A 56,241-nucleotide genomic window follows, 5' to 3' on the forward strand; every position below is an offset into this window, starting at 1 on the left:
GGCGCCCTTTCCCTTCGGAAAGGACGCCCCCGATCATAGGACGGTTGAGAATCAGGCGTTCAGAGACGGCCGACCGTCACCGGCCGATCCTCAGTCCGCTTGAGCGGATTGGCGAGCGGCAGGGTGAACGGTGCCGCCGCGATCTCGAACACATCGCCTTCCTGGGTGCGGATGCCGTCCGAGAAGGAGAGCGTCGCCGTGCCGAAGAAATGGACATGCACGTCCCCCGGACGACGGAACAGCGCATATTTGAAATGGTGATGCTCGAGATTCGCCAGGCTGTGCGACATATTCGCCTCGCCCGACAGGAACGGCTTTTCCCAGATGGTCCGACCGTCGCGCGCCACCTTGCTGGTGCCCTCGATATGGTCGGGCACCTCGCCGAGCAGCAGTTCGGCGCCCAGCGCGGCGGGGCGCAGCTTGCTGTGCGCCAACCAAAGATAGTTGTGACGCTCGGTCACATGGTCCGAAAATTCGTTGGCGAGGCACAGGCCCAGGCGATGCGGGGTGCCGTCGGGCCCGATCAGATAGATCCCCGCCAGTTCGGGCTCTTCGCCGCCGTCCTGTGCAAAGGCGGGCATTTCCAGCGCGTCGCCGGGGCCGACCAACTGCGAGCCGTCACCCTTGTAGAACCATTCCGGCTGCTGGCCGACCTGGCCTTCGCCAGGCTTGCCGCCCTCGACGCCTTCCAGGAACATGCGCATCGAGTCGGTCTGGTGCGCGGCGGCCGCGGCATCGCGGTGCATCTTGTCGCGCCCCTCGGCCGAGCCGAGATGGGTCAGGCCGGTGCCGGTCATGACGCAATGCGCGGGATCGGCGTGGTCGATCGGCGCGATCAGATGCCCCGCCGCCAGTTCGGCCGCCAAATCGACGCTTTCCCCCTGCCCGCAAGCCAGCGCGGTATCGAGCAGCGACCGGCCCTCCGCGATCGCACGCTGGGCGAGCGCAATGACGCTCTCGACGCCCGGCACGAACGCGGCCTGGTCGCCGCGTGCCAGAATGACCGAGCGCTCACCCGAGGGCGCGCGGTGCTGCAACAGACGATCAGCCATCAAATCCTCCCCTGATATCTTTTCAACAAAAAGGGGCGCGGACCCTGATCGGCCCGCGCCCCGTCATTCCTTAGCCCGGCTGGCCATCGACCAGGCGGGGCAGCGTGCCCGCGGCTTCGTCCTTCAGATCCTGCGGCAACAGCGCGGCCGCCAGGTTCTGGTACGACACGGGCCGCAGATAACGGTCGATCGCCAGGCTGCCGACCGAGGTCGTGCGCGCGTCCGAGGTCGAGGGGAACGGCCCGCCATGGACCATCGCATGCGCGACTTCCACGCCGGTCGGCCAGCCATTGGCGAGGATACGGCCCGCCTTGCGCTCGAGCACCGGCACCAGCCGCGCGGCCATATCGGTATCGCCCTCGTCCATCTGGATCGTCGCGGTCAGCTGACCCTCGGCGGCCCTGAGCACGGCGATCAGTTCCGCCTCGTCGCGGCAGCGGACCAGGATCGACGATGCGCCGAACACTTCATGGCCCAGTGCCTCGTCTGCGAGGAACGCCTCGGCCGTGGTCTGGAAGAAGGCGGCGCGACCGGCGGTGATGCCCTCGCCCACCTTGCCCTGCGCGATCGTCTCGACCTTGTCATGGCTGGCGAGCGATTCGGTGCCCTTGGTGTAGGCGGCATGGATACCCGGCGTCAGCATGGTCTGCGCCGCTGCCTCGGGCAGCGCGGTGCGCGCGGCCTCGACGAATGCGTCCAGCCCCTCGCCCTCGATGGCGAGCAGCAGGCCCGGATTGGTGCAGAACTGCCCGGCGCCCATGGTCAGCGAACCGACGAACGCGGTGCCCAGCGCCGCGCCGCGCGCCTTCAGCGCCTCGGGCATCAGCACGACCGGGTTGATGCTCGACATTTCGGCATAGACGGGGATCGGCACCGGGCGTTCCTGCGCGATCTTGACCAGCGCCAAGCCACCCGCGCGCGAGCCGGTGAAGCCGACCGCCGCGATGCGCGGATCGCGGACCAGCGCCGCACCCAGTTCGTTGCTCGGGCCGGTCAGGTGGCTGAACACGCCCTTGGGCAGGCCACAGGCTTCGACCGCCCGCTCGATCGCGGCGGCGACCAGCGCGCCGGTCTGCGGATGGGCGGGGTGGCCCTTGACCACGACCGGGCAACCGGCGGCCAGCGCCGACGCGGTGTCGCCACCGGCGGTCGAGAAGGCGAGCGGGAAGTTCGATGCGCCGAACACCGCGACGGGACCCAGCGGCACCATGCGCAGGCGCAGGTCGGGGCGCGGCAGCGGCTGGCGGTCGGGCATGGCAGGGTCAATACGAACCTGCAGATAGGCCCCAGCGCGCAGCACCTTGGCGAACAGGCCCAGCTGGCCGACGGTGCGGCCACGCTCGCCCTCCAGGCGCGCACGCGGCAGGCCGCTCTCACGCATCGCCGCCTGGATCAGGTCGTCGCCGATCGCCATGATCTCGGCACCGATCTTGTCGAGGAACGCGGCGCGCTCCTCGCGGCTGGTGGCGCGATAGACGTCGAACGCCTCCTCCGCCGCGGCGCAGGCCGCCTCGACATCGGCCGGTCCGTGCACCGCAAAGGCGTCGCCCACCGGCTGGCCGGTGGCGGCGTCGATCGAACGGAAATCGGTCATAGGGGAAGCTCCTTTATATTACTCCGACATATTAGTTTGACGGAGCGATGGCAATGTTAAAGGTTGTGGGTAAGGATGGGGGCGGAGAGGTACGATCGATGAGTGACAGCATGACGAACGGCGACGCGCCGCCTGAAACCGTCGGAGAGATGGGGTCTGACGAGGCCGCCCCCAAGGCCCGGCGCGGCACCGGCCGCCGCCTGCATGGCGCGATCGCGCACAAACTGGGCGCGGCGATCGTCTCGGGCGAGTATCGGCCCGGCGACACGCTGTCGGGCGAGGTCGCCTTTTCCGAAGCGCTCGACGTGTCGCGCAGCGCGTACCGGGAAGCGGTGCAGGTGCTGAGCGCCAAGGGGCTGGTCGAAAGCCGACCCAAGACCGGCACGCGTGTCCTGCCGCGCAGCCGCTGGAACCTGCTCGACCCCGATGTGCTGGCCTGGGCCTTTTCGGGCGAGCCGGACATTCACTTCGTGCGCAGCCTGTTCGAACTTCGCGCCATCGTCGAGCCTGCCGCCGCCCGGCTTGCGGCCGAGCGTCGTGACAAGACCGACCTGAAGGATATGCGCGACGCCCTGGGGGCGATGCGCCGCCATACGCTGGCCACCGATGCGGGGCGGGCCGCCGACCGGGACTTCCACAATGCGGTGCTCTCCGCGACGCGCAACGACGCGCTGGTCGTGCTGTCCGCCAGCATCGGCGCGGCGGTCGCCTGGACGACCCAGTTCAAGCAGCGGTCGCGCGCGCTGCCCCGCAATCCGGTGCCCGACCATGTGAAGGTCTATGACGCGATCGCCGCGGGCGATGTCGAGGCAGCGGGAGAGGCGATGCGACTGCTCGTCGATCTGGCGCTGGAGGATACGCGCAGCGCGATGGAGGGATAAAAGGCCCGCTCCCGCGAAGGGAGCGGGCCACCCGAGACGCCGGGTTCGGGAATGAGAGTTTTCCGGCCGAATCGCCATTCTGTAATGCTTTTTCCCTCCCTCGCCCCTCATCGAGGGGAGAGGGTTGCGCAGACTTGGTCTTTGCGAAAGCAAAGGCTTAGTCGGAGCTGGGTGAGGGGTGTGCGCTCGCATGTGCGAGCGCGCGAACCGAAGGCTCGCTCAACCCCTCACCCAAGCTGCGCTAGCCAGCACGCTCCGCTAACCCTCTCCCCTGTCCAGGGGAGAGGGGAAAGAAGAATTCAAATCGCCGCGCGGTGGACCGGCTTGGCGGGAACGGTAACCCGGAAGGTGAAGATGTCGCCCGCCTGGACCTGCTCGGCCAGTTGCTCTTCCGACAGGCCCTGCCGCGCAGTGGTGGCATAGGCGGTACGGCCATCAGGGCCGCCCAGCGCGATCTTGGTGATGTTGGACACGGGGAAGCGAACCTCGTCGGTCAGCACGCCGTCCGGGCCATAACGCCGGGCGGCCCAGCCGCCGAAGAAGCCGACCCACACGCCACCCTCGGCATCGCAGATCGCGCCATCGGGATGGCCGTCCGCATCGCCGAACCGCGCGAACTCGGTCGAGGGGCCGAGCGTGCCGTCACCCAGGATCGGATGCGCCAGGATCACCTTGCCCAGCGTATCGACATGATAGAGCGTCGAGTCGTCCGGCGAGATGGCGGGACCGTTGGTGATGCACACCGCATCCGCACTGGTGGGCGTGACCAGACCAGCGGCCCATTGGAACAGGCGGCCCGACAGCGAGGTCTCGTCATTGTCCATCGTGCCGAACCAGATCCGCCCCTGCCCGTCGACACAGGCATCGTTCAGGCGATTGGCGGGCAGATGCGTATCGACCTCGGCCAGCCGTTCGAAACCGCCGGTCGCAGGATCGAAGTGATGCGGCCCCGACTTCAGCCCGGCGACGAAACCACCGCGCTGCGCAGGGACGATCCAGCCGACCATTTCGGGCGAGGCCCAGTGATCGAGCGTGCCGGCAGCCGGATCATGGCGGTAGATGCGCTGCTGCTTGATATCGACGAACCAAAGCGCGTCATCGACCCAGATCGGGCCTTCGCCCAGCGTCGCACCCACGGTCAGGCAATGTTCGGCCTGCTGCATCACTCTCTCCTTGCTCTCGCCCGGTTTGTTACCGCCAACCGGCGTCGATGAAATAATCGTGGCCGGTGCACATCTTCGCATCGTCCGACGCGAGGAACAGCACCAGGGCCGCCACGTCCGACGGCTGGATACGCCCGTCGAGGCACTGGGCCGCGACGATCTCCGCCTCGCCTTCGGGGGTATACCATTTTTCCTGGCGCGGCGTCTGTACATTGCCCGGCACGATGGTGTTCACGCGGATATTCTCGCGCCCCAGATCGCGCGCGAGGCTGCGGGTCAGCCCCTCGATCGCGGCCTTGCAGGTCTGGTAGAGGACCAGGTCGTTCAGACCCAGATGCCAACTGATCGACCCGAAGTTCAGGATCGCGCCGCCGCCTGCCCGCTTCATCGCGGGGATCACCGCCTGCGCGGCGAAAAACTGGTGGCGAAGATTGACGTTCAGCCGCTCGTCCCAATAGGCCGGGGTGACGTCCTCGATGCTGTGGCGATCGTCATTGCCCGCATTGTTGACCAGGATGTCGACACCGCCCAGCGCCTCTTCCAGATCGGCGAAGATCGCCTTCAGGCTGTCGAGGTTGGTCAGGTCGCAGTGGCGCTGGATCGGCGCATGACGCGCATCGGGGGTCAGCCGGTCGACGAGCGCCTGGGCCGCATCCTCGGCAATGTCGACGAAGGCAACGCGCGCGCCCTGCGCCACGAACGCCTCGACCAGCCCCTCGCCGATCCCCGAGCCGCCGCCCGTCACGATGACGCGCTTGTCGATCAGGCTGGGGTAGCGCGCGACCATGTCGGTCGCGGCACTGGTCTTCTGCAACATGGAAGTCTCCGTCACAACAGGCCGCGCTTGGCCAGGTTGCGCATCAAATCGCCCAGACCGAAGGTCCAGGCGGGGGCATCGGCCGAGGTCATCACCGGATTGACCAGCGTGCCGAGGCGCGGATTGGTGATGACGACCGTGTCGCCGACCTTGTGGGTGAAGCCACGGCCCGGCTCGTCGCGGTCCTGGGTCGGCGCGAACAGCGTGCCGAGGAACAGGACGAGGCCGTCCGGGTAATGATGCTCGCTGAGCGCCTGACCGAGCAGATCCTCGGGGTCACGGCTGATCTGGTCCATCGAGCTGGCGCCTTCCAGCACATAGCCGTCGGTGCCGGTGATGGTCAGCTTGACCTCGCTCGACCGGACATCGTCCATGGTGAAACCGTCGTCGAACAGGCGGACGAGCGGGCCGAGCGAGCAGGACGCGTTATTGTCCTTCGCCTTGCCGAGCAGCAGCGCCGAGCGCCCCTCGAAATCGCGCAGATTGACGTCGTTGCCGAGCGTCGCGCCGACCGCCTTGCCATGGGCATCGGCGACCAGCACAACTTCCGGCTCCGGGTTGTTCCAGGTCGAGTCGGAACGGACGCCGACCGGCATGCCCCAGCCCACCGTCGACAGGACCGGCGACTTGGTGAAGATCTCCGCATCCGGGCCGATCGCGACCTCCAGATATTGCGACCACAGGCCTTCGGCGATCAGCGCGTCCTTCAACTGCGCCGCCTCGGGCGAGCCGGGTACGACCGAGCGGATATTGCCGCCGAGTGCCGCCTCCAGCGTGCCGCGAAGCCCCGCCGCCTTGGCATGGTCGCCGCGTGCGCGCTCCTCGATCACGCGCTCCAGCGCGGACACGGCAAAGGTCACGCCCGCCGCCTTCACGCATTGCAGGTCGATCGGCGACAACAGCCGATGGGCCGCGCCCGCTTCCGGCGACAGGTTCAGATCGGCCAGTTCGCCCAGCGCCTCGCCCTGCGATGCCTCGACCGTGCCGCTCGCCAGCAGCGCCGAGACGGTGGGGGCTACGCGGCTCATGTCATAGACCTGGCCGTTCTCGACCAGGATCGGGCAAGGCCCCTCGCCCCGGTCGATCCGGCCGACAAAGCGTCCGTTGCGCCAATCGTCCGGCAAAGCGCCCATCAGGTCGGTATGATTGCTGGCCATAATTCCTCTCCGCAGATTTGTTAGCGGTATCGATTGCTGTCCGGTTCAGGTCAAGGGGGCCCGGGTCGGCCGCCCCGTTCTGGGGCGTTCCACAAATGCAGCGTGTTCAAATCCCGCCTGTACCCGTCTAGGACTTGGGCGACGGCCCCTTCTCCTCGGCGGCGGCCAGTGCACAGGAATCGCATGCGTATCGAAGATCCCGCGTTCACCGTTACGATGGACGATCGGTACATCATCCACGTTCGCGCACATGGCCCGTGGTCCCCGGAAATCGCCAATCGCTACTGGCTGGCCTTCAAGCCCTTTCTCGACGAATCGCGCCGCCAGCTGGGATATGCCAAGGCGTTGATCGATCGGCGGGGTGCCCCCATCATGTCGATGGCCATGGTACAGGCCATGCGCGACGGGATCGTCGCCCATTATCATCCCGACGATCGCCTGGCCCTGGTCGTCGATTCCAGCCCGCTGAAATTGCAGGTCCGGAAAAACTACCCGCTCGCGCATCTCGACGCCTTCCTGTCGCACGATGCCGCCCTGGCCTGGCTGCAGAATCACTGAACCCGATCGGTCGACCGGCCGGGCGGGATGATCCGCCCGGCCGGTCGACCTGATCATCAGCGCCCCTATCAGTGGTTGTCGCGCGGCAGACCCTGGGTCTGGGCGATGCGCTGATACTTCTCGGCGCCTTCCAGGATCGCGCCGGTCGACATCTGACCGACCACCGAACGCTGGATTTCCTGCCACGGGGTCTGCGAGGCCGGATATTTATACCCGCCCGCCGCCGCCAGGGTCTTGCGACGCTCGGCCAGTTCTTCCTCGGAGATGAGGATGTTGGCGCTGCCCGTGTTCAGGTCGATGCGCACCCGGTCGCCGGTCTGGATCAGCGCCAGGCCGCCCATCGCCGCCGCCTCGGGGCTGGCGTTCAGGATCGAGGGCGATCCCGACGTGCCCGACTGACGGCCATCACCGATGCAGGGCAGCGAATGCACGCCCTCGGTGATCAGATAGGCGGGCGGACGCATGTTGACGACTTCCGCCGCCCCCGGATAGCCGATCGGCCCCGCGCCGCGCATGAACAACAGCGTTTCGGGCGTGATGCCGGTCGCGGGATCGTCGATCCGGTGATGGTAATCCTCCGGCCCGTCGAACACGACCGCCGGGCCTTCAAAGGCGTTCAGATCGTCGGGGTTGGACAGGTAACGCTCGCGGAATTCGGGCGAAATCACGCTGGTCTTCATGATCGCGGCGTCGAACAGATTGCCCGACAGCACGATGAAGCCCGCTTCCTCGACCAGCGGCTGCGCGAAGGGACGGATGACCTTTTCGTCCTCGATGGCGACGCCACGGCAATTCTCGCCCATGGTCTTGCCGTTGACGGTCAGTGCATCCTCGTGGATCAGCCCCTGCTCGATCAGCTGGTTGACCACGGCGGGCACGCCGCCTGCACGGTAATAATCCTCGCCCAGATACTCGCCCGCAGGCTGCAGGTTGACGAGCAGCGGCACCTTGTGCCCCTCGCTCTCCCAGTCCTGCACGGGCAGGTCGACGCCGATGTGACGTGCGATGGCGGCGAGGTGGATCGGCGCGTTGGTCGAACCGCCGATCGCCGAGTTGACCTTGATCGCGTTGTGGAACGCGTCCTTGGTCAGGATCTCGGAGGGCTTCAGATCCTCGTTCACCATCTCGACGATGCGCTTGCCGGTGAGGTATGCGACTTCCTGGCGATCGCGATACGGCGCCGGGATCGCCGCCGAGCCGGGCAGCGACATGCCGAGCGCCTCGGCGAGCGAGTTCATCGTGGTCGCGGTGCCCATGGTGTTGCAATAGCCGGTCGAGGGGGCCGACGACGCGACCAGGCGGATGAACTCCGCATCGTCGATCTCGCCCGCCGCCAGCATCTGGCGCGCCTTCCACACGATGGTGCCCGAGCCGGTGCGCTCGCCCTTGTGCCAGCCGTTCAGCATCGGGCCGACCGACAGCGCGATCGCCGGGATGTTGACCGTCGCGGCCGCCATCAGCATCGCCGGGGTCGTCTTGTCACAGCCGATCGTCAGCACGACGCCGTCGAGCGGATAGCCGTACAGCACCTCGACCAGCCCCAGATAGGACAGGTTGCGGTCGAGACCGGCGGTCGGGCGCTTGCCGGTTTCCTGGATCGGGTGGACCGGGAATTCCAGGACGATGCCGCCCATCTCGCGCACGCCTTCGCGAACGCGCTCGGCCAGCACCAGATGGTGGCGGTTGCAGGGCGAGAGGTCGGAGCCGCTCTGCGCGATGCCGATGATCGGCTTGCCCGACTGAAGCTCCTCCAGCGAAAGGCCGAAGTTCAGATAACGCTCCAGATAGAGCGCGGTCATGTCGATATTCTCGGGATTGTCGAACCAGGCGCGGCTGCGCAGCTTCTGGGTGGGCGTGTCGGTCATGTCAGGCTTTCGGTCAGCGAACGGTGGAGAAGCGATAGATCATGGTATGCCGGTAGGGCTTACCCGGATCGACGCGCGGGGAGACGAAGGACGGCTTGTTGGGCGAATCCGGGAATTTCTGCGGCTCCAGAGCGATGCCGTCACCCATGCGGTACAGATGGCCCTTCTTGCCGACATAGGTGCCGTCGAGGAAATTGCCCGTGTAGAATTGCACGCCCGGCTCGGTCGACAACACTTCGAGCACGCGGCCCGAGGCGGGGTCCTCCAGCCGCGCCGACAGCTGCGGCGTGGCGGTCAGCCCCTTGTCGAGCGCGAAGTTGTGGTCATAGCCCTGGCCGTAGCGGATCTGCTGGTCGTTGCCGTCGCGAATGCCGTCGGCGACGACGCGGGCCGCGCGGAAATCGAACACAGTGCCCGCAACCGGCTTCAGCTCGCCGGTCGGGATCAGCTTGGCATCGACCGGCGTGAAGGCGGCGGCCGGGATGGTCAGCTTGTGGAAGGTCGCGCCCAGGGGTGAGCCTTCACCGTTCAGGTTGAAGATCGCGTGGTTCGTCATGTTGATGACGGTCGGCTTGTCGGTCTTCGCCTCGAACGCGATGGTCAGCGACCCCGCCTCGTCCAGCGAATAGGTGACGGTGGCGTCGACCTTGCCGGGATAGCCCTGGTCGCCGTCCGCGCTGGTCAGCGCCATCACGACGCTGGCGGTGGCGCCGTCCTTCATCGACACGATCTTCCACAGATTCTTGTCGAAACCCTTGGTCCCGCCGTGCAGCGAGTTGACCTTGTCGTTCAGCGGCAGCTGATAGCTCTTGCCGTCCAGCGTGAAGCGGCCGCCCCCGATGCGGTTGGCGAAGCGGCCGACCGTCACGCCGAAGAAATTGGGATGATTTACATAATCCTCGGCCTTGTCATAGCCGAGCAGGACGTCGGCCAGCTTGCCGTCGCGGTCCGGGGCCATCACCGACTGAAGCGTCGCGCCATAGGTCAGGACGCGCGCCGACAGCCCGGCCTTGTTGGTCAGGGTCACCGTTTCGATGGCACCACCCTCGGCCGCATAGCCGGCGGGGGCGCGCTTTGCCTCGCTCGCGAGAGCAGCCGTGGAAGTCATTGCGGAGGTTACCGCTACCAATGTAAGAAAGCTCTTGATTGACGCCATCGACATGCCTCATCCCTCCGTCGCCAGACGCCATTGACGCGCCTTTTGTGTCACTATAGTCAGACAAAATATCAGGAGCAAGCCGGTCAACGAACATCTTTTGATGATGTTCGCCGGCGCGAAGGAGAGGATTTCATGGCCGCACCACCCGTCACGTCCCGCGCCAACGGCGCAACGCCTGTCGGGGGAAAGGCCGCGAACTACACGTCGGCGCTGACTCTCCTCGCCAGCCTGTTCTTCATGTGGGGCTTCATCACCGTCATCAACAACGTGTTGCTGCCGCATCTGCGGTCGGTGTTCGAGCTTGATTACGCCCAGACCACGCTGATCGAGTCGGTCTGGTTCATCGCCTATTTCTTCGCCTCCATCCCCTCGGCCAAGCTGATCGAACGCGTCGGCTATCAGAAGTCGATCGTCATCGGCCTGCTGATCATGGCGGCGGGTGCGCTGGGCATGACGCTGGCCGCCAGCCTGCCCTCTTACGGCGTGACGCTGGTCATGCTGTTCGTCATCGCCAGCGGCATCACGCTGCTCCAGGTGGCGGCCAACCCTTATGTGACGGTCATCGGCCCGCCCGAAACCGGCTCGTCGCGCCTCAACCTGGTGCAGGCGTTCAACTCGCTGGGCACCACGCTGGCGCCGCTGTTCGCCGGATATCTGATCCTCGGCCGCAGCCGCAGCGGCACCGCCGAAGCGGGCGCCGCGCTGACCCAGGCGCAGCGTTATGCCGATGCCCAGTCGGTCATCCTGCCCTATGCACTGGTCGCCGTGGTGCTGGTCGTGCTGGCCATCATCATCGCGCGCTTCCCGCTGCCCGCCCTGGGTTCGTCGACGCAGCGCGCCGCCAAGGCCGAGCGCAAGCAGCATTCGTTGTGGAAGCATCGCAACCTGACGCTCGGCATCCCGACGATGATCGCCTATCTGCTGGCGGAAATCGGCGTCGCCAACCTGTTCATCAACTTCGTGTCGCAGCCCAACATCGCCGCCGTCACGCATGACCAGGCGTCGCGCTATCTGTCGCTGCTGTGGGGCGGCATGATGGTCGGTCGATTCTTCGGCAGCTTCGTGATGCAGAAGGTCGCGCCGGAACGCGTGCTGACCGTCTTCGCCTTCGGCGCGCTCGTCGTCGTCGCGATCGCCACCTTCACCACCGGGCCGATGGCGATGTGGGCGCTGATCGCGGTCGGCCTGTTCCATTCGATCATGTTCCCGACCATCTTCACCCTCGCCATCCGTGGCCTGGGCCCGCTGACCGAGGAAGGTTCGGGGCTGATGATCATGGCGATCGCCGGTGGCGCACTCGTCGTCGTTCAGGGCTGGCTGGCCGATCATTACGGCCTGCAGAACTCATTCTTCCTGACCATGGCGTGCGAAGTCATCGTGCTCGCCTATGCGCTGTGGGGGTCGAAGCCCGCCAATATCTTCCCGGATGAAGACGCCGCGTAAACCGGCCCATCGGGAATAAGACCAAGGGGGCGGTGCCGCGAGGCGCCGCCCCTTTTGCATGAGGAGGCGCTCGGGGTTTCGCCATCGCACCCAATCTGGTAATGTTACACCGTAACACGAACGATCGAAGATGATGCGCATGATCCCCATGGCCGACACCGCCCCGCCCCGTCCCCTGTCCCTGCCCGATCATGTGCGGATCGACAGTGACTCCACGGTACTGGCGACGATCGATCAGCCGCAGGTGACGCTGGCCGTCTGGGAGCGTCCCTCTCCCCTGCCCGCCCCCGCTCTTACCGATTTTCCGACGATCCGCTTTGCCGCGAACACACAGGGCGTCGCCGCCAAGGTCCGCGACGCGCTGGCAGGCCTTTCCCCTGAGCCGTGGCACGAGATGCTGGCCACCGATGTCGCGCGGCTGGCGATGCTCTATGCGACCTGGACCGGCGAGGAGCGGGTGGAGGTGCGGATCGAGCGTGTCACGGGCAATGGCTGCTGGAAATTCCACGCCGATTATGTCGGCCTGCGGCTGATCACCACCTATTGCGGACAGGCGACCCAGTGGCTGCCCCAGGATGCGCCCGACGAAACCGCCCCGCGCGCGCTGGCGGCGGGCGATGTCGGCCTGTTCAAGGGGCGCGAGCGTGCGGGCGACCGGGCGATCATCCACCGCTCGCCGCCGATCGCGGGGACCGGCGAGGACCGGCTGCTGCTCGTCATCGACGCGCCCTGGCCGGAGGCGGATGCGTGACCAGCCTGACCCTGCCCCATGACGCCCTGCGCCGGGCTGCCCCGCCCGCCTCCGCCGCCGCACGGCTGGCGAGCATCGATGCGGTTCGGGGGCTGGTCATGGTCATCATGCTGCTCGACCATGTGCGGGATACCTTGTGCACGCATTGGGCCGTTGGCGACCCGATGGACGCGCGCCTCGTCGCCCCCGCCCTGTTCTTCAGCCGGACGCTGGCCTCGCTCTGCGCGCCGACCTTCATCGCGCTGACCGGCCTGTCGGCCTGGCTTTATGGCCAGACGCACAGCCGCGCGGAGACCAGCCGCTTCCTCCTGACGCGCGGCCTGTTCCTGATGCTGCTGGAACTGACGCTGGTCGGCTTTGCCTGGTCGGCGCAGTTCCCGCCGCAGACCATCTGGTTGCAGGTGATCTGGGCGATCGGCGTGTGCATGATCGCGCTCGCCGGATTGATCCACCTGCCGCGCGGCGCGGTGGCGGCGATCGGGCTGGCGATCGTGGCGGGGCATAATCTGCTCGACCCCATCGCCTTCGCACCCGACAGCCCCTGGTTCAAGCCCTGGGCGCTGATCCACAAGCGCAGCGCGTTCGAATGGATGGGGATCACCATCAAGACAACCTATCCGGTGCTGCTCTGGATCGGGGTGATCGCGCTGGGCCATGCGATCGGACCATGGTTCACCCGCCCGGCCGAGGAGCGGCAACGCTGGCTGGCGACGCTTGGGCTGGGGCTGATCCTGGGCTTCATCCTGTTGCGGACGATCAACGGCTATGGCGATGCACCCTGGGCCATGGTGCCGGGCGACCCTCTGCGCAGCGTGATGAGTTTTCTCGCGCTGACCAAATATCCGCCGTCCTTGCTTTTCCTGCTGTCCACCCTGGGCGTCGCGGCGCTGTTGCTCGCCCTGTTCGAGGGGCGGAGCGGGCCGGTCGCGCGCAAGCTGGCGGTGATGGGCGGCGCGCCGATGGGCTTCTACCTGCTCCACCTCTATGTGCTGCGCGGCCTGTATCTGGGCGCGGTGGCGATCTGGGGCACCAATCAGGGGCAGGTGTTCGGCCTGCCCTCGGTCGGGGCGATGTGGCTGGTCTATCTGCTGCTGATCGTGCCGCTTTATTACCCGACCAAATGGTTCGCCGACCTGAAGCGCCGCCGCCGCGACCTGCGCTGGCTGCGCTATTTCTGACCCTTGATTCCTCCCCCGGAAGGGGAGGAATCATCAGAACCAGGTCCGGATGCCCAGCGCCAGCGCGGCCCCGCCGCCGCTGGCGGGACCATAGTGACGTTCCCAATGGACCCCGACATAGGGCGCGAATTCGCGAGCGATCTCGTAGCGCAGGCGTAGGCCCAGTTCGAGGTTGGAGACGCCCGCCGCGATTTGCTGGTCGGCTATGTCCTGCGCGGCGAAGTTCACCTCGATGCGCGGTTGCAGGATCGCGCGCTGGGTGAGGCGCTGATCGACCCAAGCTTCGGTACGGGCCAGCAACTCACCCTTGTCCGACAGGAACAGCGCGCCCTCGACATCGAACCAATAGGGGGCCAGCCCCTCGACCCCGACCACGGCATAGGTCCGCCGCGCAGGCCCCCCGACATCCTGCCGCACGCCCGCCTGCAAATTCCAATAGGGATCGATCGCCCTGGAATAGAGCGCGTGCACCTCCGCCGCGCCGACCCGGTCGCGGAACGTGCCTTCGCCCTCGGTCTTGACGACCAGCCGGTGGATGTCGCCGCCGAACCAGCCCTCCCCGTCCCAGCGATAGCCGTCGCGCCCGTCACGGACCTGTACTTCGGCCAGGTTGAACAGGATCTGCGAAAAGCGCATGCCGCCATGCTCCATCCGCATCTGCCGGTTGGCGGCGGCCATGGCGGCGGGATCGTAGAAGCGGTCGGCGGCGCGATCGGTCGGAGCGGGAGGTGGCGGCGCGGAACCGACGGATTGCTGGGGCATGGCGCCATGCCCCATCGCCCCGTGGTCCATCGCCCCGTGGTCCATCGCCATGCCCTGGGGCATGGATTCCGTCTCCGGCTTGGCCTGGCAATGCCCCATGGCGGCATGTTCCGCCGAGCAGGCAGGGGCAGCCCCCTCCTTCGGCATCTCGGCCATGCCGGGCATTGCGTCGGGCTTGCCATCCGCCGGGGTGCAATGCCCCATCGCCGCATGTTCGGCCGAACAGGCCCGCACAGTCGCACGAGCCTTTTTCGGCACGGGCTTGACCACCCGGCGCTTGGCCGCCTTGCGCGGGGCCGCGGCGGGTTTGGCGGGAGCCATGGTCATGCCGGGCATCATGTGATGATGCTGCCCCATCGGATCGGCGAGCAGCAGCAGCGCAAAGGGGATCATGCCGCCGCTCCCTTGTCCGCGTCACGCCGGACGGTGACGACCTGCATCATACCCGCATGCATGTGATAGAGCATGTGGCAGTGGAACGCCCAGTCGCCCTCGGCATCCGCCGTCAGGTCGAACGTCGCGGTGCCGCCCGGCGCGACATTGACGGTGTGCTTGCGCGGGGCATGGTCGCCGTGGCCCGTCACCAGCTCGAAGAAATGGCCGTGCAGGTGGATGGGGTGCGCCATCATCGTGTCGTTGACCAAAGTCACGCGCACCCGCTCGCCCAGCCGGAACGGGATCGGAGCGGTCACGGCGTTCAGCTTCACCCCGTCGAACGCCCACATATAGCGCTCCATATTGCCGGTCAGATGGATGGTCAGCGCGCGCGACGGCGTGCGGGTGTCGGGATTGACCTTGGCACTCATCAGATCGCGATAGGTCAGGACGCGGTGTCCGACGTCCGCAAGCCCCTGGGGCGGCTCACCGGTACGGTCGACCGGCATCGGCGCGACCGTCTGGACGACCGGCGTGCGCGGCAGGCCGGGGGCGTTGGCGAAGTCGCGCATCTTATGGCTCATCTGGCCATGATCCATTTGGCCGTGATCCATTTGGCCATGGTCCATTTGGCCATGGTCCATTTGGGGCGCGGCATCCGGCTGGCAATGCCCCATCGCGGCATGTTCGGGGGAACAGCCGCCCGCCATGGCGCCGTGCTCCATGCCTCCCATCCCCATGTCCTTCATCGTCGCCAGCGGCCGGGGGCGTAGCGCAGGCACGGGCGCGACCATGCCCATCCGGGGCGCGAGCGTCCCCCGCGCCATGCCCGATCGATCCCAGGTTTCGGCGACCAGCGTATAGGCGCGGTCCTCGGTCGGCGTGACGATCAGGTCATAGGTCTCGGCCACCGCGATCTGAAGCTCATCGACCGTCACCGGCCGCACATCCTGCCCATCGGCCTGTACGACGGTCAGCGTCAGGCCGGGGATGCGGATGTTGAAGTTGGTCATCGCCGAGGCGTTGACCAAGCGCAGCCGTACCCGCTCGCCAGGTGTAAAAAGCCCGGTCCAATTGTCCGCCGGACCATGACCGTTGACCAGATAGCGATAGGTCGACCCCGTCACGTCGGACACATCACTGGGGTCCATCCGCATCCGGCCCCAGTCCAGCCGTTCGCGCAAGGGCTGGTCCTTGCCCGTCAGCAGCCCGGCCAGCGTCTGCTTCTGGTAATTGAAATAACCGCCCTGCATCTTCAACCGGCGAAAGATCGCATGGGGGTGAAGCGGGCTGTGATCGGACAGCAGCACGACATGCTCGCGGTCCGATGCGATGGGATCCGCCCCGGCGGGATCGATTACGATCGGGCCGTACAGCCCTTCCTGCTCCTGCAATCCCGAATGGCTGTGATACCAATAGGTCCCGGCCTGGACGACGGGGAACTCATAGGTGAAGCGCCCGCCCGCCGGAATGCCCGGAAAGCTGATCCCCGGCACCCCATCCATCTGAAAGGGCAGCAGCAGCCCATGCCAGTGGATCGAGCTTTCCTCGTCCAGCGCATTGACCACGGTGATCCGCACCCGCTGCCCCTCGCGCAGGCGGATCAGCGGGGCGGGGGCCGATCCGTTGATGCCGATCGCATGATAGGGCTTGCCGTCGATCATCATATGCTGGCGCGCGATGGTCAGGGTGATGTCGGGGCCGGTCAACTCGGCCCGCGGCCCGGTATGGGCCGACAGGCCATGGCCCTGCGCCCAGGCGGGCAGCACGGGCAAAGCGGCAAGCGAGGTCAGGCCGACGCCCCCGGCCAGAAGGTCACGGCGGCGTATCGCGGTCGTCGGGTCGATCATGCCCCCTTATACGCATGGGGGCGGCCCTCCCCTCACCCGGCCCCTCACCCGATCTGCTCGCGCAAGGCGGCACGGGCGCGGCGTATGCGAAGCTCGACCGCCTTACTGCTCAGGCCCAGCGCCTCGGCCGCCTCGGCCTGGCTCAATCCCTCGACCGCACAGAGGATCAGCGGCTCGCGCAACGCGGCGGGCAAGGCATCGAGCGCGGCCAATGTGCGGGCCAGCGAATCCCGCTCGATCGCCGCCGCCTCGCCCCCGATCCGGTCGTCGGCGACCTCTGCCGCCGCCTCGACCGGCAGAACCCGCGCCAGCATCGCGCGCACCCGCCGCCGTCGCGCCCAGTCCCGGCATTTGTTGAGCGCGATCCTGCTGAGCCAAGCCCGCAGGGACCGCGTCTGGTCGAACCGGCCCAGCGCGCCATGCGCCGCGACAAAACTCTCCTGCACCAGATCCAGCGCCTCGTCGGCGTCGCGGACCTGCGCCAGGATCAGGCGATAAAGCGCCGCCTTGTGGCGCGTGACGATCGCGGCATAGGCGCCCGGCCGCCCGCCGATCGCCAGCGCGACCAGATCGCCGTCCGCCAGCCCCGCCAGATCGCGCTCCCCCACGCGCCCGGCTATCGGCCTGTGTCGGTCAGCTTGGCCGCCACCAGCCGGTCGAAGGTCGCCGCCTGATCGGGGCGAAGGAGGCGACGCATCGCAAAGACATGCGCCAGCGTCGCCTTTTGCAGATCGCCCATGCTGTGATGCACCGCGTCGATGGCTTGCGAGACCTGCGGCCCGTCGCGATGCTCGGCCTCGATCGCGGCGGCCAGCTGGGCATTGTCACCACGCAACCGCGCCTCCAGCCCGGCGCGCCGCGCCGCGAACTGCGCCTCCAGCCGGTCGAGCGCGATTCGCTGGCCCGGGTCGAGCGCGATGTCGCGGTGAACCAGCATATGGATGTCGCTCGCCCGCGGCTCGGCGGGCATCAGCAACCGGCACCCGATCGCCACCCCCGCCAGCGCCGCGACGAACGCGATCACCAGGGTCAGCAGGTTCCGCCGCATCGCCCCGCTCATCGGCCGAGCAACAAGGTCGAGGGCGCCAGTCCCGTATCGAGCGCGGCGACCGCCACCGGCCGCGCCCGCGCCTCGCTGCGCCCGGCCACCACTCCGCCGCCGACGATCCCCAGCATCAACGCCGCGCCGCCCGCCAGTGCCAGTCCCCGGACCGACAGGCCAACGGTGTCCGACGCTCCCGCATCGATCGCGGCCGCCACCCGTCGCTCCAGCGCATCCAGGGTCGCGGGCGGGGTGCTGTGCGCCAATCGGGCAAGATCGCGGTCGAACGGGTCGGTCATCATGAAACCATTACGCAAAAACGGTGGCCGTCCCTCATGGGGCGGATAGGATCAGCATATGGACATGGCCACGCTTCGCAACATCGCCGCTTTCGCGCCCATCCTGGCCGCGCCCGATTTCGTGACGGGCGCATGGACCGAGCCTCGGCGATCCGCCGAGGGGGTCATCACCATGGCTTGGTTCAACCTCTCCGAGCCCGCCTCCGCCTTCGTCGCGGCCATCGCGACCGAGGATGTCGCGGCCCATTACCGCAAGCCGGTGGACGACGAAGCTCGCGCCGCGCTGATGCACATGGCCGAGCACCCTTCCGCGATCGCCGATGCGAGCATCGACCAGATCGCCTGGATCTTGACATTCCAGCTGCGCGCCGACCGGTTCTCGGAAGGATCGCTGGCACGCGCGTTCGACACAGGGCTGATGCGCGCCATCGCCGAGCGTGCGGTGGTTCTTAGCGAGATGGACCGGAAAAACCAAAAACCCCGCTAAGCCTATCGGCCTAGCGGGGTTTTCGATGGTGGGCGTGGCAAGGATTGAACTTGCGACCCCTGCGATGTCAACACAGTGCTCTACCACTGAGCTACACGCCCGCCGGAGGCCGGGCAATTAGCAGTTTCGGCGGGGCTGGCAAGCCCTAAATCGCACCATCCGCCGATTCTTTTGCAAAAAGTCGGTCCACCTCCATCACCAGGTCGCGCAGGTGGAAGGGTTTGGACAGGACACGGGCATTGGGAACCGCCTGCCCCGCCTTCAGCGTGACCGCCGCGAAGCCGGTGATGAACATCACCCGCAGGTCGGGGACCAGCGAGGCGGCACGCTGAGCCAGTTCGATGCCGTCCATCTCGGGCATGACGATGTCGGTGAGCAGCAGGTCGAACCGCTCGCTTTCCAGCAACGGCAGCGCCGCCGTGCCGCGATCAACCGCCGTCACCCGGTAGCCGGACCGCGTCAGCGCCCGTGTCAGATATTCGCGCATGACCTCGTCGTCTTCGGCCAGCAGGATATGGAACATCGCGTCATCCCGATTCATGTTGGCGGTCAGCTTAGCGGCGGCGCGGTTAAAATTTCCAGACCATTGCCCATATTGGATTGCCGCCATAGGATCGCCGCCAATGGCCAGCCCGAGCTTCGGCGCATCCTTTCAGAGCTTTGGCGATCCGGTTCCCTCGGGGCCGGTGGTCATCTCGGTTTCACATGGCGGGCGCGCCTATCGGCCGGAGCTGGTCGCGGCGCTGCGGGTGCCGGTCGCCGCCGTGATGGCGCTGGAGGACCGGCTGATCGATCTGGTCGGCATGGCGGCGCGCGGAGACGAGCCGATGCTGGTGCAGGATATGCCGCGCGCATGGATCGACCTGAACCGTGACGAGCGCGAGCGTGATCCGCTGATCGACGAGGGCGCGCGGATGGCGCCCCGCGCCTCGGCCAAGCTGCGCAGCGGGCTGGGCCTGGTGCCGCGCCGGGTGGCGGGGCATGGCGATATCTGGACGCGACGCTTCACCGATGCGGAAATCGTCGCGCGGATCGAGAACGACCACCGCCCCTATCACCGCGCGCTGGCGGAGCGGCTGGCGGCGGCGCGGGCGCGGTTCGGGCTGGCGGTGCTGCTCGACCTGCATTCGATGCCGCCGCTGGGGGCACCGGGGCTGGTACCACGCATCGTCATCGGCGACCGGCATGGCATGACGGCGGCCACTCGCTTCGTCCGCCGGATCGAGGTTGAGACGCGCGGGGCCGGTTTCGCCGTCACCCGCAATGCGCCTTATGCCGGGGGCCATATCGTCGAGCGGCACGGCGATCCGCGACGCGGCATTCACGCCATCCAGCTGGAGCTCGACCGCTCGCTCTATCTCGATGCCGCGCTGGAGGCGCCGGGGCCGGGCTTTGATGCCACAGTCGCGCTGGTGCGCCGAATCCTGTCTGCGCTGGCCGCCGAAGCCTTGGGCCAACCAGCCGCGATGGCCGCCGAATAAAAAACCGCCTCGCGCAAGGGGGAAGAGCGCGAGGCGGCCAAGGTTCAGGGAGGAGACACGCTGAAAGCGTGTCATACGACATCGCGAAAGGGGGGACACGACGTCGTACAGGATATAAATAAGAAGGGGCCTATTTGGTTCAACCCCCGCCCCCACAATTCGTCATTTTTTCGTAACGGGTGGTGGCGGAGCGGGCGTGCGGCCTCGCTGTGAGCGTCAGGCGATGGCACGCAATACACGCGCTATCTGTGGTCGCCCCCTTGTGAACTTCGCTACAGCCGCACTTCTTCCACTGGATCACCTCGTTCGTATTCCCAGATGATCGCCATGTTCATTACGTCTTCGAACGTTTGGTCGGGATGAGACGTGGTGCAGAGAAAACGCGTTGGATCATTACCGTCGCCGACGACAATCTCGTCGATAACGTCCTCGATCCTCGAGCAGCCGGGCCCGACAACCGCAACCAGAGAAACGTCATCGCGAAGGCATTGCTCAACAAAGGCGTCGAGAAGCGCCTCGTCAGAAATGGGCGCGTGCAGGATGATTTTGCGGGCGAGCGGCATGATCACGGTCTAGCGGCACCGAAAAGACAGCTTTCCACCGACGCCGGCCGCCTATGCTGGTTCCGAAGCGCACCAATATGCGCAAAAAACCAAAGCTACCAGCAATCAGCCAAGCACCTTTTATCGGGACCCCACAAACGGGCTCACCCCCGCCGGAAACTCATCCGCGCGAGCAGGTCGTCGCGCAGCAGGAAATGGTGGCGCAGCGCCGCGGCGACATGGATCACCACCAGTGCCAGCATCGCCCAGCCTAGAATCTCATGCGCTTCATGCCCGACACCGGCGGCGGCCTTGCCAATGGGGAGGGGTGGCACGTCGAACAGGCCGAACCAGCTGACGGGACGCGGTACATCGCGGCCGGAGCCGATCGCCCAGCCGGTCATCGGCATGGCGATCATCAGAGCATAGAGCGTGGCGTGGAGCGCATGGGCACTTCCGCGCGCCCAGACCGGGATTTCGGCGGGCAGCGGCGGCGGGCGATGGCCCAGTCGCCAGGCGATCCGTGCCGCCGTCAGCGCGAGCACGGTCAGGCCGATCGCCTTGTGCAGCGGAATGGTGCCGGGCAACAGGCTCTCATGGAGCAGCCCGATGGCGAGGTTCGCCACAACCAGCGCCGCGATCGTCCAGTGAAAGACGATCGCGACCTGGCTGTAGCGCGGACTGGCGGAAACGACCGGCCCGCGCATCGGGTCAGCCGACGGGCTGAAGCTGCGGCTGCGGCATCTTGCCCAGCTGCGCCTGACGGGCGAAGATGTCGCGCATCAGCGAGAGCGAGAAGAGGTGCGCATAGAGCAGCGGAAGCATGCCCGACTGGCTCATCTTGCGCAGCTGGTCCCCGCGCAGGTCGACCAGCTTTTCCTCGTTGATCATCTGGAAGCCGCGATAGACGAAGGGCTGATCCGCGCCGTCCGGCTGGATCGAGACTTCGCCGTCCATCAGCAGACCCATTTCGCCCAGTTCCTTCATGAAGTTCTGGGTGCGGGCGCCCGCCTGCTCGAACGATTCGTTGAACTGGAGGATGTTCTTGGTCAGCTCGCTCGGCTGGTTGCCGTCGAACAGCGACTCGCCGTCGTCGAACGCGCCGATGGTCGGCGAGGTCGGGTCGAAGCACAGCGACAGCTCTTCCGACTCCGGACGCAGACGGGCCAGCATGTACGGATAGCGGCGGATGTACGCGGGAACGTAGAAGTTCGTCTCAGTCAGGCGGCCTTCGTCATCGACGAAGACGTTCACGCCCTCGTTCAGGCCCATCAGCGCCAGCGGGATCGGCTGGTCGCCGACCGAGAAGACGATCGGCATGAAACGCTGCACCAGCGGGAATTCGTCCACGGTCACGGGGATGGCGTGCTGGCCGACCAGGAAGGGCGCGGTCTCCTGCGGGCGAACCTTGTAGTTCGCATGAGCCTCGCTCGAAAGCGGCTCCAGGCCGTTGTAGAAAAGCGGAAGGGACGGCGCGCTCGCCATGATATTCTCCAAAAAACTCGATCCACGCGAGCCCCCCGGCCGCGTGTCCTGCGTCCGTGTCTATGGGCCTAGCGCCTCATGCGCAAGCGACGAGCTTGCCCGGATTGAACAGACCGTGCGGATCGAGCGCCGTCTTGATGGCCCGGATCGCCGCGACCCGTTCGGGCGACAGGCGGGCGAGTTCGTCGCGCTTCATCTGGCCGATGCCGTGCTCGGCCGAAATGGTGCCGCCCGCGGCCATCACCAGATCATGGACGAAGCGGGTTATGGTCGCGGCATCCTCGGCATAGAAACGGTCGCGATCGATGCCGGGCGCGGCGCGGACATGGAAATGAATGTTACCGTCGCCCAGATGGCCGAAGCCCGAGGCGTGGGTACCGGGGAAGCGCGCGTCGCACGCCGCCGCCGCCTCGACCATGAAGCGCGGCATGGCATCGACCGGCACGGCGATATCATGCTGCACCGCCGGACCCAGCGCGCGCTCGGCATCGGACAGCGAGTGGCGGAGCAGCCAGAAGGCCTCGGATTGCGAATCCGAGGCGGCGATCACCGCGTCGGCGACGACTCCATCCTCCAGCGCACGGGCCAGTTGCGTCTCCAGCATCGCGGCGGGATCGGCTTGCGCATCGCCGGTCACCGCCTCGATCAGGACATGCCAGGGATGCGTGCCCTCCAGCGGCGCGCGTGCGCCGGGCAGATGCGCGACGGCGGCGGCCAGGCTTTCGGCGGGCATGATCTCGAAACTCTCGATCATGTCGGTCGCCGCCTGCAACCGGCGCAGCAGGGTCAGGCCCGCCGCCGGGTCGGACAGCCCGACCCAGGCGGTCGCCGAGCGTGCGATCCCCGGCGCCAGCCGCAACGCGGCGGCGGTGACGATGCCCAAAGTCCCCTCCGCGCCGATCAGCAACTGGCCCAGATCGTAACCGCGATTGTCCTTCTTCAACGCCGACAGCCCGTCATAGAGCGATCCGTCGGGCAGCACCGCCTCCACGCCCAGCGTCAGGCCGCGCATCGTGCCGAAACGCAGCACCTGCGTACCCCCCGCATTGGTCGAGACGAGACCGCCGACCGTCGCATTGCCCTTCGCTCCCAGCGTCAGCGGAAAGCGCGCGCCCTCCGCCTCGGCAGCGGCGTGAAGGTCGGCTAGGATCACCCCCGCCTCGGCGACGACCATGCCTGCGCCCGCGTCCATGCGCCGGATGCGATTCATCCGCCGGGTGGACAGGATCAGCGCCGATCCGTCGCCAGGCGGCGTCGCGCCCCCCACCATCGAGCTGTTCCCCCCCTGCGGCACCAGCCTCACCCGGTGTTCGGTCGCCGCGCGCAGCACCGCCTGCACCTGTCCCGTATCGGCGGGAGCGAGGATCGCGGGGGCATGGCCGGAAAAGCGCCGCCGCCAGTCCACTTCCCATGGCGCGATCAGCGCGGGGTCGGTGACGATGCCCTTGTCGCCCAAAATGGGGGTCAGGGCCTGGAGCAAAGCGGTCTGGGCGGGAGTCATGACGGGGATCGCCTAGGCCAGGTTCATAAAGCGTTCAATCATCGGCCCTATGAAGGGATCCTGCTGACATGCTGCGCCGCCATCGAAACCTTGCCGCCATCGCCCTGATGACGCCCGCCCTGCTGGGTGCGGCCGATCGGCGTGAACCCGTGCATTATGCGCAGGTCGTCATCCGCGAGCGTGTCGTCATCCGCGTCCCCCGCGCCGCGCCAGCACCCGTCACTCCGATCCGGTGGAAGGAACGCAAGGGCCCCCGCTGCATCCCCGCCCAGGATCTGGCGGGTGCGCTGCCCGCCGAGGAAGGTGCGGTCGATATCGTGCTGACCGGCGGCAAGCGGGTGCGTGCGCGACTGGTGCGTGCCTGTCGCCAGCTCGACTATTATTCCAGCTTCTATATCCGCCCCGGTCCCGACGGCCAGATTTGCGCCGACCGCGACCCGATCCGCACCCGTGCGGGCCGCACATGCGAGATCGAGCGGTTCCGATCCCTGGTACCGGCGCGCTGAACCGATTCTGCCAGCCGAGACGCCATCGAAATCGCCATGCCCACTCCACGGGCACGCCCCTCCCGCAGGCGGGAGGGGATGGGGGAGGGAGTGCCACAGGCGACGATCTCGGTGAGACCCCCTGCCCTCCCCCGGCCCCTCCCGCCTGCGGGAGGGGAGGAAGAAACGGAGAAGAAGACGGGAATTTCCATGACCGCCCCCCCTCCGCCATGTGGAAAACTTGACATTCGCCACCAAATCCGCAAGCGGCATAGGCTGCTGGGCGAGTGCGGGGCGATTCCCATTCCGCACCAAATTCCGGAAAATTGCATGAGCTTTGCCGATCTCGGCCTCTCCGACGAACTTCTCAAGACGGTCACCGACGCCGGCTATACCGAGCCGACGCCGATTCAGGCCTCCGCCATCCCCTCCGTGCTGATGATGCGCGACATCATCGGCATCGCGCAGACGGGCACGGGCAAGACCGCCGCCTTCGTGCTGCCGATGATCGATATCCTGGCGCATGGCCGCAGCCGCGCCCGGATGCCGCGCAGCCTGATCCTGGAGCCGACGCGCGAACTCGCCGCGCAGGTCGCCGAGAATTTCGAGAAATACGGCGCTGGCCAGAAGCTCTCCATGGCCCTCCTCATTGGCGGCGTGTCGATGGGCGATCAGATCAAGGCGCTGGAAAAGGGCGTCGACGTGCTGATCGCGACGCCGGGCCGGTTGATGGACCTGTTCCAGCGCGGCAACATCCTGCTGACCGGCTGTTCGATGCTGGTCATCGACGAGGCGGACCGGATGCTCGACATGGGGTTCATCCCCGATATCGAGGAAATCTGCACCAAGCTGCCCGCGCAGCGCCAGACGCTGTTGTTCTCTGCGACCATGCCGCCGCCGATCAAGAAGCTGGCCGACAAGTTCCTGCAAAATCCCAAGACGATCGAGGTCGCGCGCCCCGCCTCGACCAACACCAACATCACCCAGTTCGTCGTGCCAGTCGCGCCCCAGTCGTTCGAGAAGCGCAAGCGCCTGCGCCAGTTGCTGGGGCAGGAAGAGGTGCGCAACGCGATCATCTTCTGCAACCGCAAGACGACGGTGCGCGAGCTGAACAAATCGCTCAAGCAGCACGGTTTCCGCTCGGGCGAGATTCATGGCGACATGGAACAGCCGCAGCGCTTGGCCGAACTGGAGCTGTTCAAGCGCGGCGATATCAACATCCTGGTCGCCTCGGACGTCGCGGCGCGCGGGCTGGACATCAAGGGCGTCAGCCACGTCTTCAACTTCGACGCCCCCTGGCATCCGGACGATTATGTCCACCGCATCGGCCGGACGGGGCGTGGCGGCGCGACCGGCACCGCCTATACCTTCGTCGCGCCCGATGATGCCGAAAATCTCGAGAATATCGAGAAGCTGACCGGCCAGAAGATCGACCGCCTCGAACTCCCCGCCCCGGCGGAAGAGGAGCGCCCCGCCCGCCGCACGCGCCGCGACCGCGCGCCCCGCACGGCCGAGGTCGAGGTCGAGGCGACCGCCCCCGTGGCGGAAACGGTCGAGGAAGCGCCCCGCGCCCGTCCGCGTCGCGAGGAAACCCGTCGCGAACAGCCCCAGCGCGAACAGGCGCGTCGTGAGGAACCGCGCGAGACACGCAGCGAGGATCGTCGTCGCGACCGCCGTCGCTCGCACACCGACGAGGCGCCCGATGACGGCGGCTGGAATGGCCCGATTCCGGACTTCCTGAAGGTCTCGTTCGGGATCTGACGCCGCCCATGTCGCTCGACATCATCAGCTTCGTCGAACCCCAGCCGGCAAGTCTCGCCAGCCCATGCGTCCTGGTCTGCACCATGGACAAGGCGACCGGCTGGTGCCTGGGCTGCGCGCGCACCATCCGCGAGATTTCCAACTGGAGCGCCAAGCCTGCCGAGGAACGCCGCGCGATCCTGGCGGCCCTGCCCGCGCGTCAGGCCGAACTGGCGGCCCGCAAGGGCTGAGGCCTTCCCTGCCCTCCGTTCAGCCTGAGCGGAGATGGAGAATGGGTGCGAGGTGGCTTTACCGCCCCACAAAGCGCCCCGGCCGCCGCTCGGTGACCGCACGCACCCCTTCGGCAAAATCCTCGGTCCGCATCAGCTTCGCCTGCTCGGCCAGTTCATGATCGGTCGCCGTCTCGACCAGCGCGCGCAAATCCCCCCGGATCGTGCGCCGTGTCGATGCCACCGCCAACGGCGCGGCGGCTGCGATCTCATGTGCCAAGGCCAGTGCGGTCGCCTCCAACGCATCGGCGGACACCAGCTGGTCGACCAGCCCCCAGCGCTCCGCTTCCTCGCCCCGGATGCGCCGCCCGGTCAGCAGCATCATCGCCGCGCGCTGGCGCCCGATCACCCGCTCCAGCACTGCCGAGATGCCGAAGCCCGGATGCAGCCCCAGTTGGACGAAGTTCGCCACGAACCGCGCCTCCGGCGTCGCGATGCGGAAATCGGCGACCAGCGCCAGCCCCAGTCCGGCACCGACCGCCGCACCCTGCACCGCCGCGACCACCGGCGTCGCCACGCCGAACAGCCGTGCCGCCGCCATGTAGAATGGGCTGCGCTCGCCCGGCGGCAGCGGCTCGGCGACCGGGTTCGCATGGACCAGATCGGCGCCCGCACAGAATACCCGACCCTCAGATCGAAGCAGGATGGCGCGAATCGCGGGGTCCGAATCCACATCGTCGAACGCTTCCGCGAATTGCGAAATGGTTCCCAGCCCCAGATGATTATTTGGCGGATTCCGTAGGGTCAGGATAGCGACGGCCCCGTCATGGCGGATTTCGATAGTCATGCCCTCCTATTAACCCGGCTTCGACACCAGTGGCCAGCACCATACCCGTTGCTCGAAAGACACAGCGGCAAGGCATAAAGCGGCCGAGCGCAAACAGGTGCTTGAGCCCGTCACCCCGACCGGACTAGACAATGGCCATGTCAGGTGATCGGCCGATAACGGGACGACGCCTAGGCATCGGGAGCCCAAGGGCTCCGTGCCGGGAGGGGATGCCGGGCGGCCTGGAAAACGGGCCGCCCTTTCCCCCTTCATCACCCCGCCCAATCTCCCCCATGCGATCCGGTGGAACCCGTCCGCTCGACGTGGATTGCTAAAGACCTTAATCGAACGGCGGCTGGCCGAAGGGATGGCCGCCCCTTTTTGGGGATATGGCGATGCCCGACACCATCCTGATTACCGGCGCCTCCGCCGGGCTGGGCGCGGATTTTGCGCGGGCGCTGGCCAAGAAGCCGGTGACGCTGGTGCTGACCGCGCGGCGCACCGACCGGCTTGCGGCGCTGGCGGAGGAGTTGGGAACGCGGCCGGATGTCGAGGTGCATGTCATCTCCGCCGATCTCGGGCGCCCCGAAGGCGTGAAGACGTTGCTCGACGGGATCGCCGACCGGGGTCTGCGGATCGACACGCTCATCAACAATGCCGGCTATGGCGCGCTGGGCGACTTTGCCGACAGCGATCTGGCGACGCAGACGGGGATGATCGACCTCAATATGCGGGCGCTGGTGACGCTGACCCATGCGCTGCTGCCGCCGATGCTGGCGCGCGGGCGCGGGCGCGTGCTGAACGTCGCCTCGACCGCCGCCTTCCAGCCGGGGCCGTATATGGCGGTTTATTATGCCAGCAAGGCGTTCGTTCTGCACTTCTCCGAGGCTTTGCACGAGGAGGTTAAGGGGCGCGGCGTGACGGTAACGGCGCTGTGCCCGGGGCCAACCAGGACCGAGTTCGCCGACGTTGCGGGCATGGCCGAGACGCCTTTGTTCGAGCGCTTCGCCTCCGGGTCGGAACAGGTGGTGCGTGACGGCCTCGCCGCGCTGGAGCGGGGACAGGCCGTGATGGTGTCGGGACTGCTCAACCGGCTGACCGCCGTCAGCACGCGGGTGGCACCGCGCGGGGTGCTCCGGCGGGCGGTCGCCAAGCTTCAGAGCGGGCGGCAATAGGTTTTGTTCGCGCGGAGGCGCGGAGACGCGGAGGTGTCTGGACGTGCCGCACTGGCCTCCTCCCTTTCGGTCGGCAGACAAAGCCGTGCTGTGGCGAAAACAGGCAGCCTGCGGCTGGGCGATCCCCCTCCGCGTCTCCGCGTCTCCGCGCGAACCTATTCCGCCGTCACCGGCGTCCGGCTCCCCCGCACGCTGTCGAAGGCGTAGAGCGCGCAACCGGCCCAGATCAGCACGAAGGTGACGATGTGGACGGGCTTGAGCGGCTCGCCGAACAGCAGCACGGCCTGCGCAAATTGCAGGGTCGGGGCGATATATTGCAGCAGGCCCAGCGTCGCGTACCGCATCCGCCGCGCCGCCGCCGCGAACATCAGGAGCGGCGCCGCCGTCACCGCACCCGCCAGGATCAGCAGCATGTCGAGATGCCGGTCCACCCCGAACGCCGCCGTGCCATTGCCGCTCGCCTGGAACAGCACGAACAGCGCAGGGGCGGCAAGCAGCAATGTCTCGACCGTCAGGCCGCCCAGCGCATCGATCGCCGCGATCTTGCGCACGAAGCCGTAGAAGCCGAAGGACAGCGCCAGCGCCAGCGAAATGCCGATCGCCCCGCCGCCATTGATCGCCAGCACGACCACGCCGATGGCGGCGATTCCCACCGCCACCGCCTGCATCCGGCGAATCCGCTCGCCTAGAAGCGCGACGCCCAGCCCGACATTGACCAGCGGGTTGATGAAATAGCCGAGGCTCGCCTCTAGCACATGGTTGTTCTGGACCGACCAGATATAGACCAGCCAGTTGACCCCGATCAGCGCCGCGCTGGCGCAGAGCAGCAGCAAGGTGCGGCCTCGCGCTGCCGCGATAATGGCCTTGCCCCGCCGCGCGACGAGCACGACGACTGCCAGCAGCAGGAGCGACCAGAGAATACGGTGCGCCAGCACCTGAAGCGCGGGCACGCCCTTCAACAGCTTGAGATAGAGCGGCAATATGCCCCAGCTGATATAGGCCCCGATACCGAGCAGCAGGCCGGTGCGAGCAGATGAAGCGGTCGTCATGCCGCCCCCTGTTCACGCTTGGGGTGCGGATGGCAAGCCAGGTGTCACCCGGCGACCATGCCCCTCACCTCGACTGCGCCGCCCAGATTGACGACCCGGCCCGATACCATGCCGGTGATCCGCACCGATGCGCCGCGCTCGACGATGACATCGCCTGCGACCATGCCCTTGATGGTCGCATGGACACCGGAGGCGACGAGGACGTCACCACCGACCATTCCGCGCACCGTCCCGTCCGACGTCACTTCCAGCGAACCGGCCGTCATTCCGCGCATGGCATCCTCCTGTCTCGAAGACAGGACGCTGGGGGCGGGATTTGGTTCAAGGCCTGAGCGTGGCCTTCGACTACGCTCAGGCCGAACGGAGGTGGGGAAACGACACCGACAGCCGTTCACGCTGAGCGAAGTCGAAGCGCACGCCCCGCCCCCGCCCAGCGCATAGGATCAATCGGCAAACAGCATCACTGGCGTTTCCAGCAGCCGCTTCAACGCCTGCACATAGCTTGCCGCATCATAGCCATCGACGACCCGGTGGTCGCAACTGATCGACAGGTTCATCAGCTTGGCCCGCGCGATCGTCTCGCCGCCGCGCCCGTCCGAGCGGAAGACCAGGCGTTCGACGATGCGGTTCGGGCCGATGATCGCGACCTCGGGGCGGTTGATGACCGGCGTCGTCGCGATGCCGCCCAGCGGCCCGAGCGAGGTCAGGGTGATCGTGCCGCCACCCATGTCGGTGCTGGCGATGCTGCCCGCGCGGGCCGCCTCGGCAAGGCGGCCGATCTCCGTCGCCAGTTGCCAGACATTGCGGCTCTCGGCATTGCGGATGACGGGGACCATCAGCCCGGCGGGGGTCTGCGTCGCCATGCCCATATGCACCGCGCCCGAGCGGTTCACCACGCCCGCCTCGTCATCATAACGCGCGTTGAGCATCGGGAAATCGGGCAGCGTCTTGCAGATCGCGACGATCAGCAGCGGCAACATGGTCAGCTTCGGCCGATTGCCTCGCCCGGCGTTGAGCTGCGCGCGCGTCTCCTCCAGCGCCGTGACGTCGATTTCCTCGACATAGGTGAAGTGCGGAATCGCGCGCTTGGACGCGGCCATGTTCTCGGCGATGCGGCGGCGCATGCCGATGACGCGCACGGCTTCGTCGGCGCGGGGGGCGCGGGCGGGGGTATAGCCCTGCCCCGAACCATAACGCAGGAACGCGTCCAGGTCCGAATGGCGCACCCGGTCGCCCTCCGCGGGCTTCACGCTGGCGAGGTCGACGCCCAGATCTAGCGCCCGCGCCCGAACGGCGGGCGAGGCCAAAACCTTCTTCTGCTCCCTCTCCCCTCCGGGGAGAGGGTTGGGGTGAGGGGCAGCCACGGGCGATCCGTCAGAGGTTTCCGCTCGCGGCATCCCCTCACCCCGGGCCTCTTCCACAGGGGGAGAGGGAGTTTGCGCTTCTTCGACGCCGGGATTTTCGGCTTCCAGCACGGCCTCTTCCGTCGCGGGCGAGGCGGCGTCCTCCACCGCATCGGTTTCGATCACCATCAGCGCCGATCCGATCGGTACCTGATCGCCGACCTCGCCCGCCAGTTCGACGATCGTGCCCGACACAGGCGATTCCATCTCGACGGTCGCCTTGTCGGTCATCATGTCGGCGACCGACTGATCCTCCTCGACCCGGTCGCCGAGCTTGACGTGCCAGGCGACGATCTCGGCCTCGGAGATGCCTTCGCCGATATCGGGCAGGCGGAAGGTGAAACGAGCCATGTCAGGCGTCCTTCAACAGGGTCTTGAGCGCCTGGCCGATACGGACCGGGCCGGGGAAATAGGCCCATTCCAGGCTGTGCGGATAGGGCGTGTCGAAGCCGGTCACGCGCGCGATCGGCGCTTCGAGGTGATAGAAGCAGCGTTCCTGGACCAGCGCGGACAGCTCCGCGCCGTACCCGCCGGTGCGCGTTGCCTCGTGCACGATCATGCAGCGGCCGGTCTTCTTCACCGACGCCTCAATGGCTTCGATGTCGAGGGGGACGAGCGTGCGCAGGTCGATGATCTCGGCATCCACGCCCATATCGGCGACCACGGCGGCGCAGACATGGACCATTGTGCCGTAGCACAGGATCGTCACCGCCTCGCCGGCGCGCACCGTCGCCGCCTTGCCTAGCGGGATGCGGTAATAGCCGGTCGGCACCTCGCCGCCGGGATGCTTGGACCAGTTCTCGGCCGGGCGATCCCAATGGCCGTTGAACGGGCCGTTATAGATACGCTTGGGTTCGAAGAAGAGGACGGGGTCATTGTCCTCGATCGCGGCGATCAGCAGCCCCTTGGCGTCATAGGGGGTCGCCGGGATCACCGTCTTGATGCCGGAAACGTGCGTGAAGATGCCCTCAGGGCTCTGGCTGTGCGTCTGGCCGCCGAAGATGCCGCCGCCGAAGGGCGAGCGCACGGTGATCGGCGCGGTAAACTCGCCCGCCGAGCGATAGCGCAGCCGCGCCGCCTCGCTGACCAGCTGGTCGAGCGCGGGGTAGATATAGTCGGCGAACTGGATTTCAGGCACCGGGCGCAGGCCATAGGCACCCATGCCGACCGCGACGCCGATGATGCCGCATTCGGTGATCGGCGTGTCGAACACGCGGGTCTTGCCATATTTCTTCTGCAGGCCAGCGGTCGCGCGGAAGACGCCGCCGAAATAGCCGACATCCTCGCCCATCACAACCACATCGGGGTCGCGCGCCATGACCACGTCCATGGCGGAGTTGATCGCCTGAATCATGTTCATGCGGGTGGTTTCGCCCGTTTCGGGCGTGGTTTCGGTGACTTCGTTCACTGGACAAAACCCTTACCAGCACCGTTCCCCGGCGAAGGCCGGGGTCCAGTTGCGGTGTCATCGCGGCGGCGCGCGGCGTTTGGCCTCCCACGCGATGGCTTGGCGTACCACCGGCTGCGAGGCGACTGGGCCCCGGCCTTCGCCGGGGAACAGGGGGCGGCCATTATTTCCGCGCCCATGGCCGTCCGCTCGCTTCTTCTTCGTCGAGCATCTGCTGGCGCTGCTCGCGTAAGTGCCAGGGCATCTCCTCGAACACACCGTCGAACAGGCTGTCGAGCGGCTGGTGCAGGCCGTGACCCAGGATACCGTTCGCCTCGGCCGCCTTTTGCGCGGCGCGGACCTCCTCGGCGACTTCGCGGTCCTGGGTCGCGTGGCGCTCTTCGTCCCATTCGCCCAGGCCGATCAGGTGATCCTTCAACCGCCGGATCGGATCGCCGAGCGGCCAAGCCGTCGGCTCCCCCGCCGAGCGATACTGGGTCGGATCGTCCGAGGTGGAGTGCCCCTCGGTCCGATAGGTGAAATGCTCGATCAGCGTCGCGCCCTGATTGGTCCGCGCGCGCTCGGCGGCCCATTGGGTGGCGGCATAGACCGCCAGCGCGTCGTTGCCGTCGACCCGAAGGCCCGCAATGCCATAGCCGATCGCGCGCGCGGCGAAGGTCGTCGCCTCCGCCCCCGCGAAGCCCGAAAAGCTGGAGATCGCCCACTGGTTGTTAACGACGTTCATGACCACCGGCGCACGGTAGACGGCGGCGAAGGTACAGGCCGAGTGGAAGTCGCCCTCCGCCGTCGAGCCCTCGCCGCACCACACGGCGGCGATGCGGGTGTCGCCCTTGGCGGCCGAGGCCATCGCCCAGCCCACCGCCTGCGGATATTGCGTCGTCAGATTGCCCGAGATCGAGAAGAATCCGGCTTCCTTCGCCGAATACATGATGGGCAACTGCTTGCCGCCCAGCCGGTCCGCGCTGTTGGAATAGATCTGGTTCATCATGTCGACCAGCGGCCAGTCGCGCGCGATCAACAGCCCCTGCTGGCGATAGGAGGGGAAGCACATATCCTCATAATCCAGCGCATGGGCGGCGGCGACGGCGACCGCCTCCTCGCCCAGCGCCTTCATGTAGAAGCTGGTCTTGCCCTGACGCTGGGCACGGAACATGCGCTCGTCGAAGGCGCGGAGCAGCACCATGTGGCGCAACATGCGGCGGAGGCGATCGGGCGAGAGCCGGGGGTCCCAGGGACCGACGGCGCGCCCTTCGTCATCGAGCACGCGCACGAGCGTATAGGCGAGTTCGTGGAAGCTGTCGGCGGGCGCGGCGGTGTCCGGGCGGCGCTGGGCACCGGCGGGCGGAACCTCGACACTGGCGAAGTCGACCGCATCGCCCGGCCGGAATTTCGGCTCAGGGACATGCAGCTGCAACGGGGCCAGGTTGGCGCGCGAAATGCCTTCTGGCGGCACGGCCATGCTCTCTCCTCAACGCTTCGCCCGATTCATGTCGGGTCGTTGCTATCTTTCAACCGGATGACATTTTATTTCAAGCGCCTTTTGGACGCTTCGTCCGGCGTAACGCGTCGAGTTGTGGTGTTTTTCCTTCTTTCCTCCCCTTGCAGGGGAGGTGGCAGCCTGAAGGGCTGACGGAGGGGTGTCACGGCTAGCGGGGACACCCCTCCACCATGCTGCGCATGGTCCCCCTCCCCTGCAAGGGGAGGAATATTGGATCAATTCCCCGTAATCACCGCCTCGAACGGCACCACCGGATGCGGGGCTTCGTCGTAGAAATTGACGACCGGCGCATCGGCCCAGGCATAGCGCACGCGGACATCGCCTGGCCGCGCATCGGCCAGCCGTACCTCCGCCCCGTTCACGCTCGCATTCGCATAACGACAGGCGCTCGCATCGCACAGCTCGAACCCGATCGGCGAGCCTGCACTCCACGCATGAAGCGCGCCCTGCACCCCGTCGAAGCGCAGCACGACCTCGCCCCCCGCGCGGATGGCCGAGGCGATCATCGGTCCGGACGCATTGGCGCGGTCGCCCGCCTCCAGCCGGCCTTGCGCAAAGACCAGCCGCTTGGCGAGTTCGTTCTTGTCCGCCGGATGGATGTCGTTGCGCACGCCGATGTCGATCGTCGTCGCGAGCGCCGCATGCGCATCACCCAGCACCGCCAGACGCTGCGTCTCGCGCAGGGCCGCCCAGGCGCTGTTCTCGATCTTCACCGGCGGCGCACCGAAATTGGCGAGCTGGACGATCAGGAACGGCAGTTCAGGGCTCTGGAACTGCCGTCGCCAACCGGTCATCAACGCGGCCAGCCGGTCGCCATAATCGGCGCGGCCGACATCGGACTCGCCCTGATACCAGGCGACGCCCTTCAATCCGATCGGCCCCAAAGGCGCGATCATGCCATTGTACAGCGTGCCGAGCCCCGCATGGCTTTCCCAGGGGCTGCGCGGATAACTCTGGTCGTTCGCCTTGTAGACCGAATAGCGCCAGCCGGTGCCCAGCGGAATCGGCTGTCCGCCTGCGGGGGTGAACTGGATCCTGTCACCGGGGCCGAACATGCCGCCCGGACCATAGGTGTCGCCCAGCCCAACGACGATCTCGTTGCGGCCCTTCTTCAGGGCCGAGCGCGGCACGGTGTAACGCCGCCAGTCGCCCCAGCCGAAGGTCGCGCCGACGACCACGCCATTGACCCAGACGGTGTCGAGCTCATCGATCCCGGCCAGTTCGATCACGCCGTCACCGGTCGGGGCTTGGGCCAAGTCGAAACCCTGCCGGAACCATACCAGCCCGTTATAGTCGGCGAGTTCGGGCACGCCCCATTCCTCCCACGGGCCGAATTTGGGCACCGGGGTCCAGTTCAACCGGTCGGGGGCGTTCCACGGCTCCTGCCCGCGTTTCGTCCCGCTCGCCTTGCGCCACCAGTCGCCCCAGCGGTCGCCGAACGCACGCAAGCCCGCCGCATGGTCGCGGGCATAGAGCGCCAGCAGGTCGGCATCGGCGGACAGGCCGGGCAGCTTGCGCGCGTCGGTCGCGGCGATCCAGGGCAGGATCTTGGTCCCACCCCAGCTCGAATCGATCGCGCCCATCGGCACATTCGCCTTGGCCGCCAGATCCTTGACCATCAGATAGCAGGCGGCCGAAAAGTCGGCGACGCTGGCGGGCGAGACGGCGGCCCAGACCGGGCGCTTCTCCAGCGGCTCGTCGGCGGACAGGCCGACATGATGCGCGATATCGAGCAGGCGGATACGGTCATTGGCCGCGCCCTTGACCAGCCCCTCGCCGTTCAGCGCCTGCTTGGTCGGATATTCCATGTTGGACTGGCCCGAACACAGCCAGACATCGCCCACGAGCAGGTCGTCCATCGTATCGACAGCGCCGTCCTTGCCCGTCGCGGTCAGCGTCAGCGGGGTGGCGGTCGCCGCCATGGCAGGCAGGGTCGCGCGCCAATGGCCCTTGGCATCGGCGGTCGCGGTCGCGCTGGCACCGCCCAGCGTCACGGTGACGCCCTCGCCCGCATCGGCCGCGCCCTCGACAATGATCGGGCGGTCGCGTTGCAGGACGGCATGGGCGCTCATCGGGGTCAGGATGCGCGGTCGCGCCTCCGCCATGACGGGCCAGGCCGCCGCCGTGCCCAGCAGCAACGCCAAACCCACACGCCGCCCGGCGCCGGACCATGAATGCCCCATCCGCATGTCATCCCTCTCCTATGCCCGGCGAAACCACAATTCCGTGCCGCCAAGGCTCGTATCGCGATCATAGGAGGGGACAAATGATAACGCTATCGGGAAACGCGGTGCTCATTCCCCCCTGGAAGGGGAGGAACAGATTTGGTCAGCGCGTCTCATCCTCGAACGTCAGCGTCGCCGCGACCGGGAAATGATCCGAGGGATAGGTCTTGCCCCGGTGATAGCTATCGGTCGCGATCGCCTGCGTGCGGAAGCCGCGCACGAACAGATAGTCGATGCGCCGGTCGGGCGTGCCGGTGAAGTCGTGAAAGGTCATCTCCGGCCCCTCGCGCCGTGCGGCGGCGGGCCAGGCGTCGATCAGCGTCGCCGCAAAACGGCGATAGGCCGCCGTGTCGGGCCGCGCGTTCATGTCGCCCGCCACCACCACCGGCAGGTCCTTCGCCAGCGCGGGCAGCCGCGCCAGGATCAGCGCCGCCGCCTTGTCGCGCGCTTCGGCATCCTCGTCGCGGTGCGCCAGATGCGTGTCGAGGAACAGGAAGCGATGCGGCTTCGCCCCCTTGGTCTCGAACACCGCCCAATTCGCCATGCGCGGCAGGTCGGTGCCCCAGCTCTGACTGCCGACGACGTCCGGCGTCTCGGACAGCCAGAAATCGCCATGCTCGACCAGGGTCAGCCGGTCGGGGCGATAGATTATGCCCATATGCTCATTGTCATGCCCGCCCCGCCGGTCGCGCCCGAACCAGCGATAGCCGGGCAGCGCATGGGTCAGGTCGTCCCCCTGCCGCTGGAGCAGTTCCTGCGTGCCGATCACATCGGGCGCGGCGCGGCGGATCAGTTCGACCATCACCGGCCGCCGCACTGCCCAGCGCGTCGCACCCTCGTCCGAGGCATAGCGTACGTTAAAGGTCATGACCCTGATCGGTTCGGGGATCGGTTCGGGGATCGGTTCGGCCATCGCCCCCGTCGCCGCGAGCAGCCCCGCCGCCGCCAGCGCCACACCCCAAATCGTTCGCCGCACCACCGTCATTCTCATTACCCCTCATAGACTTACACCATGGCGCAACGCCGCCCGCGGGTCATGGCTGCATCACATGGCATGCGCGTGACACGCTTCGTCATCACGCCGCCAAAACCAAAACAGGTCCAATTTCTGATTGAGAGTTATTAGCATTATCGATATTGGCCGCGCCGAAATCGATTGGGGGGCCGTATATGTCGAAGGTGATCTGGCGCGCGATTCTGCTGGCCGGAGTGGCGATCAGCCAAGGCGCGGTGGCGCAGACGCTGGCCGCCCCGGTCGATGGCGGCAGCGACGATCAGAAGGATATCGTCGTCACGGCCTTGCGTGACGCCAATGCCAGCATCACCGGCACCGACACCGCGCCCAACCGCTATCCGCAGTCCCTGCGCGTCATCGACCGTGCGATCATCGACCGGACCGGCGCGACGCGGCTGGACGATACGATCGATCTGGCGGGCGGCGTCTCGCGGCAGAACGACTTTGGCGGGCTGTGGGACAAATATGCCATTCGCGGCTTTGCGGGGAACGAGAATAGCGGCCCCGATATCCTCATCAACCGCTTCAGCAGCAATCTGGGCTTCAACGCGCCGGTCGATGTCGCCACGGTCGAACGCTTCGAATTCCTGAAGGGCGCCGCCGCCGCGCTGTCGGGGCTGGGCGAGCCGGGCGGGTCGCTGAACATCGTTACCAAGGCGCCTACGCCCACCCGCCAAGGCGAGGCCTCGCTCAGCTATGGCAGCTGGAACCGGGTGCGGGCGACCGGCGATATCAGCGGCCCGGTGACGAGCACCCTGTCCGCGCGGCTGATCGGCGTGGCGGAGGAAGGCGACAGCTTTCGTGATACCGTCCACACCGACCGGCTGCTGATCGCGCCGTCCTTGTCCTTCACGCCGAGCCAGGATCTGCGCTTCCTCTATCAGGGCGAGTTCATGCGCAACCGCGCGCCGATCGACCGCGGCGTGGCGGCGATCAGGGGCAACGCGCGTGCGATGGACCGCAATACGTTCCTGGGCGAACCCGCCGATGGTCGCATGACCCAGCGGATGCTGTGGCAGCAGGGCAGCGTTTTTGCCGCGCTGAGCGACCGCATCTCGCTGGAAGCCGGGCTGTCGAGCCGCGACGGCTTCCTGACCGGCTATGCGACCCAGGTCGATTTCGGCGCGCGTGGGGTGCAGGCCGATGGCCGGACGATCGGCCGGTCGCGGCGTTTCCACGACTTTCGCTGGCAGGACCTGACGGCGCGGGCGGAACTGACCGCCAAAGTCGACTGGCTGGGCCTGTCGCACGACATCCGCGTCGGGGTGGACCGGGTGCGCCATGGCCTGGACTTCCGCATGGACCAGGCGCGCGGGCGGCCGGGCGCGCCGATCCTGACCATCGACGCCTTCAACCCTGTCTATGGCCAGCCGCTGCCGGTACCCACGGCGTTTCAGGACCGTCACCACGCCTTCCGCAGCGAAAGCATCTATGCGCAGGACCTGATCCGCTTCGGCGACTTCACCGCGCTGATCGGCGCGCGCTGGAACAATTTCCGCGAGACGATGACCAATTATGTGCGCGGCAATCTGGTCCTCGACACCGTCGATCGCGGCATCACGCCGCGCGCCGCGCTGACCTGGGCGGCGAGTCCGCAATTCTCGCTGTTCACCAGCTGGGGCCAGTCGCTGCGCCTCAATCCCTCGGACGGGGTCAGCAGCTTCGATGCCGAGCGCAGCAGTTCGACCGAGGTCGGCGCCAAGTACAGCCTGTTCGGCGGCGCGCTGACCGGTCAGACCGCACTGTTCACCATGACCAAGCGCAACGTGCTGAACCCCAATGCCATCGACGTCTTCGTCAAGACGCAGATCGGCCGCCAGCGGTCGCGGGGTGTCGAGACGGTCGCCGACCTGCACCTGACCGGCGGGCTGACCGGCACCGCCACCTATACCTATACCGATGCGACGGTGCGCAACGACAAGAATGCGGCGCTGATCGGCACGATGCTGTCCAACGTGCCCAAGCATCTGGCGGCGCTCGACCTGCATCAGCGGCTCGGCACGGTGACGCTGGGCGGCGGCGTGACGCATGTGGGTACGCGCAACGGCGATCCGTTCGCCAGCGGCTATCGCCTGCCCACCTATACCATCGCGCGGCTGGATGCGAGCTGGGCGGTCAACCCGCGCTTCGACGTGCGGCTCGACCTCGAGAACCTGTTCGACACCTATTATATCGCCAGCAGCTATGCCGATGTGTGGACGATGCCGGGCGCGCCGCGCAACGTTCGCGTGACGCTCAGGGGGCGGTTCTGAACTGATCCTGTTCCTCCCCTTGCAGGGGAGGAAAATTAGGCGATCAGCGCCTGAAGAGGCTCGATCAGAACCTCTTCCACCCCGTCACCCCGACGAACCAGGATACGGGCGGCGACCTGCATCGGCGCCAGCGCCGACAGGTCCGGAAACAGCACCGCGACGGCGGTCGCCAGCGCATCGGCGAGCATCGCGGTCTCGGCGATGACATGGACCGCGATCACGCCGTTGGTCGGCGGACGGCCGGTGCGGGGGTCCAGGCCGTGTTCGCCCTTGCGATAGGTTCCGCTGCCCGCCACCGCCATCTGGTGCAGCGCCACGCGCATCGGCGGCAGATCGACGCCCGGCGGGGTTTCGAGATCGACCCACCAGGGATCGCCATCGGGCCGCATGCCGCGCCCGACCAGTTCGCCGCCCACCTCGACCAGACAATGTCGAAAGCCCAGCCCCGCCAGCATGTCGGCGACCGCATCGGCGGCATAGCCCTTGGCGATGCCCGACAGGTCGAGCGCGACGCCGCCCGGCTGCCACAGCGTCGCCCCTTCGGCATTCCAGCGCAGATGCCGCCAGCCGCTGTTGGACCGGGCCTGCTCGATCGCCGCCGCATCGGGCTCGGGTTGCGGGCCCTTCGGCCCATGGCCCCAGAGATCGACCAGATGGCCGATCGCCGGATCGAAGGCGCCGCCGCTCAGCGCCGCGACGCGCAACCCCGTGTCGATGACCGCCGCGAAATCGGGTGGCAGCCTGCACCAGCTATCCGGTGCCGAACGGTTGAATCGCGAGAGCACGGAATCCGGTGCCCAGTGACTCATCTGCGCCACCAGCTCATCGAGCCGCGCCTGGACGCTCGCGCCGACGCCTTGCGCGCCGGGCATGTCGCACGTGGCGTAGAGCACCCGCCACATCGTCCCCATCGTCTCGCCGCCCAGCGTGACGATGGCCGCCGGATCGCCGTTCGCCACGGCGTTCGGGTCGATCCGGGGCGGCAGGACGATGCGCATGGTTACGGCGTCATGACTTCGATGGTGGTCGTGTAGCTCATCCGCCGCTGCGTCGCGCGCGGGGCCGTGGGCTTGTCGTCGGTCAGCGTCGCGTTCAACCAGTACATGCCCGCCGCCGGCCACGCGTAGGACAGCACGCCTTGCGCGTCGGTGGTCACCTCCTTCGCCCCTTCGGCGTCGCGGTAGCGCTTGCCGCCGGGGACGATCGTGACCTTCAGGTTCGGCGCGGGCTTGCCGTCGACCAGAAAGCGGAACTTCGCCGTCTCGCCCGCGACCAGTTCGTCCGGATGGGTGACGGGATCGAACTCCAGCCCCTTGCCCTCGGGTTTCAGGACGGTGCGGGTCGGCTCGCCTGCGGTCACGAAAATCTCGTTGCGCGCGCTCGTCTCGGTCAGCGTCACATCGGTCGCGTTCGCGGGAATGTCGGCGACGGTCAGCGGCGGCTGGCGCACGCCGTTAGGTCCCGGCGGGCCGCCCCGTCCGCCGACTCGCTTCTCGACGCCGTCGACCTTGAAGCTGCCCATGATGCCCGACATGGCACTGCCGATCTTCCAGGTGCCGGGCTTGTCGAGCTGCACGTCGAAGACCGAGCGATAGCGTCCGGTCGAGCCGTTCTGGATCCGCCCGGGCGTGCCGTCGGGCTGCCATACCTTCACCCATTCGGTCCGGCCGGGCTGGTGGTCGGCATAGAACAGGTCGTTGGAGACGGCACTGTCGACCGTCACCCAGCTATCGGTCCCCGAAAAGATCGTCCCCGAGGGCAGCAGCCACATGCGATGCGCCGAGGCGAGGCCGGGGATCGCCAGCAGCGCGGCGGCGGCGAGCAGCTTGATATGATGGTTCTTCATGATGATCCTCCCCTGTGTCAGCGTGCCGAAACGGTCACGGCGCCCAGTTCATGGCTGCCGCTCGCCCGCGCGTTCGGATTGGGTACGGTCAGCGGCACCTGCACCAATTCGCGCCCGCCGGTCTCGCGTGCGGCCTCGACGTTCAGGACATATTGGCCGGGCTTCAGGTCGGCGGGCAGCGGGATGGCATGGGTGCCGGGCGCACGGGTCGCGCCGCTGATGCCGCTGGCGGGCATCGCCATGCTGCGCCCACCTTTCCGCCACCAGGCACGCAGGTCGGACAGCCATTTGGTGCCCGGCTCGCCGCCCGTCTTCTTGACGTCGTACCAGATGGCAAGCGTGCGCGCCGGACCGCCGGTGGCGGGCTCCAGCCAGATCGCGACATAGGGCTTGTGATATTCGGCGACGTTGAGGCGCGGAATGGTGACGTTCACCGTTGCGGCACCCGCCGCCCCCGGCAGTGCCACCGCGCCCAGCGCCAGAATAGCGGTCGATCGCATCGTGATATTCTCCATCAGTGCAGGACAAAGACGGCGATGGCCGCCGGGATCAGGAACCCCGCCGCCACCAGCGGCCAGGTCGAGGGCCGGTGCCGCGCATGCATCTGGAGCAGCAGCAGTCCGGTCAAGGTGAAGACGATGCAGGCGACCGCGAAGACGTCGATGAACCAGAACCAGGCGGTCCCGGCATTGCGCCCCTTGTGCAGGTCGTTGAGGTAGGAGACCCAACCGCGATCGGTCCGCTCCGAGGTGATGGCGCCGCTTGCCCGGTCGATGCTGACCCAGGCGTCACCGCCAGGTCGGGGCATGGCGACATAGACCTCGCCGTCCGACCATTCCCCCGGCCGTCCGGCGGGGTTCAGATCGACCGAACGCTCCACCGCCTCCGCGACGCGGGGCGGCAAGGGTGCGTCATCCGTCTTCGGGTTTGCCAGCAACGGCCGCAGGCCGGGGGCCAGCAGCCCGCTCTTCTGCACCGTCTTCGGGCTGGCCGAGATGCTGGCGGCGTGATTCAGCGTCAGCCCGGTGATCGCGAACAGCATCATGCCGACCAGCGACACCGCCGCGCTGATCCAGTGCCAGGTATGGAACTGCTTCAACCACCAGCTGCGCCATTTGCGCTTCTTGGGCTTGGGAAGGGTCGCGGCGGCGGTCATGCGTCGGCCCAGCGGCGCAGCAGATTGTGGTAGACGCCGGTCAGCTCGACGACCGAACGATCCCCCTGCCCCTTGTCCGTGCCGACCCGCTGCACCGCGCGATCCAGGTCGAACAGGATGCGCCGCTCGCCATCGTCGCGGACCATCGACTGAATCCACAGGAAGGACGCCACGCGCGTGCCCTTCGTGACGGGCTCGACCCGGTGGAGGCTGGAGGCGGGGTAGAGGACCGCGCTTCCGGCGGACAGTTTCACCCGCTGTTCGCCGTACAGATCCTCGACCACCAGCTCGCCGCCGTCATAGGCGTCCGGGTCTTCGAGAAAGAGGGTCAGCGACAGGTCGGAGCGCATCCGGAAGTCGCTGCCCCGCTTCAGCCGCACCGCATTGTCGACATGCACGTCGAACGCCTGTCCGCCCGCATAGCGGTTGAACAGCGGCGGATAGACCTTGAGCGGCAGGGCCGCCGCCACGAACAGCGGCGAGCGGCCCAGCGCGTCGAGGACCATCCGCCCCGCCTCGACCGCCGCCCCCGAATCCTCCGGCAACTGCTCGTTGCGCTTGGCGAGCGCCGCCTGCGGGCCGGAGGTGGCATTGCCGTCCGCCCAGGCGCCCGCATCGATGACGCGGCGGACCTGGGCGACCCCGGCGGGATCGAGGATATCGGGAAGGACGATCAGCATGGACGAAGGCTAGCCCGATCAGAAATTGTAGAACAGGCTCAGCGTCGCCTGACGCCGGTCGCCGGGGATCGCCCAGCCGCCGGTGATGTTGCCGGTCGTGCCGTTGATATTGTTGCGCACGCCCGTGACGTATTTCTCGTCGGTGAAGTTCTGAACGTTGAGCTGCATCGTCCAGCGCTGGGCAATGGTATAGGCCAGGAAGGCGCGGTGGATCAGATAATCGTCCACATGGAACTGCACCCGATTCCCTGCGACGGGGAAGTTGGTCGCGAACGATCCCTGATAGGTCAGGCCGTAACCGACCTCCAGGCCGAAAGGCAGCTTGTAGGTGGTGAACAGGCTGCCCGAATGCTCGGGCGTCTGGACCAGTTCGGCGCCCGCCTGCGGATCGAGCACGCCCGCCGCCTTGTCGCGGTTCGAGATGCTCTGCAGCACTTTGCCGTCGAGATAGGTATAGTTGGCAAAGATCGTCCAGGCCGGGGTGATCGATCCCGACGCACCCAGCGCGATGCCGTCCACCCGGCTGCGTCCGTCCAGCACCTGCAAGCCCACCGGCAGTGCCGGATCGTTGGAGGGCACGCGGTAATTGGTCCGCTCGTTGCGGAAGACGGCGGCGGTCAGCTCCAGGCGACGGCCGAACAGCCCGGCCTTCACCCCCGCCTCGTAGTTCTTCGCGGTTTCCGGTGCCACGGCGCAGGGGTTGGCGGCGGTCGCGGTCGACGGCACGCCGCAGCCCAGCCGGACGGTCGTCGAGGACGGCGTCTTGGCATTGCCATAGCCCGCATAGACGCTGACATTCTCGACCGGGTGGAACACCGCGCCCGCCCGCCAGGAGAACAGCTTCTCGCGGCTGACCTGAGGCTGATAGGCGAGCTGACCCGCATTGGCCGCGGCCAGCGGCAGGGCGCGGAAATTCGCTTCCTGATATTCCCAACGCACGCCGCCGTTCAGCTCGAAGAAGTGGTTCAGGGCCAGCGTGTCGAAGGCATAGACGGCCAGGTTGCGCGTCTCGCTGCGCGACTGGGCGGTGGCTACGAAGTTGATCGGGCCGGTATAATTGGTGTTCGGGTTGGCGATGTTGATCACGGGCTGTGCCACCACGCTGCCATCGGCATTGCGCAGCAGCGAGCCTTGGGTGATCCGGTAATTCTCGATCATGCCCGACATGCCGATGTTCAGGACATTGTGGAGGCCGCCCTTCGCGCCTGCCTCATGGCGCAGGTCGATCTGGTTGGTCAGCATCTGGTTCTGCTGATCGCGCACCAGTCCGCGCGGGCCCGAAGGCTGGTAGAAGCCCGCCGGAAGATTGGCCGGGCATGCCGCACCGATCGCGGCCCCCGGCGTCGCCGTCACCGGCTGGCGATTGGTCGCGGCGAGACAGAAGGTCCCCTGCGGCGCGGAGGTGACGCTATCCTGCGTCACCTGCTGCCAGCGGGTCAGGTTGCGCACGCTCCAATGCTCGTCGATCTGGTGGCGGAAGGTCGCGGTGAAGCGGTCTACCGTACTGTCCTGCCGGTCGAGATTGGCGATCCCGAAATAGCTGGAGCGCTTGGCCCCCGGCACGAAGCCATCGACCAGGCCATTGTCGAACCAGGGGATGCCGTAAACCGGCGTGTTGCGATCCTCCTGATGGACATAGGCCAGAGTCAGGCTGGTCGGCCCGCCAATGCCGATCGTGACCGAGGGCGCGATGCCCCAGCGCTGCATCTTCTCGACATCGCGGCCGGGCACGTCGTTATGGTGGTATGCGCCGTTCAGGCGCACCGCGACCAGATCCGACACGCGGACATTGCTGTCGATCGCACCACGATAATAATTGTCCGTGCCGACCGAGCCCTGCATGATCGTCAGCGTCTCGGGCGTGGGCACCTTGGAGACGAGGTTGATCGTGCCCCCGACCGAACCCGATCCGTTGAAGACGCTGTTCGCGCCGTTGTAGACCTCGACCTGTTGCAGGTTGAACGGGTCGGTGCGGCTGTACTGCGCGCTGTCGCGGACGCCGTCGATGGTGATGTCGTTGCTGGCCGAATAGCCGCGCAGGTTGATCGAGTCGCCGTAACCGCCGCCGCCCTCGCCCGCGCCGAAGGTGATCCCCGGCAGCGTCTGGAGCACGTCGCGAAGCGTCTGGAGATTCTGCTTCCGGATGGTCTGCTCGCTGACCACGGTGATCGTCTGCGGCGTGTCGAGCAGCGCGGCGGTGGCCTTCGGGCTCTCCAGGACCGCGGCGCCGGTGCCGCGCTGGCCGGTGACGATCACGTCGCGCGCGCCAGTCGAATCCTGGGACTTGGCCACAGCGGCGGGCGGCGGCGCGCTGTCGGCGCGGGGGCCGGTCTCTGCGGCGGCGACATGCGGCGCGGTGGCCAGAAAGCCCACGCACGACAATGCGATGAACGAATGCGACATGAATGTTTCCCCTTCGAGGGCACCGGCTATTGCGAAACATTCGCACTGTCAATGCGATTGCTAATGATTATCATGCTGATGTTATAGTCGGCCCGCTGAGCATACCGATCCGCTCCCGGTCGGGCAGACCCGACGGAACTGCCGAAAATGGACAATCGGCTGGGTCGCTCCATGGCGCCTTCCGCATCCGGATTTCGCTTCTTCCGAAACGAAAATTTTACGACACAACGGTAAGATTTTCGGGATGAAAGAGCAGCCGACCACGAATCGATACCTCCAGATCGAGAGCCGACAGGTCGCGCTCGGCATGTACATCCATGCGTTGCACTGCTCGTGGATTCACAATCCATTTTGGCGAAAGTCTTTCCTTCTGACCGAGCCGGACGATCTGGATAAGATTCGCGCATCGGTGCCGTCCGTCACCATCGACCTGACCAAGGGGCGCGGCCCCATGATGATCGCTGCCACCGATACGCCCGAGCCTGTCCTCGCGCCCGTCGTCGAGTCGATCACCAAGCCGATCGTCACGGCCCTGCGTCCGCGTCGCGCCAAGCCCGCGACCGAGGTGGAGCGGGCCAGCGCCGTATCCGCGCGCGCCGCCGCCGCCGTGGCCCAGCTGTTCGGCGAGGCCCGGCTCGGGCGTACCATCCGCACCCGCGACCTGGTCCCGATCGTCGAGGACATTGCCGAGACGACCGCCAAGTCCGCCGCCGCGATGATCGCGGTCACGCGGCTGAAGGACCGGGACCAGTATATCTATATCCACTCGGTCGCAGTCGGCACGTTGATGATGAATCTCGCGCGTCATCTGGGCCTCAACGAAGAGGATGTGCACGTCGCCGGTATGGCCGGACTGCTGCACGACATCGGCAAGATGCAGATCGACGCCGATGTCCTCGACAAGCCCGGTCGCCTGACCGCCGAGGAAATGGTGGAGATCCGCCGCCATCCGGGCCTGGGCCATCGGATCCTGGGCGACATGAACGACCTCGACCCGCGCATCCTGGACGTGTGCCGCCATCATCACGAGCGGATGGATGGCGCCGGTTATCCCGACGGCTTGCGCGGCGACGAGATCAGCCAGTTCGTCCGTATCTCGTCCGTCTGCGACGTCTATGACGCCGTGACCTCGATCCGCCCGTACAAACGCGCCTGGTCACCGCACGAGGCGCTGGCGCAGATGCTGGAATGGGACGGCCATTTCGATCCCGAGACCCTGCGCGCCTTCATCGCCAATCTGGGCATCCAGCCCTTTGCCGCGCTGGTCCGGCTGCGGTCCAATCGGCTGGGCATCGTGGTTCGCGAAGGGGAATGTCCGACCATGCCGGTCGTGCGCGTCTTCTTCGACATTCCCAGCCACGGGCCGGTCGCGATCGAGGATGTCGCGACCGCACACGACCCGATACAGCGCGCCGAACGCGGCGATTATTGGTTCGGCGAACGCTGGCCCGCACTCCAGGCCGAAATCCTGGCGGAACCCACCTTCCCCGAAACCCCGCTGAGCCGCGCCGTCGGCGGGCACTAGATCCGCCTCCCGTCCCCGCCACACAGCGCGATGGCGGGAGCCCGTGCAATTCTGTATGGCGCGCGGGATGATCCGCCTCAGTGAATTGAAACTGCCTCTCCACCATGCGGACGAGGCCCTGCCCGCCGCCATCTGTCGCCGGTTGCGCGTGACGCCGCGCGAGCTGGTCCGCTTCGTGATCGCCCGGCGCGGGCATGATGCGCGCGACAAGAACAATATCCAGCTCGTCTATTCGGTCGATGTGAACCTGAAGAACGAGGCTGCCGTGCTGGAGCGGTTCCGCCGCGACCGCGATATCCAGCGCACGCCCGACACCCGCTATCACCTGCCCAGCGCGCCGCCGCCGGGCACCAAGCGCCCGGTCGTGATCGGCGCGGGCCCCTGCGGCCTGTTCGCCGCGCTGGTACTGGCGCAGGCGGGATATCGCCCGATCATCCTGGAGCGCGGCAAGGTGGTGCGCGAGCGGACCCAGGACACCTGGGGCCTGTGGCGCAGGAGCGTGCTCAACCCCGAATCCAACGTGCAATATGGTGAGGGCGGCGCGGGCACCTTTTCGGACGGCAAGCTCTACAGCCGGATCAAGGACCCGCGCCACCTGAACCGCAAGGTGCTGACCGAGTTCGTCAAGGCGGGCGCGCCGCCCGAAATCCTGACCGAGGCACATCCGCATATCGGCACCTTCCGCCTGGTCACGATGGTCGAGAGCATGCGCGCGACCATCGAGGAACTGGGTGGCGAATATCGTTTCTCCACCCGGGTCGACGGACTGGACGTCGAAACCGACGGGTCGGGCACGCGCCGGGTGCGCGGGCTGCACCTGAACGGCGGCGGCTATCTGGAGGCCGATCACGTCGTCCTCGCCATCGGCCACAGCGCACGCGACAGCTTCGCGATGCTCCAGTCGGCGGGCGTGTATGTCGAGGCCAAGCCCTTTTCGATCGGGGTGCGCATCGAACATCCGCAAGGGTGGATCGATCGCGCGCGCTTCGGGCATCAGGCGGGGCATCCGATCCTGGGTGCGGCCGAATATCACATCTCGCACCATTGCCAGAACGGGCGGACGGTCTACAGCTTCTGCATGTGTCCGGGCGGCACGGTGGTCGCCGCCACGTCCGAAGAGGGCCGCGTCGCGACCAACGGCATGAGCCAATATTCGCGCAACGAGCGCAATGCCAATTCGGGCTTCGTCGTCGCGATCGACCCGGAACGCGACTTCCCCGGCGATCCGCTGGCGGGACTGGCGCTGCAACGCCATTGGGAGGAGCGCGCCTATGTCGCGGGCGGTTCCAACTACAAGGCCCCGGCGCAGCGGGTCGGCGACTTCCTGGCCAAGCGGCCCTCGACCAGCCTGGGTTCGGTCACGCCGTCCTACCGCCCCGGCGTGACGCCGACCGACCTCTCCGAATGCCTGCCCGACTTCGTGGTCGAGGCGATGCGCGAAGCGATCCCGGTCTTCGGCCGCCAGATCGCCGGTTACGACCACCCCGACGTGGTGATGACCGGCGTCGAGACGCGCACCTCCTCGCCGGTCCGCTTCACGCGTGGCGAGGATGGGCATAGCCTGAACACCTATGGCCTCTACCCGGCGGGCGAAGGCGCTGGCTATGCGGGCGGCATCCTGTCGGCGGCGGTCGACGGCATCAAGACGGCCGAGGCGGTCGCGCGCAGCATCGGTACGCCTTGAAGATTTTCTTCGACGGCGGGCTTCGCCCCGGCGGCATGGAATATGCCGTGGTGATGGGCGGACAGGCTCGCATCGTCCGAGACCTGGGGCCCGGCACCAGCATGACCGCCGAATGGCTGGCGCTGATTGCCGCGACTGAGGCGGCGCAGGAGGCCGGGCTGACCGATGCGCTGTTGCTGGGCGATGCGGCCGCCGTGGTGGCGCAGGCGACGGGAAAGGTACGGGTGCCCCCCGCGCATGTCGCGCATTTCGCAGAATGGGCAGCGCTCCCCCGCCCGCCCCGCTTCCGGCTGCGCCATATCAAGCGGACTCAGAACCTCGCGGGGATCGCACTGACGCGGTCGCGGGAGAAAATAGGAAAGGAATAAGCCGCATCGTTATGGCGGCGCGTTCGATCAGAATAGAAAGCAGACATAGCTATCTATGTGGGCAGGCGACCGCCGGGGTCAGTGTGATGTTGCGGAAAGTGAGCGGGAAGCGCTTTTCCCCATCGTCGGTCTCTACCGTCGCAAATCCTTTGAACGTTGCCGGTACCAGCCCGCTCCCGTCCGCCGTTTTAACATCGGTCCGCTGTACGGGCGCATAAAGGGTCACCAACACGAAGGCACGCAAGGCTTTAGGGCCGCGCTCATTGAACCATGTAGCGCCTTGGCTACCTTCCCCGGCAAGTTCGCCATTCGGCGTTGCGCTGCTGCCAGCCGTTATCCGCCACCCGGTGGGAATGCGACATACCGAGTTGAACTCCACACCCCAAGTGTCGATCGAAAATGCTTTAACGCTGCCCGTGCCTTTGACGGGAAGACCGTTTATCGACAGGAGGTAGGTACGAGGATGATCAACGGCGAACGCTTGCCCCGGCAGCAAAAGCAATAGTGGGAAAAGCCGTTTCATTTACGGACAATCTGCCAAGTGCCGAATTTTCGCAACTGGGCGTTTTCCGACCACCCCCTTTACCGGCGCGCGCCTTCCTCCACCGGCCCCATCGCAAACGTCCGCGACAGACCGTGATACAGCTTCTCGCGGCATACCAGCTGGCTGACCCCGTCGGCGATGAAGGCGGTGGCGAACATGGGCAGCATCAGGCCCCGGCTGGCGGTCGTCTCGGACAGGATGATGACGGCGGTCAGCGGCGCGCGGACGACGCCCGCGAAATAGCCGACCATGCCCAGGATCACGATCGCCGAGGCGGGCGAGTCCGGAAAGACCGAGCGCAACAGATTACCCAGCCCCGCGCCCACCGACAGTGACGGCGCGAAGATACCGCCGGGCAGCCCGGCAACGGCGGTCGACAGGGTCGCGAGGAACTTGGCCGGGCCGTACCAGAGCGGCGCATCGACCCCGACGATCATCGCCCGCGCTGCGCCGTAACCGGTACCCCAGGTCAGGCCGGTGCCGACGCCCAGCCCGGCGACCGCGACGCCGCACAGCGCGGCGAACAGAATGGGACGCCGCTTGCTCCACAGGGTCACGCGGTTGGTGCCGGTCGCCATCATCAGCATCAGCCGGGCAAAGCCGCCGCCCGCCAACCCGCCGACGATCCCGGCGACCGGCGCGGCGACCAATGCGGTGACGATCGGCATATGCGCGCTGATCAGCCCGAAATAGACATAATCCCCCTGCGCCGACTGGGCGACCATGCCCGCGATCGCGATGGCGGCGATGACCAGCAGCGTAACCTTCTGCTCATAGGCAGACGCCAATTCCTCGATCGCGAAGAGCAGCCCGGCCAGCGGCGTGTTGAACGCCGCCGCGACGCCCGCCGCGCCGCCCGCGATCAGCACCGCACCGCGAAGCGGCACGCCCAACAGGCGGTGGGTCAGCCCCATGATGGCAGCGGCGATCTGCACCGTCGGCCCCTCGCGCCCGACCGAAGCGCCGCCCAGCACCGCCGCCAGCGTCAGCCCGGCCTTGGCGACGACGGTGCGGATCGACACCAAACCGCCGGTCGCCCGTTCGGGATCGGCCTGTGCGGCCATGACCTGCGGAATGCCCGACCCGCGCGCGAGCGGCGCGAACCGGCGCGTGATCCAGACCAGCCCCGCGAACAGCAGCGGCGTCACGACCAGCGGCGCCCAGTGATAACGGTGCGCGAAATGATTGAAGATCTCGCCCGCCGCATCTGCCGCCTCGGCAAAGACCGTCGCGGCCAGCCCGATCGCGACCGCGCCGATCAGGATCGCCAGCCGGGTGCGGAACTTGACCGATCCCGGCCCCTGCGCCCGCAGCAGTGCACGATAACGCGCAGGCGTCCATTTGCGGAATGACGGGAAGGGCGGACTCTGCTCGGCCATGGTTCGCCCCTACACCCTTATCGCTTCGTAAAACCAGCCATAGCGCTCGCCCTGATCAGGGCAGCGGCACCGCGTCCTTCGCCGGTATCCTGCTCGACACCGGCTTGCCCGGCACGACGATACGGCCGATCATCCGCGCGCCGGATGCCCCAGCCACGCGCGGTCGTCGTCTCCAGCGCTTCTGACCACACCCCGCGGGCAACGCGGAGTGATCGCGGCGTCGCGAATGCCTGCCGCATGGGCCTTCAGCATGGGGTTGGTGGTCTGCCCCCCCTGCCCCGTCATCAGACCATGAGTCCCCGCCGCCGGGCCCCGAACAAGCTAATCCAGCGAATAGCCGGTCAGGGCGGGCGCGAAGCGGGCATTGTGCAATTGGCGCAACCGCTCGACCTGCGCCAGCGAGGCGGTCAGGACGGCGGCGGGGGCCAGCCGGTCGGCGCGGTGTAGCGCGATCACATCGGCATCGGGCAGCGCCTGCACCGCCGCCTCATCGATCGTGTAGAGCCCCGCTAGATCATGCGCGCCCCCATCCGCCTTGGCCAGCGACAGGCCCAGCGCGCGGATCAGGCCATGCGCGGCCCAGGCATCGACCAGCGCCTGTGCGGCCTCGACATCCGCCACCAGCCGTTCGAGCGCGCGGGCGATGTCATCCGCCAGCGGCGTCGGCTGCTCCCCCGCGAACAGCGGACCTCCGGCATCGCCCAGGCTGGGGTCGGCCGGATCGATGGCCAGCCCCGCCGCCCCGCGCGCATCGAGCCGGAACCCGCCCAGCATCACCGCGCGCGGCACATAGGTCGCCTGGAACCCGCCGCCGAAGACGAACAGATTGGCGGGCTCGACCAGGCTCATCAGCGCGATCAGGTTGAAGCGCCCGGTCTGGCCGTCCTTGGCGAGGCACAGGGGCATGTCGGCCGCGGCAACCGCGATCTCCGACAGGCCGATCCGGGCGAAGCGGCGCGTCCCGCCTGCGGCATGGCGGTTATAGCGCAGCCCGCGATGCGCGGCCGGGGAAAGCGGGGTGATACCGGTCATACCCGTTGCAGACCATGTTCGCGGATCGCGCGCAACAGGTCGCGGTGTCGCGGCGCGCGGGCACGCAGATCGTCCCTGGCGCGCGCCATCCGCGTGACGAAACGCTGCGCCAGCGCCGTGTCGGGAGCGGCCGCGTCGATGCGCGGCTGGCGACTGTCGAAACCCATGCCGTGCAGGACATATTGATAGCTGGGCCAGGAAAAGACCTCGCGCGCATGATCGAAGTCCTGCGGGCCGGGCGAGTGATGCCGCCACAGCTCCAGCCGCTCGGCCAGGCTGTCGGGGATGGACGACGCCGCCACATTGTCGCGCCAAAAATCAGTGTCGGTGCGCCGGGTCAGCACATAATGCAGCTTCAGGAATTCGATGATCCGCATCCAGTGATGGGTGAAGGTCGCGTTGAACTGGCGTGCCATCACATCCATCGCGGCGCGGGTGCGCGGCAGGCGGTCGGCGATCGCATCCATCGACGCCTCGATCAGCATCAGCGCCGACGCCTCCAGCGGCTCGATGAACCCGGCGGAAAGGCCGACCGCCACGCAGTTATTCTGCCAGAAGCGCGTCCGGTGTCCGGCATCGATGGTGATCCGGCGTGCGCTCAGCCCCTCGGCGGCCGGACCGACATAGGCGCGCAATGCCGCCTCGGCCGCATCGTCGCTGGTGTGGGCGCTGCTATAGACATGGCCGACGCCGCGCCGGGTCCACAACCCGATGTCCCAGATCCAGCCCGCGTCTTGCGCGGTCGACACCGTATGGCAGGTGATCGGCGCATCCTGATCCGCATAGGGCAGCTGAAGCGCCATCGCCCGGTCGGCGAACAGCACATCGCCGCAGCGGCGGAACGGCACCTGATAGACGCCGCCGATCAGTCGCGCGGCAAAGCCGGTGCAGTCGATGAACAGGTCGCCCGCGACCGTCCGCCCATCGGCCAGTTCCAGATGCATGATATCGCCATGGTCGCTCATCTGCGGGCGCACCACATCGCCCAGCACATGGTCGATGCCCAACGTGCCGACGCCATGTTCGCGCAGCAGCGTGGCGAATTTGCCCGCGTCCAGATGATAGGCGTAATTCGCATGACCCGCATATTCGGGCATCACGATCGTCTTGGGCCCCAGCCCCGCGTCGCACAGCATCGCCTGGTAATCCACCCAGTCGGCGAAGCTGGCATTCTTCGCCGCCCCGTGCAGCCAGTGCGGCGCCAGATCGATCTCGGTCGCGCCCGCAGGCGGGTTGAGCGGATGGTAATAGCCGTCCTGCGGCGTCCCGTCGGTCCAGCCGACGAACCGCGCACCCTGTTTGAACGCGGCGTCGCAAGAGCGGATGAAGTCGGTTTCGGTGATGCCGATCTTCATCAGCGTGTTGCGCATCGTCGGCCAGGTCCCCTCGCCCACCCCGACCGTCGGCACATGGCGCGACTCGACCAGCGTGACCTGCACCCCGCTTCCGATTCGATGGGCCTGCGCCGCCAGTCGACAGGCCGCGATCCACCCTGCCGATCCGCCGCCGACCACGACGACGCGCCGAACTTCCGTCTCGCCCACCTGTGCCTCTCCCTCTCCGCTCTTCGCCTTTTATACCGAAACTTCCGATACCTAGAAGAACTGCCCACCCTTGTACTTGTCAGACATAGCTTCTAACAAGAGCAGCATAGATGCTCGCCAAGAAGCATCGAACACCGGTTTCATAGGGGAGAGCTATGCTGAAGAAAGCCCGGAATCCAAAGACCAGCGCCCGCTACGCCGCCCAAGGGCTGGCCAGCGCACTTGTCGCACTTATCGTGGCCACTCCGGCCCTGGCGCAGAGCCAGACGCCACCGGCGGACCAGACCGCCACCCTGCCCAGCCAGAGCGAAGCCGACGGCACCTCGGCCGACATCATCGTCACCGGCATCCGGCGCAGCATCGAATCGGCCGCCGCGATCAAGCGCGACGCGGCCGGTATCCTCGATGCGATCTCGTCCGAGGATCTGGGCAAGTTCCCCGACGCCAATGTCGCCGAGTCGCTCCAGCGTATTCCGGGCGTCGCGATCGACCGCAGCAACGGCGAGGGCGCATCGGTCAGCGTGCGCGGCCTGGGGCCCGCCTTCAACACGGTGCTGTTCAACGGCCGCAGCTTCGCCTCGGACAATTACAACCGCGCCTTCTCCTTCGACCTGATCCCCGCCGAACTGATCAGCGGCGCGCAGGTCTATAAGAGCTCGCAGGCCCCGCTTCAGGGCGGCGGCATCGGCGCGACGATCAACGTCCAGACGCCGCGCCCGCTTGCACTCAAGGAGTTCAAGGGCGTCTTCACCGCCAAGGCGCTGTACGAGGGCAACAGCAAGAAGGTCACGCCGCAGCTGTTCGGCCTGCTCAGCGACACCTTCGCCGACGGCAAGCTGGGGCTGCTCGCCTCGCTGTCCTATCAAAAGCGTATCGCCTCGATCCGGGCGATCAGCACCGACGGTTATATCCCCGGCACCTCGGTCGGGCCGAACAACGCGCCGCTCTACACCAATGTCTATGCGCCGCGTAACCAGGACGTGAACGAGACGCGCGACGACCGCACCCGCCTGGGCGCGACGCTGGTCGCACAATATGCACCGACCGACGCGCTGACCTTCACCGTCGACGGCCTCTACAACCGCTTCAAGAGCGACACGACGACGCGCGGCCTGGGCAGCTGGTTCGAGCCGACCAGCTATACGGCGGCGGGCATCGATTCGAACCGCACCGTCACCTCGCTGACCACCAACGGCAATGCCGACTTCATCGCCTCGGGCGGGGTGCGGGAGACGACGACCTATGAGGCCGGATTCAACGCCGAATGGCGTCCGGCCGACAATGTCCGCATGGTCTTCGACGCCACCTATTCGCAGGCCAAGAATGCGGGCGGCGGCAAATCCTATTTCACCGTCATCGGTGTGCCGACGCAGTATTCGTTCAATGCGGCACAGGGGAACGGCATCCCCTCGACCTCGGGTTACGCGAACGGCGTGCTGACCAACCCGGCGCTGGGCCGCACCCATATCGCCGGGCGCAGCGGCAACGACGTGACCGAGAAGGTCCAGGAATATCGCTGGAACACCGAATGGAAGCCCGGCTGGGACATCGTCACCGCGCTGCGCTTCGGCCTGACCGGCACTTCGCGCGACAAGCGCAACGTGCCCTTCTCGTCCGACCCCAATATCGGCTGCCTCTATTGCGGTTATCCGACGCTGGCCGATCCGTCACTACTCTCGCCCTTCACCCTGGGGTCGCTGGGGCAGAAGGGCGGCAGCGTGCCGACCACCTTCCTGACCTATAATCCGCAGGCCTATTTCAACTATCTGACCAGCACCGCCGCCACGACCGCGCTCGATCTGGCGCGCGGCCAGCCGGTGGGTACGACGGCGGCGATCTTCGCGCGTACCAACGGTTATGCGGTCACCGAGCAGCCCTCGGCACGGGTGCGCGAGAAGGTCTTCGCCAGCTATGCCGATGTCGATCTGGAGGGCACGGTCGCCGGGCTGCCCTGGTTCATCAACGTCGGCGGGCGTTACGAATATACCGAGCTGGTTTCGGCCGGACAGCAATTGCAGCTAACCGACCTGCTGCCGGTGCCGGGCGATCCGACCACCTATACCGGCGTCTTCGCCAACAACCGTGCGGCGGTGTCGGTCGACCGGCGTTCGTCCTACAGCAACTTCCTGCCCAATCTGAACGCGAAGCTGAACCTGACGCCCAAGCTGCAGGCGCGCTTCGCCGCTTACAAGACGCTGACGCGCCCCGCCATCGGCGATCTGGCGCCCAGCCTGGACATCGGCACGCTGCGCCCCGCCACGCTGACCGCCAGCGGCGGCAACCCGGCGCTGAAGCCTTACCGCGCGACCAATTTCGACCTGTCGCTCGAATGGTATCCGACGTCGACCACCACCCTGTCGGCGGCGGTGTTCCACAAGACGGTCGACGACTTCATCGTCCAGACCTTTGGCGAGGAACTGTTCACCATCGCCAATGCGGGCAATCTGCCGGTCGGCGGGCTGATCGTCGGGCAGAATACCGCGAAGTTCAGTGTCCGGCGTCCGCGCAACGCGGAATCGTTGAAGATCAAGGGGCTGGAACTGAACCTGGTCCATACGCTCGACTGGCTGCCCGGCGTGCTCAGCGGTTTCGGCGTGCAGGCCAACGCGACCTTCGTGACCACCAACCGCGAGTTCGACGTCAGCCAGGTGGGCCAGTCCTTCGCGGCGGAAGGCATCGGCAATTCGCAGAACGCGACGATCTTCTACGAAAAGTTCGGCGTGTCGGCGCGCATCGCGTACAACCGGCGCGAACGCTTCCTGCAACAGCTGGCGGGCGGTCCGGGCAACGAACCGGTGTTCGTGCGCGACTACGGCCAGTTCGACGGCAGCGTGGCGGTGAACATCACCCCCTTCGCCCAGGTCTTCGTCGAGGGCACCAACCTGTTCAACGCGAAGTATTTTGCGACCGGGCGGTTCGACAATCAGCTGCTGCGCTACCAGAATTTCGGGCCGCGCTACGACGCGGGCGTGCGCTTCTCGTTCTGATGCGCGGGCGGTGCGGGAGGGTTTCGACGCTCCCGCACCGATCCATTATTTTGTCCTTTCTTCATGCATTTGAATACGCCACCGTCCCGGCATCAGGGATGAGACGGAAGGGGAATGCATGACCGATCTGACGCGACGCGGCGTATTGGAAGCGGGTGCCTTCGCCGTGGCGGCCGGCGGGATCGGAGCCCTGCCCCTGCGGGCGCAGCCGGTGACGGCCGATGATTCCCACCGCCTCTGGTTCGATGCGCCCGCGACCCGCTGGGTCGACGGATTGCCGGTCGGCAATGGGCGACTGGGCGCGATGGTGCGCGGCGGCCCCGCACGCGAGATCATATCCCTGAA

52 protein-coding genes and 1 tRNA gene (1 of these 53 cut by a window edge) are annotated in these 56,241 nt (G+C 67.0%); 17 read left to right on the forward strand and 36 right to left on the reverse strand.

The genetic code is table 11. The features are described from left to right. Positions 1-59 precede the first annotated feature (59 nt). Both araD1 and ACWKSV_RS11565 read right to left on the reverse strand, forming a co-directional pair. Positions 60-1,052, reverse strand: a complete 993-nt coding sequence (araD1, locus tag ACWKSV_RS11560) for an AraD1 family protein (RefSeq protein ID WP_076713824.1) — start codon at positions 1,050-1,052, stop codon at positions 60-62. A 70-nt stretch (positions 1,053-1,122) separates the two neighbouring features. Continuing rightward, entirely contained in the window at positions 1,123-2,646 is a 1,524-nt protein-coding gene (locus ACWKSV_RS11565) for an aldehyde dehydrogenase (NADP(+)) (protein ID WP_076713826.1), read from the reverse strand. Between the two features lie 149 nt (positions 2,647-2,795). Here ACWKSV_RS11565 and ACWKSV_RS11570 point away from each other — a divergent pair, with 149 nt between their 5' ends. Next, entirely contained in the window at positions 2,796-3,527 is a 732-nt protein-coding gene (locus ACWKSV_RS11570) for a FadR/GntR family transcriptional regulator (protein ID WP_056431939.1), read from the forward strand. 299 nt (positions 3,528-3,826) lie between these two features. Here the strand turns inward: ACWKSV_RS11570 and ACWKSV_RS11575 are convergent, their stop codons facing one another. Genes ACWKSV_RS11575 through ACWKSV_RS11585 form a run of 3 tightly spaced genes read right to left on the reverse strand, consistent with a single transcriptional unit; the run spans position 3,827 to position 6,664 of the window. Beyond that, the gene (locus tag ACWKSV_RS11575) at positions 3,827-4,690 is read right to left on the reverse strand and encodes an SMP-30/gluconolactonase/LRE family protein (RefSeq protein WP_076717679.1); all 864 of its coding nucleotides are present in this window, start codon (positions 4,688-4,690) and stop codon (positions 3,827-3,829) included. Between the two features lie 28 nt (positions 4,691-4,718). Beyond that, positions 4,719-5,507 (reverse strand): D-xylose 1-dehydrogenase, encoded by a 789-nt coding sequence (xylB, locus tag ACWKSV_RS11580; protein WP_172839592.1) that lies wholly within the window; start codon positions 5,505-5,507, stop codon positions 4,719-4,721. Positions 5,508-5,518: 11 nt separating this feature from the next. Continuing rightward, entirely contained in the window at positions 5,519-6,664 is a 1,146-nt protein-coding gene (locus tag ACWKSV_RS11585; protein ID WP_076713828.1) for a fumarylacetoacetate hydrolase family protein, read from the reverse strand. A 183-nt stretch (positions 6,665-6,847) separates the two neighbouring features. Here ACWKSV_RS11585 and ACWKSV_RS11590 point away from each other — a divergent pair, with 183 nt between their 5' ends. Then, complete coding sequence (locus ACWKSV_RS11590; protein ID WP_056431841.1) at positions 6,848-7,222, forward strand: hypothetical protein; 375 nt, start codon at positions 6,848-6,850, stop codon at positions 7,220-7,222. Between the two features lie 68 nt (positions 7,223-7,290). Here ACWKSV_RS11590 and ACWKSV_RS11595 read toward each other — a convergent pair whose 3' ends face one another. Next, complete coding sequence (locus ACWKSV_RS11595) at positions 7,291-9,087, reverse strand: IlvD/Edd family dehydratase (protein WP_056431838.1); 1,797 nt, start codon at positions 9,085-9,087, stop codon at positions 7,291-7,293. 13 nt (positions 9,088-9,100) lie between these two features. Beyond that, positions 9,101-10,195 (reverse strand): aldose epimerase family protein, encoded by a 1,095-nt coding sequence (locus ACWKSV_RS11600; protein ID WP_172839593.1) that lies wholly within the window; start codon positions 10,193-10,195, stop codon positions 9,101-9,103. A 183-nt stretch (positions 10,196-10,378) separates the two neighbouring features. Between ACWKSV_RS11600 and ACWKSV_RS11605 the strand changes: the two genes are divergently transcribed. From ACWKSV_RS11605 to ACWKSV_RS11615, 3 genes are all read left to right on the forward strand, one after another. Next, positions 10,379-11,689 carry a sugar MFS transporter gene (locus ACWKSV_RS11605; RefSeq protein WP_056431830.1) on the forward strand — a complete coding sequence of 437 codons (1,311 nt, stop codon included), beginning with the start codon at positions 10,379-10,381 and terminating at the stop codon, positions 11,687-11,689. A 130-nt stretch (positions 11,690-11,819) separates the two neighbouring features. Continuing rightward, on the forward strand, positions 11,820-12,440 hold the full coding sequence (locus tag ACWKSV_RS11610; RefSeq protein ID WP_083706494.1) for a DUF1826 domain-containing protein: 621 nt from the start codon (positions 11,820-11,822) through the stop codon (positions 12,438-12,440). Continuing rightward, a complete protein-coding gene (locus tag ACWKSV_RS11615; protein ID WP_483666799.1) occupies positions 12,437-13,618 on the forward strand; it encodes an acetyltransferase domain-containing protein in 1,182 nt (393 codons plus the stop codon). The genes ACWKSV_RS11610 and ACWKSV_RS11615 overlap by 4 nt, the downstream gene beginning before the upstream one ends. 33 nt (positions 13,619-13,651) lie before the next feature. On the opposite strand, the gene ACWKSV_RS11620 is transcribed toward ACWKSV_RS11615, so the two are convergent. The 5 genes from ACWKSV_RS11620 to ACWKSV_RS11640 are packed head-to-tail and all read right to left on the reverse strand — an operon-like array spanning position 13,652 to position 17,949. Beyond that, the gene (locus ACWKSV_RS11620) at positions 13,652-14,773 is read right to left on the reverse strand and encodes a copper resistance protein B (RefSeq protein WP_076713831.1); all 1,122 of its coding nucleotides are present in this window, start codon (positions 14,771-14,773) and stop codon (positions 13,652-13,654) included. Beyond that, the gene (locus tag ACWKSV_RS11625) at positions 14,770-16,605 is read right to left on the reverse strand and encodes a copper resistance system multicopper oxidase (RefSeq protein WP_083706495.1); all 1,836 of its coding nucleotides are present in this window, start codon (positions 16,603-16,605) and stop codon (positions 14,770-14,772) included. The genes ACWKSV_RS11620 and ACWKSV_RS11625 overlap by 4 nt, the downstream gene beginning before the upstream one ends. A gap of 44 nt (positions 16,606-16,649) precedes the next feature. Beyond that, on the reverse strand, positions 16,650-17,213 hold the full coding sequence (locus tag ACWKSV_RS11630; RefSeq protein ID WP_076713833.1) for an RNA polymerase sigma factor: 564 nt from the start codon (positions 17,211-17,213) through the stop codon (positions 16,650-16,652). Between the two features lie 8 nt (positions 17,214-17,221). After that, positions 17,222-17,653, reverse strand: a complete 432-nt coding sequence (locus ACWKSV_RS11635; protein WP_083706717.1) for a periplasmic heavy metal sensor — start codon at positions 17,651-17,653, stop codon at positions 17,222-17,224. An 8-nt stretch (positions 17,654-17,661) separates the two neighbouring features. Beyond that, positions 17,662-17,949 carry a hypothetical protein gene (locus tag ACWKSV_RS11640; protein WP_083706496.1) on the reverse strand — a complete coding sequence of 96 codons (288 nt, stop codon included), beginning with the start codon at positions 17,947-17,949 and terminating at the stop codon, positions 17,662-17,664. A 55-nt stretch (positions 17,950-18,004) separates the two neighbouring features. On the opposite strand from ACWKSV_RS11640, the gene ACWKSV_RS11645 reads away from it, so the two are divergent. After that, the gene (locus ACWKSV_RS11645; protein ID WP_076713837.1) at positions 18,005-18,433 is read left to right on the forward strand and encodes a DUF6508 domain-containing protein; all 429 of its coding nucleotides are present in this window, start codon (positions 18,005-18,007) and stop codon (positions 18,431-18,433) included. Positions 18,434-18,459: 26 nt separating this feature from the next. Here the strand turns inward: ACWKSV_RS11645 and ACWKSV_RS11650 are convergent. Further along, positions 18,460-18,534 (reverse strand) — tRNA-Val (locus ACWKSV_RS11650). A gap of 44 nt (positions 18,535-18,578) precedes the next feature. After that, on the reverse strand, positions 18,579-18,956 hold the full coding sequence (cpdR, locus tag ACWKSV_RS11655; RefSeq protein ID WP_056431930.1) for a cell cycle two-component system response regulator CpdR: 378 nt from the start codon (positions 18,954-18,956) through the stop codon (positions 18,579-18,581). 100 nt (positions 18,957-19,056) lie between these two features. Here cpdR and ACWKSV_RS11660 point away from each other — a divergent pair, with 100 nt between their 5' ends. Then, on the forward strand, positions 19,057-19,914 hold the full coding sequence (locus ACWKSV_RS11660; protein WP_076713934.1) for an N-formylglutamate amidohydrolase: 858 nt from the start codon (positions 19,057-19,059) through the stop codon (positions 19,912-19,914). Positions 19,915-20,186: 272 nt separating this feature from the next. Here the strand turns inward: ACWKSV_RS11660 and ACWKSV_RS11665 are convergent, their stop codons facing one another. The 4 genes from ACWKSV_RS11665 to ACWKSV_RS11680 all read right to left on the reverse strand — a co-directional run bounded on the left by ACWKSV_RS11665 (position 20,187) and on the right by ACWKSV_RS11680 (position 23,442). Then, on the reverse strand, positions 20,187-20,477 hold the full coding sequence (locus tag ACWKSV_RS11665) for a DUF7684 family protein (protein ID WP_076713936.1): 291 nt from the start codon (positions 20,475-20,477) through the stop codon (positions 20,187-20,189). 143 nt (positions 20,478-20,620) lie between these two features. Further along, on the reverse strand, positions 20,621-21,163 hold the full coding sequence (locus ACWKSV_RS11670; RefSeq protein WP_076713938.1) for a cytochrome b: 543 nt from the start codon (positions 21,161-21,163) through the stop codon (positions 20,621-20,623). Positions 21,164-21,167: 4 nt separating this feature from the next. Then, the gene (locus ACWKSV_RS11675; RefSeq protein ID WP_056431924.1) at positions 21,168-21,941 is read right to left on the reverse strand and encodes a SapC family protein; all 774 of its coding nucleotides are present in this window, start codon (positions 21,939-21,941) and stop codon (positions 21,168-21,170) included. A 76-nt stretch (positions 21,942-22,017) separates the two neighbouring features. Beyond that, positions 22,018-23,442, reverse strand: coding sequence for an FAD-binding oxidoreductase (locus ACWKSV_RS11680; RefSeq protein ID WP_076713940.1), 1,425 nt, complete (start codon positions 23,440-23,442; stop codon positions 22,018-22,020). Positions 23,443-23,510: 68 nt separating this feature from the next. Between ACWKSV_RS11680 and ACWKSV_RS11685 the strand changes: the two genes are divergently transcribed. The 3 genes from ACWKSV_RS11685 (at position 23,511) to ACWKSV_RS11695 (ending at position 25,918) form a co-directional block, all read left to right on the forward strand. Then, positions 23,511-23,948 (forward strand): hypothetical protein, encoded by a 438-nt coding sequence (locus ACWKSV_RS11685; protein WP_056431799.1) that lies wholly within the window; start codon positions 23,511-23,513, stop codon positions 23,946-23,948. A 309-nt stretch (positions 23,949-24,257) separates the two neighbouring features. Then, on the forward strand, positions 24,258-25,688 hold the full coding sequence (locus ACWKSV_RS11690) for a DEAD/DEAH box helicase (RefSeq protein WP_076713942.1): 1,431 nt from the start codon (positions 24,258-24,260) through the stop codon (positions 25,686-25,688). Between the two features lie 8 nt (positions 25,689-25,696). Next, positions 25,697-25,918 (forward strand): DUF1289 domain-containing protein, encoded by a 222-nt coding sequence (locus ACWKSV_RS11695; protein WP_058716795.1) that lies wholly within the window; start codon positions 25,697-25,699, stop codon positions 25,916-25,918. A gap of 58 nt (positions 25,919-25,976) precedes the next feature. On the opposite strand, the gene ACWKSV_RS11700 is transcribed toward ACWKSV_RS11695, so the two are convergent. Next, positions 25,977-26,744: an enoyl-CoA hydratase/isomerase family protein gene (locus ACWKSV_RS11700; protein ID WP_076713944.1), complete on the reverse strand. Its 768-nt coding sequence runs from the start codon at positions 26,742-26,744 to the stop codon at positions 25,977-25,979. A gap of 374 nt (positions 26,745-27,118) precedes the next feature. Here ACWKSV_RS11700 and ACWKSV_RS11705 point away from each other — a divergent pair, with 374 nt between their 5' ends. After that, entirely contained in the window at positions 27,119-27,898 is a 780-nt protein-coding gene (locus tag ACWKSV_RS11705) for an SDR family NAD(P)-dependent oxidoreductase (RefSeq protein WP_076717699.1), read from the forward strand. Between the two features lie 155 nt (positions 27,899-28,053). On the opposite strand, the gene rarD is transcribed toward ACWKSV_RS11705, so the two are convergent. From rarD to ACWKSV_RS11740, 7 genes are all read right to left on the reverse strand, one after another. After that, entirely contained in the window at positions 28,054-28,947 is an 894-nt protein-coding gene (rarD, locus tag ACWKSV_RS11710; protein ID WP_076713946.1) for an EamA family transporter RarD, read from the reverse strand. 44 nt (positions 28,948-28,991) lie between these two features. Beyond that, on the reverse strand, positions 28,992-29,222 hold the full coding sequence (locus ACWKSV_RS11715; protein ID WP_056431785.1) for a hypothetical protein: 231 nt from the start codon (positions 29,220-29,222) through the stop codon (positions 28,992-28,994). A 168-nt stretch (positions 29,223-29,390) separates the two neighbouring features. Continuing rightward, complete coding sequence (locus ACWKSV_RS11720; protein WP_076713948.1) at positions 29,391-30,701, reverse strand: dihydrolipoamide acetyltransferase family protein; 1,311 nt, start codon at positions 30,699-30,701, stop codon at positions 29,391-29,393. A gap of 1 nt (position 30,702) precedes the next feature. Further along, positions 30,703-31,710, reverse strand: a complete 1,008-nt coding sequence (locus ACWKSV_RS11725) for an alpha-ketoacid dehydrogenase subunit beta (RefSeq protein ID WP_076717701.1) — start codon at positions 31,708-31,710, stop codon at positions 30,703-30,705. Positions 31,711-31,921: 211 nt separating this feature from the next. Continuing rightward, the gene (locus tag ACWKSV_RS11730) at positions 31,922-33,217 is read right to left on the reverse strand and encodes a 3-methyl-2-oxobutanoate dehydrogenase (2-methylpropanoyl-transferring) subunit alpha (protein ID WP_058746021.1); all 1,296 of its coding nucleotides are present in this window, start codon (positions 33,215-33,217) and stop codon (positions 31,922-31,924) included. Between the two features lie 254 nt (positions 33,218-33,471). After that, positions 33,472-35,445: a sialate O-acetylesterase gene (locus tag ACWKSV_RS11735; RefSeq protein WP_191864641.1), complete on the reverse strand. Its 1,974-nt coding sequence runs from the start codon at positions 35,443-35,445 to the stop codon at positions 33,472-33,474. A 139-nt stretch (positions 35,446-35,584) separates the two neighbouring features. After that, entirely contained in the window at positions 35,585-36,457 is an 873-nt protein-coding gene (locus ACWKSV_RS11740) for an endonuclease/exonuclease/phosphatase family protein (RefSeq protein ID WP_237243454.1), read from the reverse strand. Between the two features lie 194 nt (positions 36,458-36,651). On the opposite strand from ACWKSV_RS11740, the gene ACWKSV_RS11745 reads away from it, so the two are divergent. Beyond that, the gene (locus tag ACWKSV_RS11745) at positions 36,652-38,748 is read left to right on the forward strand and encodes a TonB-dependent siderophore receptor (RefSeq protein WP_076713952.1); all 2,097 of its coding nucleotides are present in this window, start codon (positions 36,652-36,654) and stop codon (positions 38,746-38,748) included. A 35-nt stretch (positions 38,749-38,783) separates the two neighbouring features. Here the strand turns inward: ACWKSV_RS11745 and ACWKSV_RS11750 are convergent, their stop codons facing one another. The 6 genes from ACWKSV_RS11750 to ACWKSV_RS11775 are packed head-to-tail and all read right to left on the reverse strand — an operon-like array spanning position 38,784 to position 44,833. After that, the gene (locus tag ACWKSV_RS11750) at positions 38,784-39,746 is read right to left on the reverse strand and encodes an FAD:protein FMN transferase (protein ID WP_483666800.1); all 963 of its coding nucleotides are present in this window, start codon (positions 39,744-39,746) and stop codon (positions 38,784-38,786) included. Between the two features lie 2 nt (positions 39,747-39,748). Continuing rightward, the gene (locus ACWKSV_RS11755) at positions 39,749-40,594 is read right to left on the reverse strand and encodes a DUF4198 domain-containing protein (RefSeq protein WP_076713954.1); all 846 of its coding nucleotides are present in this window, start codon (positions 40,592-40,594) and stop codon (positions 39,749-39,751) included. Between the two features lie 17 nt (positions 40,595-40,611). Beyond that, positions 40,612-41,094, reverse strand: a complete 483-nt coding sequence (locus ACWKSV_RS11760; protein WP_172839596.1) for a DUF2271 domain-containing protein — start codon at positions 41,092-41,094, stop codon at positions 40,612-40,614. Between the two features lie 14 nt (positions 41,095-41,108). Next, on the reverse strand, positions 41,109-41,750 hold the full coding sequence (locus ACWKSV_RS11765; protein ID WP_076713958.1) for a PepSY-associated TM helix domain-containing protein: 642 nt from the start codon (positions 41,748-41,750) through the stop codon (positions 41,109-41,111). Next, on the reverse strand, positions 41,747-42,430 hold the full coding sequence (locus tag ACWKSV_RS11770; RefSeq protein ID WP_056435571.1) for a Fe2+-dependent dioxygenase: 684 nt from the start codon (positions 42,428-42,430) through the stop codon (positions 41,747-41,749). Before ACWKSV_RS11770 ends, ACWKSV_RS11765 begins: the two co-directional genes overlap by 4 nt. Before the next feature lie 18 nt (positions 42,431-42,448). Beyond that, positions 42,449-44,833, reverse strand: a complete 2,385-nt coding sequence (locus tag ACWKSV_RS11775) for a TonB-dependent receptor (protein WP_076713960.1) — start codon at positions 44,831-44,833, stop codon at positions 42,449-42,451. A 307-nt stretch (positions 44,834-45,140) separates the two neighbouring features. Here ACWKSV_RS11775 and ACWKSV_RS11780 point away from each other — a divergent pair, with 307 nt between their 5' ends. From ACWKSV_RS11780 to ACWKSV_RS11790, 3 genes are all read left to right on the forward strand, one after another. Continuing rightward, on the forward strand, positions 45,141-46,358 hold the full coding sequence (locus tag ACWKSV_RS11780; RefSeq protein ID WP_237243578.1) for a cyclic di-GMP phosphodiesterase: 1,218 nt from the start codon (positions 45,141-45,143) through the stop codon (positions 46,356-46,358). Positions 46,359-46,425: 67 nt separating this feature from the next. After that, entirely contained in the window at positions 46,426-48,042 is a 1,617-nt protein-coding gene (locus ACWKSV_RS11785) for an NAD(P)/FAD-dependent oxidoreductase (RefSeq protein ID WP_076717709.1), read from the forward strand. Next, on the forward strand, positions 48,039-48,410 hold the full coding sequence (locus ACWKSV_RS11790) for a reverse transcriptase-like protein (protein ID WP_237243458.1): 372 nt from the start codon (positions 48,039-48,041) through the stop codon (positions 48,408-48,410). The genes ACWKSV_RS11785 and ACWKSV_RS11790 overlap by 4 nt, the downstream gene beginning before the upstream one ends. Positions 48,411-48,459: 49 nt before the next feature. Here the strand turns inward: ACWKSV_RS11790 and ACWKSV_RS11795 are convergent, their stop codons facing one another. From ACWKSV_RS11795 to ACWKSV_RS11810, 4 genes are all read right to left on the reverse strand, one after another. Beyond that, positions 48,460-48,933, reverse strand: a complete 474-nt coding sequence (locus ACWKSV_RS11795; RefSeq protein ID WP_156884141.1) for a hypothetical protein — start codon at positions 48,931-48,933, stop codon at positions 48,460-48,462. A 59-nt stretch (positions 48,934-48,992) separates the two neighbouring features. Further along, positions 48,993-50,333, reverse strand: coding sequence for a chloride channel protein (locus ACWKSV_RS11800; protein ID WP_076713963.1), 1,341 nt, complete (start codon positions 50,331-50,333; stop codon positions 48,993-48,995). Between the two features lie 321 nt (positions 50,334-50,654). After that, the gene (locus tag ACWKSV_RS11805) at positions 50,655-51,365 is read right to left on the reverse strand and encodes a SapC family protein (protein ID WP_076713965.1); all 711 of its coding nucleotides are present in this window, start codon (positions 51,363-51,365) and stop codon (positions 50,655-50,657) included. Then, positions 51,362-52,909, reverse strand: coding sequence for a tryptophan halogenase family protein (locus ACWKSV_RS11810; protein ID WP_076713967.1), 1,548 nt, complete (start codon positions 52,907-52,909; stop codon positions 51,362-51,364). Before ACWKSV_RS11810 ends, ACWKSV_RS11805 begins: the two co-directional genes overlap by 4 nt. Positions 52,910-53,064: 155 nt before the next feature. Between ACWKSV_RS11810 and ACWKSV_RS11815 the strand changes: the two genes are divergently transcribed. Further along, a complete protein-coding gene (locus tag ACWKSV_RS11815; protein WP_083706504.1) occupies positions 53,065-55,896 on the forward strand; it encodes a TonB-dependent receptor in 2,832 nt (943 codons plus the stop codon). Positions 55,897-56,014: 118 nt separating this feature from the next. Then, positions 56,015-56,241 carry the start of a glycoside hydrolase family 95 protein gene (locus tag ACWKSV_RS11820; protein ID WP_076713969.1) on the forward strand. 2,254 nt of this gene lie beyond the right edge of the window, so 227 of the gene's 2,481 nt are visible here — the first part of the coding sequence; it begins with the start codon at positions 56,015-56,017; its stop codon lies off the right edge, out of view.

It is taken from the genome of Sphingomonas sp. SphC10 (assembly GCF_057004845.1).

Coding starts and splice junctions, on each gene's coding strand:
- araD1 (WP_076713824.1), bottom strand. CDS start 1,052: ATGGCTGATCGTCTGTTGCAGCACCGCGCGCCCTCGGGTGAGCGCTCG.
- ACWKSV_RS11565 (WP_076713826.1), bottom strand. CDS start 2,646: ATGACCGATTTCCGTTCGATCGACGCCGCCACCGGCCAGCCGGTGGGC.
- ACWKSV_RS11570 (WP_056431939.1), top strand. CDS start 2,796: ATGGGGTCTGACGAGGCCGCCCCCAAGGCCCGGCGCGGCACCGGCCGC.
- ACWKSV_RS11575 (WP_076717679.1), bottom strand. CDS start 4,690: ATGCAGCAGGCCGAACATTGCCTGACCGTGGGTGCGACGCTGGGCGAA.
- xylB (WP_172839592.1), bottom strand. CDS start 5,507: ATGTTGCAGAAGACCAGTGCCGCGACCGACATGGTCGCGCGCTACCCC.
- ACWKSV_RS11585 (WP_076713828.1), bottom strand. CDS start 6,664: ATGGCCAGCAATCATACCGACCTGATGGGCGCTTTGCCGGACGATTGG.
- ACWKSV_RS11590 (WP_056431841.1), top strand. CDS start 6,848: ATGCGTATCGAAGATCCCGCGTTCACCGTTACGATGGACGATCGGTAC.
- ACWKSV_RS11595 (WP_056431838.1), bottom strand. CDS start 9,087: ATGACCGACACGCCCACCCAGAAGCTGCGCAGCCGCGCCTGGTTCGAC.
- ACWKSV_RS11600 (WP_172839593.1), bottom strand. CDS start 10,195: ATGACTTCCACGGCTGCTCTCGCGAGCGAGGCAAAGCGCGCCCCCGCC.
- ACWKSV_RS11605 (WP_056431830.1), top strand. CDS start 10,379: ATGGCCGCACCACCCGTCACGTCCCGCGCCAACGGCGCAACGCCTGTC.
- ACWKSV_RS11610 (WP_083706494.1), top strand. CDS start 11,820: ATGATGCGCATGATCCCCATGGCCGACACCGCCCCGCCCCGTCCCCTG.
- ACWKSV_RS11620 (WP_076713831.1), bottom strand. CDS start 14,773: ATGATCCCCTTTGCGCTGCTGCTGCTCGCCGATCCGATGGGGCAGCAT.
- ACWKSV_RS11625 (WP_083706495.1), bottom strand. CDS start 16,605: ATGATCGACCCGACGACCGCGATACGCCGCCGTGACCTTCTGGCCGGG.
- ACWKSV_RS11635 (WP_083706717.1), bottom strand. CDS start 17,653: ATGCGGCGGAACCTGCTGACCCTGGTGATCGCGTTCGTCGCGGCGCTG.
- ACWKSV_RS11640 (WP_083706496.1), bottom strand. CDS start 17,949: ATGATGACCGACCCGTTCGACCGCGATCTTGCCCGATTGGCGCACAGC.
- ACWKSV_RS11645 (WP_076713837.1), top strand. CDS start 18,005: ATGGACATGGCCACGCTTCGCAACATCGCCGCTTTCGCGCCCATCCTG.
- cpdR (WP_056431930.1), bottom strand. CDS start 18,956: ATGTTCCATATCCTGCTGGCCGAAGACGACGAGGTCATGCGCGAATAT.
- ACWKSV_RS11660 (WP_076713934.1), top strand. CDS start 19,057: ATGGCCAGCCCGAGCTTCGGCGCATCCTTTCAGAGCTTTGGCGATCCG.
- ACWKSV_RS11665 (WP_076713936.1), bottom strand. CDS start 20,477: ATGCCGCTCGCCCGCAAAATCATCCTGCACGCGCCCATTTCTGACGAG.
- ACWKSV_RS11670 (WP_076713938.1), bottom strand. CDS start 21,163: ATGCGCGGGCCGGTCGTTTCCGCCAGTCCGCGCTACAGCCAGGTCGCG.
- ACWKSV_RS11675 (WP_056431924.1), bottom strand. CDS start 21,941: ATGGCGAGCGCGCCGTCCCTTCCGCTTTTCTACAACGGCCTGGAGCCG.
- ACWKSV_RS11680 (WP_076713940.1), bottom strand. CDS start 23,442: ATGACTCCCGCCCAGACCGCTTTGCTCCAGGCCCTGACCCCCATTTTG.
- ACWKSV_RS11685 (WP_056431799.1), top strand. CDS start 23,511: ATGCTGCGCCGCCATCGAAACCTTGCCGCCATCGCCCTGATGACGCCC.
- ACWKSV_RS11690 (WP_076713942.1), top strand. CDS start 24,258: ATGAGCTTTGCCGATCTCGGCCTCTCCGACGAACTTCTCAAGACGGTC.
- ACWKSV_RS11695 (WP_058716795.1), top strand. CDS start 25,697: ATGTCGCTCGACATCATCAGCTTCGTCGAACCCCAGCCGGCAAGTCTC.
- ACWKSV_RS11700 (WP_076713944.1), bottom strand. CDS start 26,744: ATGACTATCGAAATCCGCCATGACGGGGCCGTCGCTATCCTGACCCTA.
- ACWKSV_RS11705 (WP_076717699.1), top strand. CDS start 27,119: ATGCCCGACACCATCCTGATTACCGGCGCCTCCGCCGGGCTGGGCGCG.
- rarD (WP_076713946.1), bottom strand. CDS start 28,947: ATGACGACCGCTTCATCTGCTCGCACCGGCCTGCTGCTCGGTATCGGG.
- ACWKSV_RS11715 (WP_056431785.1), bottom strand. CDS start 29,222: ATGCGCGGAATGACGGCCGGTTCGCTGGAAGTGACGTCGGACGGGACG.
- ACWKSV_RS11720 (WP_076713948.1), bottom strand. CDS start 30,701: ATGGCTCGTTTCACCTTCCGCCTGCCCGATATCGGCGAAGGCATCTCC.
- ACWKSV_RS11725 (WP_076717701.1), bottom strand. CDS start 31,710: ATGAACATGATTCAGGCGATCAACTCCGCCATGGACGTGGTCATGGCG.
- ACWKSV_RS11730 (WP_058746021.1), bottom strand. CDS start 33,217: ATGGCCGTGCCGCCAGAAGGCATTTCGCGCGCCAACCTGGCCCCGTTG.
- ACWKSV_RS11735 (WP_191864641.1), bottom strand. CDS start 35,445: ATGCGGATGGGGCATTCATGGTCCGGCGCCGGGCGGCGTGTGGGTTTG.
- ACWKSV_RS11745 (WP_076713952.1), top strand. CDS start 36,652: ATGTCGAAGGTGATCTGGCGCGCGATTCTGCTGGCCGGAGTGGCGATC.
- ACWKSV_RS11750 (WP_483666800.1), bottom strand. CDS start 39,746: ATGCGCATCGTCCTGCCGCCCCGGATCGACCCGAACGCCGTGGCGAAC.
- ACWKSV_RS11755 (WP_076713954.1), bottom strand. CDS start 40,594: ATGAAGAACCATCATATCAAGCTGCTCGCCGCCGCCGCGCTGCTGGCG.
- ACWKSV_RS11760 (WP_172839596.1), bottom strand. CDS start 41,094: ATGCGATCGACCGCTATTCTGGCGCTGGGCGCGGTGGCACTGCCGGGG.
- ACWKSV_RS11765 (WP_076713958.1), bottom strand. CDS start 41,750: ATGACCGCCGCCGCGACCCTTCCCAAGCCCAAGAAGCGCAAATGGCGC.
- ACWKSV_RS11770 (WP_056435571.1), bottom strand. CDS start 42,430: ATGCTGATCGTCCTTCCCGATATCCTCGATCCCGCCGGGGTCGCCCAG.
- ACWKSV_RS11775 (WP_076713960.1), bottom strand. CDS start 44,833: ATGTCGCATTCGTTCATCGCATTGTCGTGCGTGGGCTTTCTGGCCACC.
- ACWKSV_RS11780 (WP_237243578.1), top strand. CDS start 45,141: ATGTACATCCATGCGTTGCACTGCTCGTGGATTCACAATCCATTTTGG.
- ACWKSV_RS11785 (WP_076717709.1), top strand. CDS start 46,426: ATGATCCGCCTCAGTGAATTGAAACTGCCTCTCCACCATGCGGACGAG.
- ACWKSV_RS11795 (WP_156884141.1), bottom strand. CDS start 48,933: ATGAAACGGCTTTTCCCACTATTGCTTTTGCTGCCGGGGCAAGCGTTC.
- ACWKSV_RS11800 (WP_076713963.1), bottom strand. CDS start 50,333: ATGGCCGAGCAGAGTCCGCCCTTCCCGTCATTCCGCAAATGGACGCCT.
- ACWKSV_RS11805 (WP_076713965.1), bottom strand. CDS start 51,365: ATGACCGGTATCACCCCGCTTTCCCCGGCCGCGCATCGCGGGCTGCGC.
- ACWKSV_RS11815 (WP_083706504.1), top strand. CDS start 53,065: ATGCTGAAGAAAGCCCGGAATCCAAAGACCAGCGCCCGCTACGCCGCC.